46 protein-coding genes, 1 rRNA gene and 1 pseudogene are annotated in these 57214 nt (G+C 72.8%); 20 read left to right on the top strand and 28 right to left on the bottom strand.

The window, feature by feature from the left end:
- The first annotated feature begins 39 nt into the window (after positions 1-39).
- The 8 genes and pseudogenes from tsaD (at position 40) to ACIBCJ_RS25155 (ending at position 11583) form a co-directional block, all read left to right on the top strand.
- Positions 40-1131, top strand: a complete 1092-nt coding sequence (gene tsaD, locus ACIBCJ_RS25190) for a tRNA (adenosine(37)-N6)-threonylcarbamoyltransferase complex transferase subunit TsaD (protein WP_365980333.1) — start codon at positions 40-42, stop codon at positions 1129-1131.
- A pseudogene (locus ACIBCJ_RS25185) lies at positions 1128-1701 on the top strand (GNAT family N-acetyltransferase). Before tsaD ends, ACIBCJ_RS25185 begins: the two are co-directional and overlap by 4 nt.
- Positions 1702-1717: 16 nt before the next feature.
- The gene (alaS, locus tag ACIBCJ_RS25180; protein WP_365980332.1) at positions 1718-4360 is read left to right on the top strand and encodes an alanine--tRNA ligase; all 2643 of its coding nucleotides are present in this window, start codon (positions 1718-1720) and stop codon (positions 4358-4360) included.
- A 108-nt stretch (positions 4361-4468) separates the two neighbouring features.
- Positions 4469-6673, top strand: coding sequence for an MMPL family transporter (locus ACIBCJ_RS25175; protein WP_365980331.1), 2205 nt, complete (start codon positions 4469-4471; stop codon positions 6671-6673).
- Between the two features lie 50 nt (positions 6674-6723).
- Positions 6724-7920: a sensor histidine kinase gene (locus ACIBCJ_RS25170; protein ID WP_365980330.1), complete on the top strand. Its 1197-nt coding sequence runs from the start codon at positions 6724-6726 to the stop codon at positions 7918-7920.
- On the top strand, positions 7917-8564 hold the full coding sequence (locus ACIBCJ_RS25165) for a response regulator transcription factor (RefSeq protein ID WP_362103258.1): 648 nt from the start codon (positions 7917-7919) through the stop codon (positions 8562-8564). Before ACIBCJ_RS25170 ends, ACIBCJ_RS25165 begins: the two co-directional genes overlap by 4 nt.
- A gap of 248 nt (positions 8565-8812) precedes the next feature.
- Positions 8813-9340 carry a DUF4396 domain-containing protein gene (locus ACIBCJ_RS25160; RefSeq protein WP_365980329.1) on the top strand — a complete coding sequence of 176 codons (528 nt, stop codon included), beginning with the start codon at positions 8813-8815 and terminating at the stop codon, positions 9338-9340.
- A 98-nt stretch (positions 9341-9438) separates the two neighbouring features.
- Positions 9439-11583 (top strand): SpoIIE family protein phosphatase, encoded by a 2145-nt coding sequence (locus ACIBCJ_RS25155; RefSeq protein ID WP_365980328.1) that lies wholly within the window; start codon positions 9439-9441, stop codon positions 11581-11583.
- Positions 11584-11599: 16 nt separating this feature from the next.
- On the opposite strand, the gene ACIBCJ_RS25150 is transcribed toward ACIBCJ_RS25155, so the two are convergent.
- The 5 genes from ACIBCJ_RS25150 to ACIBCJ_RS25130 form a co-directional block, all read right to left on the bottom strand.
- Positions 11600-16801 carry a DNA repair ATPase gene (locus ACIBCJ_RS25150; protein WP_365980327.1) on the bottom strand — a complete coding sequence of 1734 codons (5202 nt, stop codon included), beginning with the start codon at positions 16799-16801 and terminating at the stop codon, positions 11600-11602.
- A gap of 101 nt (positions 16802-16902) precedes the next feature.
- Positions 16903-18936, bottom strand: coding sequence for an SPFH domain-containing protein (locus ACIBCJ_RS25145; RefSeq protein WP_362103262.1), 2034 nt, complete (start codon positions 18934-18936; stop codon positions 16903-16905).
- Positions 18937-19149: 213 nt separating this feature from the next.
- The gene (locus ACIBCJ_RS25140) at positions 19150-19296 is read right to left on the bottom strand and encodes a hypothetical protein (RefSeq protein WP_362103263.1); all 147 of its coding nucleotides are present in this window, start codon (positions 19294-19296) and stop codon (positions 19150-19152) included.
- Between the two features lie 223 nt (positions 19297-19519).
- Complete coding sequence (locus ACIBCJ_RS25135; RefSeq protein WP_365980326.1) at positions 19520-20179, bottom strand: CE1759 family FMN reductase; 660 nt, start codon at positions 20177-20179, stop codon at positions 19520-19522.
- Positions 20176-21288: an LLM class flavin-dependent oxidoreductase gene (locus ACIBCJ_RS25130; RefSeq protein ID WP_365980325.1), complete on the bottom strand. Its 1113-nt coding sequence runs from the start codon at positions 21286-21288 to the stop codon at positions 20176-20178. Before ACIBCJ_RS25130 ends, ACIBCJ_RS25135 begins: the two co-directional genes overlap by 4 nt.
- Before the next feature lie 138 nt (positions 21289-21426).
- On the opposite strand from ACIBCJ_RS25130, the gene ACIBCJ_RS25125 reads away from it, so the two are divergent.
- Positions 21427-21765 carry a YnfA family protein gene (locus ACIBCJ_RS25125; RefSeq protein WP_030145264.1) on the top strand — a complete coding sequence of 113 codons (339 nt, stop codon included), beginning with the start codon at positions 21427-21429 and terminating at the stop codon, positions 21763-21765.
- Positions 21766-22062: 297 nt separating this feature from the next.
- A complete protein-coding gene (locus ACIBCJ_RS25120; protein ID WP_362103266.1) occupies positions 22063-22842 on the top strand; it encodes an SDR family NAD(P)-dependent oxidoreductase in 780 nt (259 codons plus the stop codon).
- 23 nt (positions 22843-22865) lie between these two features.
- Here the strand turns inward: ACIBCJ_RS25120 and ACIBCJ_RS25115 are convergent, their stop codons facing one another.
- Positions 22866-24059, bottom strand: coding sequence for an RtcB family protein (locus ACIBCJ_RS25115; RefSeq protein WP_362103267.1), 1194 nt, complete (start codon positions 24057-24059; stop codon positions 22866-22868).
- A gap of 206 nt (positions 24060-24265) precedes the next feature.
- Between ACIBCJ_RS25115 and ACIBCJ_RS25110 the strand changes: the two genes are divergently transcribed.
- The 3 genes from ACIBCJ_RS25110 (at position 24266) to ACIBCJ_RS25100 (ending at position 27479) form a co-directional block, all read left to right on the top strand.
- Positions 24266-25114 (top strand): DUF3558 domain-containing protein, encoded by an 849-nt coding sequence (locus ACIBCJ_RS25110; protein ID WP_365980324.1) that lies wholly within the window; start codon positions 24266-24268, stop codon positions 25112-25114.
- Positions 25115-25246: 132 nt separating this feature from the next.
- Entirely contained in the window at positions 25247-26119 is an 873-nt protein-coding gene (locus ACIBCJ_RS25105) for a DUF3558 family protein (RefSeq protein ID WP_365980323.1), read from the top strand.
- A gap of 88 nt (positions 26120-26207) precedes the next feature.
- The gene (locus ACIBCJ_RS25100; protein ID WP_362507308.1) at positions 26208-27479 is read left to right on the top strand and encodes a DUF2637 domain-containing protein; all 1272 of its coding nucleotides are present in this window, start codon (positions 26208-26210) and stop codon (positions 27477-27479) included.
- Between the two features lie 71 nt (positions 27480-27550).
- On the opposite strand, the gene lysS is transcribed toward ACIBCJ_RS25100, so the two are convergent.
- On the bottom strand, positions 27551-29326 hold the full coding sequence (gene lysS / locus ACIBCJ_RS25095; protein WP_362103271.1) for a lysine--tRNA ligase: 1776 nt from the start codon (positions 29324-29326) through the stop codon (positions 27551-27553).
- A 184-nt stretch (positions 29327-29510) separates the two neighbouring features.
- Here lysS and argS point away from each other — a divergent pair, with 184 nt between their 5' ends.
- Positions 29511-31271, top strand: coding sequence for an arginine--tRNA ligase (argS, locus tag ACIBCJ_RS25090; protein WP_362103272.1), 1761 nt, complete (start codon positions 29511-29513; stop codon positions 31269-31271).
- Between the two features lie 41 nt (positions 31272-31312).
- On the opposite strand, the gene ACIBCJ_RS25085 is transcribed toward argS, so the two are convergent.
- The 4 genes from ACIBCJ_RS25085 to ACIBCJ_RS25070 all read right to left on the bottom strand — a co-directional run bounded on the left by ACIBCJ_RS25085 (position 31313) and on the right by ACIBCJ_RS25070 (position 35966).
- Entirely contained in the window at positions 31313-32155 is an 843-nt protein-coding gene (locus ACIBCJ_RS25085; RefSeq protein ID WP_365980322.1) for an arylamine N-acetyltransferase, read from the bottom strand.
- Between the two features lie 49 nt (positions 32156-32204).
- Positions 32205-33443: a PLP-dependent aminotransferase family protein gene (locus ACIBCJ_RS25080; protein WP_362103273.1), complete on the bottom strand. Its 1239-nt coding sequence runs from the start codon at positions 33441-33443 to the stop codon at positions 32205-32207.
- A gap of 138 nt (positions 33444-33581) precedes the next feature.
- Positions 33582-34484 (bottom strand): SAM-dependent methyltransferase, encoded by a 903-nt coding sequence (locus tag ACIBCJ_RS25075; RefSeq protein WP_365980321.1) that lies wholly within the window; start codon positions 34482-34484, stop codon positions 33582-33584.
- A 120-nt stretch (positions 34485-34604) separates the two neighbouring features.
- Positions 34605-35966, bottom strand: a complete 1362-nt coding sequence (locus ACIBCJ_RS25070) for a helix-turn-helix transcriptional regulator (RefSeq protein ID WP_365980319.1) — start codon at positions 35964-35966, stop codon at positions 34605-34607.
- A gap of 211 nt (positions 35967-36177) precedes the next feature.
- Between ACIBCJ_RS25070 and ACIBCJ_RS25065 the strand changes: the two genes are divergently transcribed.
- The gene (locus ACIBCJ_RS25065) at positions 36178-36933 is read left to right on the top strand and encodes a DUF4232 domain-containing protein (protein WP_365980318.1); all 756 of its coding nucleotides are present in this window, start codon (positions 36178-36180) and stop codon (positions 36931-36933) included.
- A gap of 49 nt (positions 36934-36982) precedes the next feature.
- Here ACIBCJ_RS25065 and hemB read toward each other — a convergent pair whose 3' ends face one another.
- The gene (gene hemB, locus ACIBCJ_RS25060) at positions 36983-37975 is read right to left on the bottom strand and encodes a porphobilinogen synthase (RefSeq protein ID WP_362507322.1); all 993 of its coding nucleotides are present in this window, start codon (positions 37973-37975) and stop codon (positions 36983-36985) included.
- A gap of 112 nt (positions 37976-38087) precedes the next feature.
- Between hemB and ACIBCJ_RS25055 the strand changes: the two genes are divergently transcribed.
- Together ACIBCJ_RS25055 and ACIBCJ_RS25050 are read left to right on the top strand one after the other, a co-directional pair.
- Positions 38088-38546: a MarR family winged helix-turn-helix transcriptional regulator gene (locus ACIBCJ_RS25055; protein WP_362507324.1), complete on the top strand. Its 459-nt coding sequence runs from the start codon at positions 38088-38090 to the stop codon at positions 38544-38546.
- A gap of 69 nt (positions 38547-38615) precedes the next feature.
- Entirely contained in the window at positions 38616-39029 is a 414-nt protein-coding gene (locus ACIBCJ_RS25050) for an SRPBCC family protein (RefSeq protein WP_362103279.1), read from the top strand.
- Between the two features lie 107 nt (positions 39030-39136).
- Here ACIBCJ_RS25050 and ACIBCJ_RS25045 read toward each other — a convergent pair whose 3' ends face one another.
- From ACIBCJ_RS25045 to ACIBCJ_RS25020, 6 genes are all read right to left on the bottom strand, one after another.
- Entirely contained in the window at positions 39137-39643 is a 507-nt protein-coding gene (locus tag ACIBCJ_RS25045) for a DinB family protein (protein WP_362103280.1), read from the bottom strand.
- 178 nt (positions 39644-39821) lie between these two features.
- The gene (locus ACIBCJ_RS25040; protein ID WP_362103281.1) at positions 39822-41519 is read right to left on the bottom strand and encodes a bifunctional uroporphyrinogen-III C-methyltransferase/uroporphyrinogen-III synthase; all 1698 of its coding nucleotides are present in this window, start codon (positions 41517-41519) and stop codon (positions 39822-39824) included.
- Positions 41516-42487, bottom strand: coding sequence for a hydroxymethylbilane synthase (gene hemC, locus ACIBCJ_RS25035; RefSeq protein WP_362103282.1), 972 nt, complete (start codon positions 42485-42487; stop codon positions 41516-41518). Before hemC ends, ACIBCJ_RS25040 begins: the two co-directional genes overlap by 4 nt.
- The gene (locus ACIBCJ_RS25030) at positions 42484-44211 is read right to left on the bottom strand and encodes a glutamyl-tRNA reductase (RefSeq protein ID WP_365980316.1); all 1728 of its coding nucleotides are present in this window, start codon (positions 44209-44211) and stop codon (positions 42484-42486) included. The genes hemC and ACIBCJ_RS25030 overlap by 4 nt, the downstream gene beginning before the upstream one ends.
- Positions 44208-44978: a redox-sensing transcriptional repressor Rex gene (locus ACIBCJ_RS25025; RefSeq protein ID WP_133887495.1), complete on the bottom strand. Its 771-nt coding sequence runs from the start codon at positions 44976-44978 to the stop codon at positions 44208-44210. Before ACIBCJ_RS25025 ends, ACIBCJ_RS25030 begins: the two co-directional genes overlap by 4 nt.
- A 274-nt stretch (positions 44979-45252) precedes the next feature.
- Entirely contained in the window at positions 45253-45555 is a 303-nt protein-coding gene (locus ACIBCJ_RS25020) for a glutaredoxin family protein (protein ID WP_166661823.1), read from the bottom strand.
- 129 nt (positions 45556-45684) lie between these two features.
- Between ACIBCJ_RS25020 and ACIBCJ_RS25015 the strand changes: the two genes are divergently transcribed.
- The 3 genes from ACIBCJ_RS25015 to ACIBCJ_RS25005 all read left to right on the top strand — a co-directional run bounded on the left by ACIBCJ_RS25015 (position 45685) and on the right by ACIBCJ_RS25005 (position 49215).
- On the top strand, positions 45685-46623 hold the full coding sequence (locus ACIBCJ_RS25015; RefSeq protein ID WP_362103284.1) for an HAD-IB family hydrolase: 939 nt from the start codon (positions 45685-45687) through the stop codon (positions 46621-46623).
- 312 nt (positions 46624-46935) lie between these two features.
- Positions 46936-47730: an ECF subfamily RNA polymerase sigma factor, BldN family gene (locus ACIBCJ_RS25010; RefSeq protein WP_059299812.1), complete on the top strand. Its 795-nt coding sequence runs from the start codon at positions 46936-46938 to the stop codon at positions 47728-47730.
- Positions 47731-47964: 234 nt separating this feature from the next.
- Positions 47965-49215: a DUF5667 domain-containing protein gene (locus tag ACIBCJ_RS25005; protein ID WP_362103285.1), complete on the top strand. Its 1251-nt coding sequence runs from the start codon at positions 47965-47967 to the stop codon at positions 49213-49215.
- Between the two features lie 79 nt (positions 49216-49294).
- Here ACIBCJ_RS25005 and ACIBCJ_RS25000 read toward each other — a convergent pair whose 3' ends face one another.
- The 10 genes from ACIBCJ_RS25000 to rrf form a co-directional block, all read right to left on the bottom strand.
- The gene (locus ACIBCJ_RS25000; RefSeq protein ID WP_365980314.1) at positions 49295-50329 is read right to left on the bottom strand and encodes a lysophospholipid acyltransferase family protein; all 1035 of its coding nucleotides are present in this window, start codon (positions 50327-50329) and stop codon (positions 49295-49297) included.
- Positions 50330-50343: 14 nt separating this feature from the next.
- Positions 50344-51405 carry an NAD-dependent epimerase/dehydratase family protein gene (locus ACIBCJ_RS24995; protein ID WP_362103287.1) on the bottom strand — a complete coding sequence of 354 codons (1062 nt, stop codon included), beginning with the start codon at positions 51403-51405 and terminating at the stop codon, positions 50344-50346.
- 189 nt (positions 51406-51594) lie between these two features.
- Complete coding sequence (locus ACIBCJ_RS24990; RefSeq protein ID WP_003948845.1) at positions 51595-51693, bottom strand: 30S ribosomal protein bS22; 99 nt, start codon at positions 51691-51693, stop codon at positions 51595-51597.
- Positions 51694-51802: 109 nt separating this feature from the next.
- A complete protein-coding gene (locus ACIBCJ_RS24985) occupies positions 51803-52015 on the bottom strand; it encodes a helix-turn-helix domain-containing protein (protein WP_166661820.1) in 213 nt (70 codons plus the stop codon).
- A 129-nt stretch (positions 52016-52144) separates the two neighbouring features.
- Positions 52145-52960, bottom strand: a complete 816-nt coding sequence (locus tag ACIBCJ_RS24980; protein WP_365980313.1) for a phosphatase — start codon at positions 52958-52960, stop codon at positions 52145-52147.
- Positions 52961-53205: 245 nt separating this feature from the next.
- Positions 53206-54378: an acetoin utilization protein AcuC gene (locus ACIBCJ_RS24975; protein ID WP_365980312.1), complete on the bottom strand. Its 1173-nt coding sequence runs from the start codon at positions 54376-54378 to the stop codon at positions 53206-53208.
- Entirely contained in the window at positions 54329-55588 is a 1260-nt protein-coding gene (locus ACIBCJ_RS24970) for an MFS transporter (RefSeq protein ID WP_365980311.1), read from the bottom strand. The genes ACIBCJ_RS24975 and ACIBCJ_RS24970 overlap by 50 nt, the downstream gene beginning before the upstream one ends.
- 23 nt (positions 55589-55611) lie before the next feature.
- Positions 55612-56337: a VC0807 family protein gene (locus ACIBCJ_RS24965; protein ID WP_365980310.1), complete on the bottom strand. Its 726-nt coding sequence runs from the start codon at positions 56335-56337 to the stop codon at positions 55612-55614.
- A 76-nt stretch (positions 56338-56413) separates the two neighbouring features.
- Positions 56414-57061: an HAD family hydrolase gene (locus ACIBCJ_RS24960; protein WP_362103292.1), complete on the bottom strand. Its 648-nt coding sequence runs from the start codon at positions 57059-57061 to the stop codon at positions 56414-56416.
- A gap of 62 nt (positions 57062-57123) precedes the next feature.
- Positions 57124-57214: ribosomal RNA gene (gene rrf, locus ACIBCJ_RS24955) — 5S ribosomal RNA — on the bottom strand; the annotation flags it as partial.

The following is a 57214-nucleotide window of genomic DNA, read 5'->3' as shown; positions in this document are numbered from 1 at the left end:
CTGTTCGCAACAACTCATGAATTGCAGGAAGGTCGGTCGATGGGGTCTGCGGTGGTGCTGGGCATCGAGTCGTCCTGCGACGAGACGGGCGCGGGCCTGGTCCGGGACGGACGTCTGCTCGGGCACGCGCTGGCGTCGAGCATGGACGAGCACGCCCGCTACGGCGGAGTGGTCCCCGAGATCGCCTCCCGCGCCCACCTGCACGCGCTGCGTCCGGTCGTCCGGCGGGCACTGGAGGATGCCGGGCTGCGGCTGTCCGACGTCGGCGCGGTCGCCGTGACCACCGGCCCCGGCCTCTCGGGGGCGTTGCAGGTGGGTCTGGCGGGCGCGAAGGGCATCGCCTACTCGCTCGGTGTCCCGCTGTACGGGGTGCACCACCTGGCCGGGCACGTCGCCGCCGACACACTGGAGCACGGCCCGCTGCCCGACCCGTGCATGGTGCTGATCGTCTCCGGCGGCCACACCTCCCTGCTCCTGGTCCGCGATCTCGTCCGGGACCGGATCACCCACCTCGGGGACACGCTGGACGACGCGGCCGGGGAGTGCTTCGACAAGGTCGCGCGGGTCTTCGGGCTGCCGTATCCCGGCGGTCCGGCCATCGACCGGACAGCGCGAGCGGGGGATCCTCGCGCTGTCCCCTTCCCGCGCCCGCTGCCCGGCTCGTACGACTTCTCGTTCTCGGGGCTGAAGACGGCCGCCGCCCGCTGGGCCGAGGGGCACACGGGCCGGGAGTTGCCGGTGGCCGACGGGGCCGCCTCGCTCCAGGAGGCCGTCGCCGACGTCCTGACCCGCAAGGCGGTGGCCGCGTGCACGGAGCACGGGGTGGGCACCCTGGTCGTGGTGGGCGGTGTCGCCGCCAACTCGCGGGTGCGGTCGCTGGCCGAGGAGCGCTGCCGGGCGGCGGGCATCGAGCTGCGGGTGCCGCCGCTGCGGCTGTGCACCGACAACGGCGCGATGATCGCCGCCGTCGGCGACCTCCTCGTCCGCGCCGATGCCCCGCCCGCCCCACTGGACGTGTCCGTCGACCCGTCGGCGCCGCTGGAGTACGCCGCCCTGCACCCGGTCGCCGCCGAGCGGGCGGGCGCCGCCGAGCAGGCGGGCGCCGCCGAGCAGGCGGTGGCCGCGCGATGACCACCGGGATCCGCGTCCACACCGGCGCCGCTCTGCTCGGCGTACACCGACGCGCTGCGCTCGGTGTACGCCGACGCCTTCTGCGCCCCGCCGTGGAACGAGGACGAGGAGCGGGCGGCTCAGTTCGCCGGCCGGCTGCCGGCGAACGCGGGTCGCCCCGGCTTCACCGCCGCGACCGCCGCGCGCGACGGGGACGTGATCGGCTTCGCCACCGCATGGGTCACTCCCACGCCCTTCCCCACCGACCGCTGCTACCCGCAGGCCGCCGCAGGACTCGGTGCCGCGCACACCGCGGACTGGCTGTGCAGCGCCCTGGAGGTCGACGAACTCGCCGTCCGCGGTGCCGCCCGGGGCACCGGACTCGCCGGTGACCTCCTCGAAGCGGTGACCGCGGACGCGCCCGACGGGCGGGCGTGGCTGCTGACGTCCGTCCGGAACGCGCGCGCCCTGGCCTTCTACCGCCGCCGGGGCTGGACACAGGTCACGCACCCCTCCCCGACAGGCAAGGGCGTCGTCGTCTTCCTCGGCCCACGCCACCCCGCCAGGTCCCTCGCCCCTCTCCCCCTGTAAGCCCCGGAGCCCCGCCTTGCGTACCGCCGAGATCCGCCGCCGCTTCCTCGACTTCTTCGCCGAGCGCGGTCACACCGTCGTCCCCAGCGCCCCGCTGCCCACCCCCGATCCGACCCTGCTGTTCGTCAACGCCGGCATGGTCCCCTTCAAGCCGTACCTGACCGGCGAGGTGCCGGCGCCCTGGCCGCGGGCGACCAGCGTGCAGAAGTGCGTGCGCACCCTGGACATCGAGGAGGTGGGCCGCACCACCCGGCACGGCTCCTTCTTCCAGATGAACGGGAACTTCTCCCTGGGCGACTACTTCAAGGAGGAGGCCATCGCCTTCGCCTGGGAGCTGTCGACCGCCTCGGTGGAGGACGGCGGATACGGTCTCGCCCCGGATCGGGTCTGGGTCACCGTCCACCACAGCGACGACGAGTCCCGCGGCCTGTGGCGGCGCGTCGCCGGCCTGCCCGACGAGCGGATCGTGGCCCGCGGCGACGAGGACAACTTCTGGTCCATGGGCGTGCCCGGGCCCTGCGGGCCGTGCTCCGAGCTGTACTACGACCGCGGCCCTGCGCTCGGCCGGGAAGGCGGCCCGGCGGTCGACGAGGACCGCTACATGGAGTTCTGGAACCTGGTGTTCATGCAGTACGAGCGCGGTGAGGGCCCCGGCAAGTCCGGCTACCCGATCCTCGGCGAACTGCCCCGCCGCAACATCGACACCGGCATGGGCCTGGAGCGCATGGCCACCCTGCTCCAGGGCGTCGACAACCTCTACGAGATCGACGAGACCCGCCCGGTCCTGGACCGGGCCGCCGCCCTGGCCGGGGTGCGCTACGGCGCGGACACGGAGGCCGACGTACGGCTGCGCGTGGTCGCCGACCACGTCCGCACCGCCCTGATGCTGCTCGCGGACGGCACCGTCCCGGGCAACGAGGGCCGCGGCTACGTCCTGCGCCGCATCCTGCGCCGCGCGGTCCGCTCCCTGCGTCAACTGGGCCACGCCGACCCGGCGCTCGTGGACCTGCTGTCGGTCGCGCGGGACTGCATGGCGCCCAGCTACCCCGAGGTCGCCGAGGCGTACGACCGGATCGCCGACCGGGCCGCCGGCGAGGAGGACGCCTTCCGCGCCACGCTCCGCCAGGGCACGACCGTGCTGGACACGGCGGTGGCGAGGGTGAAGGCGGAAGGCGCACGTACGCTGCCCGGCGCCCAGGCGTTCCTCCTGCACGACACCTACGGCTTCCCCGTCGACCTCACCCTGGAGATGGCCGCCGAGCAGGGCGTCGAGGTGGACCGCGAGGGCTTCACCGCCCTCATGCGCGAGCAGCGCGAGCGCGCCAGGTCCGACGCCCGCGCCCGCAAGGCCGGCGGCGCCGACCTCACGGTCCTGCGCTCCGTGCTGGACGAGCACGGCCCGACCGACTGGCGGGCCTGGGACACCCTGACGACCGACTCGCGGGTCCTGGCCGTCCTGGACTCCACGGGTCCGGCGGCGGTCGTCCGTGAGGGCGGGATCGCCACCGTCGTCCTGGACCGCACCCCGTTCTACGCCGAGTCCGGCGGCCAGGACAGCGACGCCGGCCGGCTCTCCGGCCTGTCGGTGGAGGCGGAGGTCCTGGACGTGCAGCGCCCGCTGCCCGGCCTGGTCGTCCACCAGGTCCGGGTCCTGGCCGGCGAGCTGGCCACCGGGGACCGGGTGCACGCGGCCGTCGACCCCGAGTGGCGGCTCGGCGCCCGCCAGGCGCACTCCGGCACCCACGTCCTGCACGCCGCCCTGCGCCAGGTCCTCGGCCCGAACGCCCTGCAGTCCGGCTCGTACAACCGCCCCGGCTACCTCCGCCTGGACTTCCCCTGGCGCGGTGCCCTCTCCCTCGCGGCGCGCGGTGAGGTCGAGGCGGCGGCCAACCAGGCCCTGCGCCGCGATCTGCCGGTCGGCGTGCGCTGGACGACGCTGCCGGAGGCGAAGGAGCTGGGCGCGCTGGCCCTGTTCGACGAGACCTACGGGGAGAAGGTCCGCGTGGTCGAGATCGGCGGCTCCTGGTCGCGGGAGCTGTGCGGCGGCACCCACGTCGCGCACGCCTCGCAGATCGGCACCGTCGCCCTCACCTCCGAGTCGTCGGTCGGCGCGGGCCTGCGCCGCCTTGAGGCCGCGGTCGGCGCCGAGGGCTTCGGCTACCTGGCCCGCGAGCGCGACCTGGTGACCCGCATCGCCGAGCAGCTCCAGGAACCGCGCGCCGAACTCCCCGACCGCATCGCCGGGTTGCTCGACCGGCTCAGGTCCGCCGACCGGGAGAACCAGCGCCTCCGCGAGCAGGCCGACCGGGCCCGCGCGGACGCTCTCGCCGCGGACGCCACCGACGCCGACGGCACCCTGGTGGTCACCGCCACCACGGACGGCGACGCCCGGGCCCTCGCTCTCGCCGTACGGGACCGGCTGCCCGCGGCCCGGCCGGGCGTGGTGGTGATCGGCGCCCGCACCGGTGAGCGGGCGACCCTGGTCGCCACGGTCAACACCGCTGCCCGCGGCGCGGGCCGGGACGCCTCCGCGCTGGTGAAGCACCTGCTCGACGGCAAGGGCGGCGGCTCGCCCGAGGTGGCGCAGGGCGGCGGCCTCCCCGCCGACCGGCTCCCGCGGACGCTCGCCTCGGTCCTCGCCCTGGTCACCGGTTCCTGACCGGTCCGCGCGCCCGCCGCCGCCGGGCCGGGGTCCACCAGTCGGTGGACCCCGGGTTCAACCGGTCGCCGCTGTCGGCGGGACGGGCCCGTGAAGAGCATGGAGGGCATGAAGAATCTTCCCGTGCGCATGGCTCGTTGGAGCGCCGCCCACCCGTGGCGGGGCATCGTCGGCTGGTTCCTGTTCGTCGTCCTCTGCCTCGGTGCCGGCATCTCCGTGGGCACCAACGAGGCGACCACCGAGGACTTCCGCATCGGAGAGGCGGGGCGCGGCGAGGCGATCGCCGCCGAGGGCGGACTGGAGCAGCGCCCCGTCGAACACGTGCTGATCACCGCGAAGCCGGGCACCGGAAAGCTCGACGTCGCCGCCGCCGACGCGGCCGCCGCCGACGTCGCCGCCCGGATGGCCCGGCTGCCCGAGGTCCTCTCCGTCGACGACCCGGTACGCGGTGCGGGCGGCACGGCGGTCCGGGTCACGGTCACCATGAAGGCCCCGGAGCGGGAGGGCAAGGAGCACGTCGACGCGCTGATCGAGCAGACGGCGGCCGTGCAGGAGGCCAACCCCTCGCTGCGCGTCGAGGAGACCGGGTCGCCGTCCATCAGCAAGGGCGTCGACAAGCTGCGCGGCGACGACCTCGCGCGCACCGAGATGATCGCGCTGCCGGTCACCCTCGTCACCCTGCTGCTGGTCTTCAGCTCGGTGGCCATGGCCCTGGTGCCGCTGCTGCTCGCCCTGTCCTCGATCGCCGCGGCCGTCGGCCTGTCGATGGTGGCCTCGCACGTCTTCCCCGACAACGGCGTCGGCATGAACATCATCCTGCTCATCGGCCTCGCCGTCGGCGTCGACTACACGCTCTTCTACCTCAAGCGCGAGCGTGAGGAGCGGGCCCGCGCGGGCGGCGCACTCAGCCCCCGGGCCGCCGTCGAGCTCGCCGCCGCCACGTCCGGACGGGCCGTCGTCGTCTCCGGTCTCGCCGTCGCCGTCTCCAGCGCCACCCTCTACCTGGCCGACGACGTCATCTTCTCGTCCATCGCCACCGGAGCCATCGTCGTCACCCTCGTCGCCGTCGTCAGCTCCCTGACCGCGCTGCCCGCCCTCCTCGCCACGATCGGCATACGGGCCGAGCGCCGCGCCGAACGCCGCAGGGAGCGAGGGCTCGCACCCAAGAAGCAGAAGGGGCACATGGCCCGCCCCGGCCGGCTGACCGCCGCCGCGCTGCGTCCCGTCGCCCGCCGCCCCCTGGCCACCCTCGTCGTCGCCGTCCTCGCGCTGGTCGCCCTCGCCGCCCCGGTCCTCGGCCTCAACCTCACCGACATGGGCCGCGAGACGCACTCCCGCTCCATCGTCGCCATGCAGGTCTACGACCGGCTGAACGCCGCCTATCCGGAGCTGAAGTCCATGCACCAGGTCGTCGTCCGTGCCGACGCCGGCCGTGCGCCCGAGGTGACCGCGGCCCTGCGCGAGCTGGCCGCCGGCGTCGAGGACGACCCGCGGCTGAGCGGCACCTCCCGGCTGACCACGTCGCCCGACCGGCGGATCAGCATGCTCCAACTGCAGGTCCCGCACCACGTCAGCAGCGACCAGGCCCTGTCCTCGCTCGAGGACATCCGCGACACGTACGTCCCGCGGACCGTCGGCCGGGTGGCGGGCGCCGAGACCGCCGTCACCGGTGACGTGGCCCGCTACGCCGACTATCCGACCCACCAGGAACAGAAGCTGCCGCTCATCCTCGGGGCACTGCTCCTGGTGACCTTCGCCATGACCGTGTGGGCGTTCCGCTCCGTGGTCCTCGGCCTGGTCGGCATCGTCCTCAACCTCCTGTCCGCCGCCGCCGCGCTCGGCGTCCTCGTCCTGGTCTTCCAGCACACCTGGGCCGAGGGCCTGGTCGACTTCACCTCCACCGGTTCGATCGGCGCCCGCGTCCCGCTGTTCCTCTTCGTGATCCTGTTCGGTCTGTCGATGGACTACCAGGTCTTCGTCATCAGCCGGATCCGGGAGGCCGCCCTGCGCGGAGTCCCGACCCGGCAGGCCGTGATCGAGGGCATCGGCAGCTCGGCGAGCGTGGTGACCAGCGCCGCCGTGGTCATGGTCACGGTCTTCGCCAGCTTCGCGGCCCTGCACCTGATCGAGATGAAGCAGATCGGCTTCAGCCTCGCGGTCGCGGTCCTCCTGGACGCCTTCGTCATCCGCCTGCTGGTCCTGCCGTCCATGATGCTGCTGCTCGGCGAGGCCAACTGGTGGCCGTCGCGCGCGGTGCGCCGAGCCCTGCGCGCCACCGAACCGGCCCCGCGCCCGCTGGAGTCGGTAAGCTGATCGACTCGGCCGCCGGCCCCGCAACTCCCGTACGAGCAAGGGGAATCACCGTGACGCAGCGGCAGCAGCAGCAACCGGACGACCGGTTCGTTCCAGCGCGGGTCCACCGCTGGAACTCGGCGGGCTGGATCCTGTTCGGGCTGCTGCCGCCGGCCGTCGCGGTGCTCGACGCCTCGCCGGCCCGGCGGTACGGGATGTTCGCCCTGCTCGTCCTGATCGCGCTGGGGCACGCCGCCGTGCTCCTCCGGCGGGACGACGACGTGCTCCGTCCGCGCGCCTACCTCGCCGCCCTCGCCCTCGTCGCCGGCGGGCAGTCCTTCGTCCTGGACGGCGGGGCCGCCTTCTACGTGGTGTCCCTGCCGCAGTTCTGGTTCCTCACCCGCACCCCGCGGGACGCGGTCGCGCTCAGCGGGGCCGCCGCCGCCCTCACCGTCTTCGGCGGCACGCTCGGCCAGGGCTGGAGCCCGCAGTTCCTCACGGGCAACACGGTGGTCACCGTCGTCGCCTACGGCGCGGGAGCGGGCCTCGGACTGTGGGTGCACCGCTTCGTCGGCCGGAGCACCGAGCAGCAGGCACGCCTCACCGCAGAACTCACGACCGCACAGGAGGAGTTGATGGTCGCCCACCAGCAGCGGGGCGCGGCCGAGGAGCGCGAGCGGATGGCCCGGGAGATCCACGACACCCTCGCCCAGGGATTCGCCTCCATCGTGGTGCTCGCGGAGGCCGCCCGTGCGGCCGTCGCCGGCGATCCCGCGCGCTGCGCCGAGCAGCTCACCTCCATCGAGCAGACCGCGCGGGAGAACCTGGCCGAGGCCCGGGTGCTCGTCGGTTCCGCCCCCGAGAGCGGCGTCGCCCCCGGCTCCCTGGCCACCACCCTGCGCAGGACCCTGGACCGTTTCGTCCAGGACACCGGCCTCACCGTCACCGCCGAACTGCCCGACGTCGACCTGGACCAGCACACCCGCGTCGCCCTGCTGCGCTGCACGCAGGAATCCCTCGCCAACGTGCGCAAGCACGCGGACGCTTCCACGGTCGGCGTCGTCCTCACCGCGTACCCGGGCGGGGTCGAGCTGGAGATCACCGACGACGGCCACGGCTTCGTCGTCGCGGAGTCCAGGGGGTTCGGCCTCGACGGCATGCGCAGGCGACTGGCCGAGCTCGGTGGTGACCTCGCCGTCACCAGCTCCCTCGGGGACGGCACCCGCGTCTTCGCCAGACTTCCCACCCACGGACAGGACCGCCCATGACCGACACCGCCGACAGCCGGATCCGCGTGGTCGTGGTCGACGACCACGCCGTGATGCGCGCCGGAGTCATCGCCCTGCTGGCCCACGAACCCACCCTGGAGATCGTCGGCGAGGCGAGCGACGGCCGCGAGGGCGTCGGCCTCGTCGAGCGGCTCGCCCCGGACGTGGCCCTGGTCGACCTGCGCATGCCGGGGCTCGACGGCGTGGCCGCCACCACCGAGATCGTCGCCCTGCCCCAGGCCACCCGGGTGCTGATCCTCACCACGTACGACACCGACGCCGAGATCGAACGGGCCGTGGAGGCGGGCGCCGTCGGCTACCTCCTCAAGGACACCACCCGCGAGCAGCTCGCCGACGCCATCCGGTCGGCGGCGCGCGGCGAGACGGTCCTCGCGCCCAAGGTCGCGGCGCGCCTCGTGGCCCGGATGCGCCGGCCCGAACCGGTCGCGCTCACCGCCCGCGAGCGGGACGTGCTGCTCGCCGTCTCCGACGGACTGTCCAACGCCGAGATAGGCCGCCGCCTGATCATCGGCGAGGCCACGGTGAAGACACATCTCCTGCGGGTCTTCGCGAAACTCGACGTCAGCGACCGTACGCGCGCCGTGGTCGTCGCCCTGGAACGCGGACTCCTCACCCGCCCCTGAGCGCCGGGGCCCGCGGGTCCCTCGCGGTGACCGTACGCGCGTGCGCACCGGCCGACGGGCCTCGCGTGCACGCCGGCCGACGGGGCCGAGGGCCCGGAAGGCCGGTGACGGCTCCGGCCGCCCTCTGTCCCGTCCTCGGGCCCGCCCTCGGACATGTCCGCCGCCCCTCCGCCGTCCCGCAGCGCCGCTGCGCCCGCCCTGGCCGACATTCCTGGACCTGATACCCCCTGGGGGTATACATTCGGGGCATGGACCACAGCGCGCACCACTCCGGTACCGGGCACCACCCCTCCACCCCCGCGGGCGAGCACGATCACGGGCACGATCACGGGCACGCGCACGGCGCGACGTGGGCGACGGCGGTGCGGGCGACGCTGCACTGCCTCACCGGGTGCGCCCTGGGCGAGATCCTCGGCATGGTCGTCGGCACCGCGCTGGCCTGGAGCAACGTGCCGACCATGGTGCTGGCCATCGCCCTGGCCTTCGTCTTCGGCTACTCCCTCACGCTCTGGGCGGTGCTGCGTGCCGGTGTGTCGCTGAAGGCGGCGGTCAAGGTGGCGCTCGCCGCCGACACCGTCTCCATCGCCGTGATGGAGCTGGTGGACAACGGGATCGTCGCCCTCGTGCCGGGCGCGATGGACGCGTACCTGTCGGACGGGCTGTTCTGGTACGCCCTGCTCGGCGGCTTCGCCGTGGCGTTCGTGATCACCACGCCGGTCAACCGGTGGATGATCGGCCGCGGCAGGGGCCACGCCGTCGTCCACGCCTACCACTGACCGTCCCGGACGGCCGGCCCCGGCCCGGGCCGGCCGTCGAGTTGCCGGGCCGGGCCGATGCGAGAGGGTGAGGGGGAAGGCCGCGAAGGGAGCGTGCGGTGACAGGCGAGCCCATCGGCGACACCGCGGTGCTCAACGCGCTGTTCGCCAACTCACCCCAGGGACTGTTCGTCTTCGACTCCGACCAAAGGGTCGCCCGGTACAACCCCTCCGGCCGAGGCGTACGGGGACTGGCCGCGGAGGACGTCGTCGGGCGGGGCATCGAGGACTTCGCCCCCGGGTTCGACGCGGGGGTGCTCCGAGAGCTGTTCGACGAGGTCCTGGCGACCGGTGAGCCGATGCGGGAGCGGCTGCTGAGGGGCAGGTCGCCGTCCGATCCGCACCGCACGCTTGCCGTGGAGGTGTCCCTCTTCCCGCTGCACGACCTCGGCGACGGCCGGCCCGGCCTGGTGGGCGTGGTCGAGGACGTGACCGAGCGGCAGGCCGCGGCGGACCGGCTCGCCGTGCTCAGCGCGGTGCACGCGACCGTCGGCTCGACGTTGGACGTGCGGACCACGGGCGACGAACTGGTACGGGCCCTGGTGCCCGCCTTCGCCGACGCGTCCACCGTCGACCTGCTGGACGACGGCGCCGTGGCGGACGAGCGCCCGCCCGGCCCCCCGCCGACGAACGTGCCGCTGCGCCGGGTGTCCTTCGCCCCGTCGGCCGCCCGGGTGACCCGGCGGGAGGGCGAGAGCCGTCCGCTGCCCTTCCCCACCCCGTACACACAGGTCCTCAACGACCTGCGGGCCCGTCTGGTCCGCGTCTCGGCCGACGACGCGTGGCTGTCCAGGGACCAGGAGAGCTTCGCGCCGCTGGTCCGGACGGGCGTGCACTCCATGATCGTCGCTCCGCTGGTCGCCCGGGACACCGTGCTCGGGCTCCTGTCCCTGTACCGGCACCGGACCGACGCCTTCGAGGAGGCCGACCTGGACGTGGCCCGGCAGGCGGCGTTCACCGCCTCCGTGCACCTGGACAACGCGCACAGCTTCCGTCGCGAGCACACCGTGGCGGCCGCCCTCCAGCGCAGGCTGCAACCCGGCGCGATCCCCGAGCTGACGGCGGTGGAGACCGCTCACGTGTACCTGCCCGAGAGCGCCGGCGGCGACTGGTTCGACGTCGTACCCCTCTCCGGTACCCGCGTCGCCCTCGTCGTCGGCGACGTGGCCGGCCACGGCATCGAGGCGGCGGCCACGATGGGCCAGCTCCGGCTGGCCGTGCGCACCCTCGCCCTCCAGGACCTGGAGACGGACGAGCTGCTGACCCACCTGGACGAGGTCGCCGCACAGCTGGCGGACGCCTCCGCACCGGGCGGAAACGCCCCCGTGGCGACCTGTGCGGTCACCGTCTACGACCCCGTCTCCCGGCACTGCACCGTCGTACGGGCGGGGCACCCCGCGCCCATCGTCATCGACCCCGACGGCGCTCCCCGGCGCCTGGAGGTCCCGCAGGGGCCTCCGCTCGGCACCGGCGGCGGGCACGTCTTCACCCCGGCCGTGGTCGAACTGGAGCCCGGCACGCTGATCGCCCTGCACACCAACGGCCTCACCATGGGCGACGAGGACGAGCGGGGCGCCGCCAGGCGCCGCCTGGAGCACATCCTGGCCTCCACCACGCGGCCCCTGCGGGAGCTGTGCGACACCGCCGTCTACCACATGGCGCCCTCCCGCCACGACGACGCCGTCCTGCTGCTCGCGCGCACCCGCGCGCTGCCCTCCGAGCACGTCGCGGACTGGACCCTGCCCGCCGACGCCTCCGTGGTGGGCACCGCCCGCCGGCTCGTCGACCGGCAACTGGCCGCCTGGGATCTGGACGGGACGGCCCACACCACCGCACTCGTCGTCAGCGAACTGGTGACGAACGCCATCCGGTACGGCAAGGGTTCCGTGCGGCTGCGGCTCATCCGCGACCGGGGACGGCTGCTGACCGAGGTCACGGACGCCAACAGCGCCAGCCCTCACCTGCGCCGTGCCCGGGAGAACGACGAGGGCGGCCGGGGCCTTTTCATCGTCATGCGGCTCAGCACCCACTGGGGCGTGCGGCACAGCCGCCGCGACAAGACCATCTGGTCCGAGCAGCGGCTCGACGCAGGCTCGCCGGACGCGTCCGACCTGCTGAACCTCTTCGACGTCGCCGCGGACGACGCGGACGACGTGGAGGGAGTGGACGACGCGGACGACGCGGCGGACGCCCCTACGCCGTGACGGGCCCCGCGCCGTCTCACCGTTCCCCCGGACCGGCCGCGTGCCGCGCGTGCGGGTCGGCCACCGGGTCCTCGCGGGCGTCGGCGGCCCGGGTGATGGCGGACTCCACGGCGGCGACGCGGTCCGCGAGGAGGCCCAGCGCGGCGACGGCACGGGTGAGCGGGTCGTCGCCGGAGCCGCCGAGAGTCCGGGCGCGGACGTGGGCGGCACGCACCTCCGCCCAGCGGGCGGCCTCCTCGGAGGTGAGCGTGCCGCGCAGCTCGGCGAGCTTGAGCAGGTTGGCCTCGGCTCCGTGGGTGAGGGTCTGCGCCTCGGCGGTGTAGTGGTCGTCGAGGACGGCGGCGCGTTCGGCGTCGTTCATGACGGGCCGGATGCGCTGGGCGATCTTGTTCATGTTGCGGTAGGAGCCCTGGAGCCGGAAGGCGGGCTCGGTACGGGTGTCGTCCGCCTGGGCGGCGGAGGCGATGTAGGCGGCGTTGACGGCCAGGACCGTCTCGCGGACGGCCACGAGGTGACGCAGGACGGACAGGACGCGCTCCAGCTCGGCGGGCGGGTGGGCGAACGCGAGGCGGTCGGCTCGGGCGGTGGGGTCCCCGGTGGCGAGGCGCACGAGCAGCTCCAGATCGGCCCGGTCGCGGCCGGCCAGCGGGGCCAGGACCGGGTTCGCGGTGAGCGCGTTCTCCAGGAAGCTCAGCGCGAACGCCTCCTCCTTGCCGGTCAGGACGTCGCCCAGGTTCCACACGTCGGCCCGGTTGGCGAGCATGTCGGGGACCTGGAAGCGGGCGCCGGACTCGGTGTACGGGTTGCCGGCCATGCAGACGGCGAAGCGCTTGCCGCGCAGGTCGTAGCTGCGCGGGCGGCCGTCCCGCACGCCGTCCACTCGGCGGGTGGCGTCGCACAACGGGATGAACTGCTGGAGGAGTTCGGGCGACGTGTGCTGGATGTCGTCGAGGTACAGGAGGGTGTTGTTCGCCGCCGCCAGCGCGAAGTTGATCTTCTCGACCTCCCGGCGTGCGGTGGCGTTCGGGGCGTCGGCCGGGTCGAGCGAGGTGACGCCGTGGCCCAGTGCGGGGCCGCTGACCTTCACCAGCATCAGACCGAGCCGCTCGGCGACGTACTCGACCAGGGTCGTCTTGCCGTAGCCGGGCGGGGAGAGCAGCAGCAGGAGCCCGCCGGTGCCGGAGCGCCCGCCGTCGCCGGTCGTGCCGAGCTGTTTGGCCAGGCTGTCCCCGACGAGCGGGAGGTAGACCTCGTCCACCAGCCGGTTGCGGACGAAGGCGGACATGACGCGGGGGCGGTGGTCGTCCAGGCGCAGACGCTCGCGCTCGGCGTCCACCACGGCGCCGCGGCGGCGCTGGTAGGCCCGGAACTCCGGCACGTCCTCGGCCGCGAAGCGTGCGGTACGGGCGAGGAACTCGTCGAGACGCAGCGGCAGCCGGCCTGCGGTGATGCGCGGGTGGGCGCCCAGCAGGCCCTCCGCGGTGGCCGTCGGAGCGGCGTCGCCCTCGTAGCGGGGCAGGTCGGGACAGAGCTCGGCGGCGACCGCCTCGGCCAGGTCACCGGGGGCGAGACCGGTGCCGGTGGCGGTGGCGTACGACGAGATCCACGCCCCGGCGAGCTGCCCGCGGGCGGCCAGGCCGTCGAGCGCGGCCAGGTCCTCGTCGTAGGCGGGGCCGCCCACCGTGCGGCGGAACTTGTCCAGGAGCGTGCGCGTCCCCGCCCCGAGGACGAACCCGTCGGGGGCGGTGGTCAGTTCGTGGAAGAGGTACGAGGCGGCGGCACGGGCGGCGTCCCCGCCGGAGCCCGGCGGCTCCACGAGGAAGCCGAGCAGGCCGGCCGCGGGACCGGAGGCCCCGGCACGGCCGGCGTGACCTGCGTGGTCCGCGTGACCCACGTGGTCCGCGCCCGACCGGGCCGCACCCTCGACGGCCCCCGCCACGCCCACGAGCGCACCGGCCGTTCCTGCCACCGGACCGGCGGCCCCGTCGGCCGGGTGCGTCCCGCGCGGCGCGCCGCCCGCACGGCCGGTCGCCGCCCCGCCCCGCCCCGACCGCAGCCACACCTCGACGGCCCCCGCCAGCTCCTCCTCCAGGTCGCCGATCGCGGCCGGGAGGCCGAAGGTGTCCCGGGCGCGGGCCAGGGAGCGGGCGCGTCGGGTCCATGCCTCGCGCGCGTCCGGCGTGGTGCCGTGCGCCCAGAAGAGCTGCGCGGCCGCCCGCGCGGCCGGCTCGTGGACGAGCGTCCCGGCCCTCTCGTACAGGGGCAGCAGCGCCCTGAGGACGACGGTCGCGTCGTGGTCGTGCACGCCCCGTTCGTAGCCCTCGTCGTACGCCTCCTTCGCGGCCTCGCGGACCAGGGCGGCCAGGTCGTCGGCGCCGGCCAGGGTGCTCGCGCCGTGCTCCCGCAGCAGGCGGGCCGCGAGGTGCTCGGCGCGGTAGACGGCGGCGGACTCCGAGGGGAGGGTGCGGTCCCAGTGGGTGCGGCCGGCCGCGAGGGCCGGGTCGGTGACCGGTGAGCGGTAGTCGGTGCCGGTGAGGGCGAAGGCGAGCCCGTCGCCGTCGGGCACGAGGGTGAGGTCCAGGGGCTGGGTGTTGACGGCGAAGCGGTGGGCGCCCAGGCGCAGGGTGCGGCCGTCGTCGGCGTACAGGTCGGTGCGGTCGCGCAGGGCGCGGGCGGCCTCCTGCCGGGCGGAGGCGAGACGCCCGTCGAGTTCCTCCGCGCGGACGGTGTCGCCGAGGGCGCGCAGTTCCTCGGCGGTGCGGCGGACCTTGGCCGGCATGGGGTCGGAGGCGAAGTAGGTGCTGACCGCCTCGGCGTCGGCGAGGGCCGCGCTCCGCCGGGTGATCGTCTCCAGGATGCGGGCGGCGGAGGCGGCGAGCTGTTCGGCGCGGCGGGCCCGGGTGTCGGCGAGCGCCTGCTTGCGGGCGGCGAGCGCGTCCTGTATCTCGCCGCGCTTGTCGGCGAGTTCGGTCAGGAAACCGTCGAACTCCGCGAAGCGGGACTCCAGGTCCTCCAGGCGGGCGAGCAGCCGGGCCAGTTGGTCGTCGCAGCGCTCGGGGGTGTCGGCGGCGGCGAGCGCGGCGGTGACGGCCTGGCCGAGCAGAGCCGTCTCGGCGGCGAACTCGGCGCGGCCCTCCCGGCCGACGAGGGCGCGGCGGCGGGCGTCGAGGGTGGCGCGGGCGCGGTTGACGCCGCCGAGGACACCGGAGACGCGCTCCAGCAGGGCGGTGCGGACGGTGGCGTCGCCCGTGTCCAGCTCGGCGACGACGTCGGTGACCGTCCGCAGTCCGTCGGCGAGTTCGTCCAGCCGGGCGGCGACGGGCCCCGCCTCGGCGACGGTGCCGATGGCCCCCGCGTCCGCGACGAGCCGTTCGACGTCCTCGCGCTGCGCGTCGAAGGCGTCCTCGCGGGTGAGGAAGGCCACGGCCCGCTGCCCCAGCTCGGCGAGGGACGCCTCGGTCTCCTCGGCGAGGGCGTCGATACCGGGGAGGTCGGCGTACCGCAGCTCCTTGACGTTCAGCAGGTGACCGTGGGCGTGCCGCAGCTCGGTCAATCCCCGCACCCAGGCGGCGGCTTCCCGGGGCGCCTCGCCGCGCAGCCGCCGGACCACCGCCGCGATCCGTTCGGCGGCCTCGTCGCGGGCCTCGGCCGCCCGCCGGGTCAGCTCCCGTACGGTCTCGAACTCGGCCAGCACCTGCTCGGCCGTCTCCCGCACGGCGGCCAGCGCGCCGGCCAGGCCGCCCAGCTCCTCCTCGCCCAGCCAGTGGTGGCCGTCGGCGGCGCGCACGCACGAGGCGGCGAGCGCCCGGTAGCCCTCGGCCGTGGTGATCCCCTCGCCCGCCGCCGCGGCGACGGACAGACAGGCGGAGATGCCGCGTACGAGGTCGGCGTTGCCCACCCGGGCCAGCGGACCGCTGCCGGCGGGGGCGTCGGCGGCGTACGTGTCGGAGGCGTAGGGCGAGTGCCACAGCTGCACCGGGTGCACCTGGGCCGGTTCGTCGCCGTCCGCGCGCAGCACGGTGAAGGTGCCGTCCTCCGCCAGCGCCCAGCCCCGGCAGGCCAGCGGGTTCGCGACCTCCTTGCGGATGGTGTTGTACGACAGCAGCAGGCCCCGGCTCTCGCCGCGCGCGTGGAAGGCGTACAGCACGTCCTCGCCGTTGGGCGAGCGCACCTCACGCTCGAACTCCAGGCCCGCCACGTCGAGTTCGTACGTCTTGTGGGCGCCCGTGGCCAGGCACCAGCCGCCGGGGAAGACGATGCCCTGGTCGTCGGGCAGCCGGCGGCAGGCCGCGCCGACGCCGTCCAGCCGGACCACCGTCTTGGTGAGGGTGTTGCACACCAGGTAACGGTCGGTGTCCTCCTTGTAGGGCCGTACGCGCAGCAGGATCAGCGCGCCGACCCGGGCGTGCGCGATGTCGGCGTCGGCCAGGGACTGGAGGGGCTCGTCGACGGGCTCGGACCAGATGCCGCCGGCCGTCTCGGTGTCGTCCTCCAGCTTGACGGTGAGGGTGCCGCCCACCGCGCTGACCCAGAACTCGCCGCGCACGGAGACGTGCGGGTGGCGGCCCAGGACGTGGTCCTCCCGGGTGGCCCCGGTCCACTCGAAGTCGTACGGCGCGGGGAACACGTCGTCGCGTTCGCCCCGGGCGTCCAGGAAGGCCGCCCGCCCGTCGTCGGTCAGCTCCCAGCGCAGGGCGCGGATGTCGTCGGCCTTCTCGCCGGTGCGGAAGACGGCCAGCAGCCTGCCGTCGACGGGGCGCAGCCGCAGCAGCCGGGCCTGCCGGTAGTAGCGGTGCAGGTCGGTGAACTCCCGCACGAAGGCGGGGTCGTCGAGCAGCCCGGGCACGGCCGACCCGGGCAGCGGGTTCAGGTCGCGGTCGTACAGGGTGAGGACGTCCGCCACCGCGGTCCCCTCGCGCCGGGCCGGGCGGCCGGTGGAGCCGAGGAGCAGGACGTCGCCGACGGCGACGACGTCGCAGGGCACGCCGGGGTGCTCGGTGCGCAGCCGCCCGGTGGAGGCCAGTTCGAGGCGGGCCGACCCGAACTCCTCGACACGGCGGGCGTTGAGCCGCCGGGCGCGGTGGGCGAGGTCGGCGGTCTGTGCGGCGAGCCGGTCGCGCAGCACCTCGTACGCGCCGGCGTCGGCGGCGTCTCGGGCGGCCTCGTGGGTGCCCGCGCCGGTGGTGGTCGGCGTGCCCGTCTCCGGAGCGGTGGCCATGAGCGGTCGGTCCCTTCCAGGAAGCGGGGGGGGTGCCGGTGCCGCCGACCCCCGCGCGGCGGCCCGGCACCCCGTCTGTGGTGGCCCGTCGGGCCGGCCGGTCAGGCTCTGGCCGTGCCGTTCAGGGCGGTGAGGGGCGTGTCGGCGAGGCCGAGTTCACCGGCGTGGTCGAGGAGGCGCTGCACCTGCCCGGCGTCCGTACCGGCCGACTTCATCAGCTTCATCAGCAGCGCGGACACCGTCAGGTTCTGCACGTCGGACGTGGAGAACGAGCCCAGCACCCGGGTCAGGTCGTCGGTGAAGCCCGACGAGCCGTCCAGCCAGGGCCCGGCGAGGGCCTGCGCCGTCTCGGAGTGCTTGACGAACCCGTCGATCCCCTTGCCGAGCGAGACCGAGGACACCAGGCGGTCGAAGAAGACCGAGTCGCCGCCCACGATGTCGATGTCGGCGTTCTCCAGACCGGTGGCGAGCACCGTGGCCTGGGCCTCGGCGACCTGCCGCTGCACGTCCAGACCGGCCAGCCGGATGTCCTTCTCCGCCTCCAGGCGCAGCCGGTACTCCTCGTGGCCGCGCGAGGCGTCGTCCAGGGCGGCCATCGCCGCGGCCTTCTCGGTGAGTCCCGCGGCCTCCGCCTTGAGCCTGGTGCCGATGGCCTCCGCCTCGGCGAGAGCCTTGGCCCGCGCCCCCTCGGCCTCGGCGCGCATCCGGGCCCCGGTCGCCTCCGCCTCGGCACGGCCGGCCTTCTCGACGACCTCGGCCTCCTTGTCGCGGACCTGGACCGCGGCCAGCCCCGCCGCCGCGGCCTCCGCCTGGACACCCTCGGCCATCCGCAGCTTGGCCCGCGCGTCCAGGTCGGCGCTCTTCAACCGGGCCTCGGCCAGCGTGAGTTCCTCGGCGGCGCGGTGGGTGGCCGCCGCCTCCGCCGCCTCCGCCGCCTTGATGTCCTTGACCAGCCGCTCCTGCGCCTGTGCCTCGGCGGCGATGATCACGGCCTGCCGCTGCCGCTCCGCCTCCTCCACGGCGCGCAGCTTCTTGATGGACTCCTCCTGCTCGGCGACCGTACGGTCCACGGCGACCCGCTCGCGGACGACCTCGGCGATGTTCCGCTTCTCCGCCTCGACCTCCTTCTCGGCGGCGATCCGCGTCAGCTCGGTCTCCCGCTCGCGGCCGATGGCCTCCAGCATGCGGTCCTTCTCGATGCGCTCGTTCTCGACGGCGATGACCCGCTCGCGGTTCTTCGCGGCGACCGCGACCTCACGGGCCTGGTTCTCGCGCTGCACGCCGAGCTGCTCCTCCGTGCGCAGGAAGGCCGTCTGCGCGCGCAGCCGCTCCTCCTCCACCACCCGGGCCGTCTCGGCCTCCTCGCGGGCCCGGCTCGTGTCGATCTCGCGCTTCTGCTTGATCTCGGCGTCCGCCTGCCGGCGCTCCAGCTCCAGCACGGCCTCGCGGGCGTCGACGTTCTGCCGGGTGATCTCCTTCTCCTCCGTGCGCCGCGCCTCGTTGGTGCGCACGTGCTCCACGGCGGTCAGCTCGGTGATCTTCCGGATGCCCTGGGCGTCGAGGACGTTGGCCGGGTCCAGCTGGGTCAGCGGCGTCTGCTCCAGGTAGTCGATCGCCGCGTCCTCCAGGTGGTACCCGTTGAGGTCGACGCCGATGACCTCGATGATGCGGTACCGCAGTTCCTCGCGCTTGGTGTAGAGATCGGTGAAGTCCAGCTGCTTGCCGACGGTCTTCAGCGCCTCGGAGAACTTCGCGTGGAACAGCTCCTGCAACGTGTCCCGGTCGCTGGCGCGGGCCGTGCCGACCGCCTGGGCGACCTTGACGACGTCCTCGACGGTCTTGTTGACCTTGACGAAGAACGAGATGCGGATGTCCGCGCGGATGTTGTCCCGGCAGATCAGCCCCTCCTTGCCGGCCCGGGTGATCTCGATCGTCTTCACCGAGATGTCCATCACCTCGGCCTTGTGCAGCACCGGCAGCACCATCTGACCCGTGAAGGTCACGTCCACCTTGCGCATCTTGGAGACGATCAGCGCCTTGCCCTGCTCCACCTTGCGGAAGAGGCGCGAGACGCCGAACAGCACGAGGGCGACGAGGAGCAGGCAGACGACGGCGAGGACACCGATGACTTCCATGAGACACGTCCTAACGGCAGCAGACGGCAGGAGACGGCAGAAAACGGCTGGGGCGGTGGCCGCCGGTGCGAACGCCGGCGCCGCGCGGTCCCGTCGGGACGCGGAGGCGCAAGCGGAGCCGGAAACGGACCGGTGGCGGCTGCCCGTGGTGCGACGGCACGGTCCGGCGGGCGACGGCGGGTCCGGGCCGTCGGCCGGGGGTGCGGCGGTGACTCAGACGCCGGGCACGGCGGGAACGCCGCGGCCGGCGCGGCGGTCGTGCGCCGCGGCATCGGCGGGGCGGGGCCCACGGCCGGGTTCGTCGGGGTGGAGCCGGTGGAGCGGGCGGACGAAGGAACCGTTCGTCTTCTTCGTCGCCATCGTCCGCCCCCTCCAGCAGTGCTCCCCTTGGCCCCAGGATGCGCGAGAGCGGCCTCCGCGCGCATTGCCGGTTTCCGGAAACGTTCACCGGGGCTTGCATGCCGGTGAGCCGCCGACGGGTCGGTCGTAACCCGTCGACGGCTCAGGTGTGATTCGAGCGCCGCGCACGCTCCGGCACCGTGGCCGCCAGGTGCTCAGGGCGCCGGGCTCGGCCCGCTGACGCTCAGGGCGCCGGGCTCGGCCCCGGGACGCTCAGCGCGGCGAGCCGCTGCGCGAAGGGCGTGACCTCCTCGAAGGAGTCCCGTCGGGGCAGCGGGCGGTGCGCCGACGGCCGTGACGACCCCGACAGCCCCGCCATCAGTGACGCCAGCTCGCGCGCGGCCCGCCCGATCCGGGCGTCGAGTCCTTCCGCACCCCAGTCCTCGGAGGCGGCGTACACCCCGGTGGGGACGACGACCGCCTTCAGGTAGGCGAACAGCGGCCGCAGCGCGTGGTCCAGCACCAGCGAGTGCCGGGCGGTGCCGCCGGTCGCGGCGATCAGCACCGGCTTCCCGGTCAGGGCGTCCTCGTCGGTGACGCTCAGCGCGTCGAAGAACGACTTGAACAGCCCGCTGTACGACGCCGAGAACACCGGCGTGACGGCGATCAGCCCGTCGGCCGCCGCGACCGCCTCGAAGGCGTCGGCGAGCGCCCGCGCCGGGAACCCGTTGGTGAAGGTGTGCGCGATCTCCACGGCGAGGTCGCGCAGCTCGATCACCCGCACGTCGGCCGGGGCGGGCTCGGGCGCGGTGGCGGCCGGGGCGGCGACGGCGGCCAGCCGGTCGCCGAGCAGCCGGGTGGAGGACGGGACGCTCAGCCCCGCGGAGACGACGACGAGCTTCATGCGCGTGCTCCTTCCTTCTCCTGGCCTTCCCGGCCGGCGGCCTTCGCCGCCAGCAGGGACGCGTGGGTCGGCGCGTCCGGCACGTTCGCCGGGCGGTTCTTGGCGAACTCCTCGCGCAGCACCGGGACGACCTCCTCGCCGAGCAGGTCGAGCTGCTCCAGGACGGTCTTCAGAGGCAGCCCGGCGTGGTCCATCAGGAACAGCTGGCGCTGGTAGTCACCGGCGTAGTCGCGGAAGGCGAGGGTCTTCTCGATCACCTGCTGCGGGGAACCGACGGTGAGCGGCGTCTGCTCGGTGAACTCCTCCAGCGACGGCCCGTGCCCGTAGACCGGGGCGACGTCGAAGTACGGCCGGAACTCGCGCACCGCGTCCTGGCTGTTCTTCCGCATGAACACCTGGCCGCCGAGCCCGACGATCGCCTGCTCGGGCGTGCCGTGCCCGTAGTGGGCGTAGCGGGCCCGGTACAGCTCGACCATGCGCTTGGTGTGGTCGGCGGGCCAGAAGATGTTGTTGTGGAAGAAGCCGTCGCCGTAGTACGCGGCCTGCTCGGCGATCTCCGGGGAGCGGATGGAGCCGTGCCACACGAAGGGCGCGACGCCGTCCAGCGGACGCGGGGTGGACGTGAAGCCCTGGAGGGGGGTGCGGAACGTGCCCTCCCAGTTCACCACGTCCTCGCGCCACAGACGGTGCAGCAGGTTGTAGTTCTCGACGGCGAGGTTGATGCCCTCGCGGATGTCCTTGCCGAACCAGGGGTAGACCGGCCCGGTGTTTCCGCGCCCCATCATCAGGTCCACCCGGCCGTCGGCCAGGTGCTGGAGCATCGCGAAGTCCTCGGCGATCTTCACCGGGTCGTTCGTGGTGATCAGGGTGGTGGAGGTGGACAGCACGAGCCGCTCGGTGCGGGCCGCGATGTAGCCGAGCATGGTCGTCGGCGACGACGGCACGAAGGGCGGGTTGTGGTGCTCGCCGGTCGCGAAGACGTCGAGTCCGACCTCTTCGGCCTTGAGCGCGATGGCGACCATGGCCTTGATGCGCTCACGCTCGGTCGGCGTACGGCCCGTGGTCGGGTCGGGCGTGACGTCGCCGACGGTGAAGATGCCGAACTGCATGATCGCTCAACCTCCAGGTTGTTGACGCTTCAACTATACCCGTGGAACGGAGCACCTCCGGTCGTTATTCCGCAGGTCCACCGCCCGGCGAGTACCCGGCGCGGTCCCCGTGCGCCGGCCGCGTGCGAAGCTGCCCGCATGCTCGTCCTGCGCTCCGCCGCCCTCTTCGTCGTCGCCGCCCTCTTCGAGATCGGCGGCGCCTGGCTCGTCTGGCAGGGCGTGCGCGAGCAGCGCGGCTGGCTGTGGGCCGCGGGCGGGGTCCTCGCCCTCGGTGCCTACGGCTTCGTCGCCACCTTCCAGCCCGACGCCCACTTCGGCCGCATCCTCGCCGCGTACGGCGGCATCTTCGTGGCCGGCTCGATCCTGTGGGGCGTGGTCGCCGACGGCTACCGCCCGGACCGCTGGGACATCGCGGGGGCGCTGGTCTGCCTCGCCGGGATGGCGCTGATCATGTGGGCCCCGCGCAACGGCGGCTGACCGCGGCGACCGGCCGCACCCGGGGCGCCGGTCACGGCCGCCGGCCACACCCGTCGGCCCCGCACCCACCGGTCACGGCTGACGGCCGCACCCGCCGCTCCCGACCACAGCACCGGACAGGGGCCCCTGGCGCACCCGCCACCCCCACCGGTCACGGCTGACGGCCCCGCCCACCGGCCGGGGAACCCCGCCACCCGGCCGGGAAGCCCCGCCACCCGGCCGGGAAGCCCCGCCACGGCGGCTGACTACCCTGGTCGGCGACCGCCGCACCGCCCCCGTACGCACCAGGAGCAGCCCATGGCCACCGCAGCCGCCCCGTCCGCCGCCTCCCGTATCGCCGTCGTCACCGGCGCGAGCAGCGGCATCGGCGCCGCCACGGCCCGCCGGCTCGCCGCGGCCGGGTACCGCGTCGTCCTCACCGCGCGCCGCAAGGACCGCGTCGAGGCGCTGGCGGAGGAGATCCAGGCGGCCGGCCACCAGGCGACGGCGTACCCCCTGGACGTCACCGACCGCGAGGCGGTCGACGAGTTCGCGACGGCGTTCAGGACGATCGGCGTGCTGGTCAACAACGCGGGCGGCGCGCTCGGCGCGGACCCGGTGGCCACCGGCGACCCGGACGACTGGCGCCGCATGTACGAGACGAACGTCATCGGCACCCTGAACCTCACCCAGGCGCTGCTCCCCAAGCTGGAGGCGAGCGGCGACGGCACGGTCGTGGTCGTCTCCTCGACCGCGGGCCTGTCCACCTACGAGGGCGGTGCGGGCTACGTCGCCGCCAAGCACGGCGAGCACGTCCTCGCCGAGACCCTGCGCCTGGAGATCGTCGGCCGCCCGGTCCGCGTCGTCGAGATCGCGCCCGGCATGGTCAAGACCGACGAGTTCGCCCTGACCCGCTTCGGCGGCGACCAGGACAAGGCGGCCAAGGTCTACCAGGGCGTCGCCGACCCGCTGACCGCCGACGACGTCGCCGACACCATCACGTGGGCGGTCACCCGCCCCGCCCACGTCAACATCGACCTCCTGGTCGTCCGCCCCCGCGCCCAGGCCTCGAACACGAAGGTGCACCGGGAGGGCTAGGCCTCCCGGTGCGGGCCGGGCCGTCAGCCCTTCACGCAGACGACCTGCTTCAGCTTCGCCACGACCTCCACCAGGTCGCGCTGCTGGTCGATGACCTGCTCGATCGGCTTGTACGCGCTGGGGATCTCGTCCACCACGCCGGAGTCCTTGCGGCACTCCACGCCCCGCGTCTGCTCCTCCAGGTCCTTCGTGGAGAAGCGGCGCTTGGCGGCGTTCCTGCTCATGCGCCGGCCCGCGCCGTGGGAGGCGGAGTTGAAGGACTTGGCGTTGCCGAGGCCCTTGACGATGTACGAACCGGTGCCCATGGAGCCGGGGATGATCCCGTACTCGCCGGACCCGGCCCGGATCGCGCCCTTGCGGGTGACGAGCAGGTCCATCCCCTCGTAGCGCTCCTCGGCCACGTAGTTGTGGTGGGCGCTGATCTCCGGCTCGAAGACCGGCTTGGCCTTCTTGAACTCCTTGCGGACCACGTCCTTCAGGAGCGCCATCATCAGGGTGCGGTTGTACTTCGCGTACTCCTGGGCCCAGAACAGGTCGTTGCGGTACGCCGCCATCTGCGGGGTGTCCGCGACGAACACCGCGAGGTCGCGGTCGATCAGACCCTGGTTGTGCGGGAGCTTCTGGGCGATGCCGATGTGATGCTCGGCCAGCTCCTTGCCGATGTTGCGGGAACCGGAGTGCAGCATCAGCCAGACGGAACCGGTCGTGTCCGTGCACACCTCGACGAAGTGGTTGCCGGATCCGAGCGTTCCCATCTGCTTTCCGGCCCGCTCGTGACGGAACTTGACCGCCTCCGCCACCCCGTCGAACCGCCCCCAGAAGTCGTCCCACCCGGCCGTCGCCAGCCCGTGGAAGCGGCCCGGGTCGACCGGGCTGTCGTGCATGCCGCGCCCCACCGGAATCGCCTGCTCGATCTTCGAGCGCAGCCGGGACAGGTCGCCCGGGAGGTCGTTCGCCGTCAGGGAGGTCTTCACCGCCGACATGCCGCAGCCGATGTCGACGCCCACCGCCGCCGGACACACCGCGCCCCGCATCGCGATCACGGAACCGACCGTCGCGCCCTTGCCGTAGTGCACGTCCGGCATGACCGCCAGGCCCTTGATCCACGGCAGGGTCGCGACGTTGCGCAGCTGCTGGAGCGCGCCCTCCTCGACCGTCGCCGGGTCGGCCCACATCCGGATCGGCACCTTCGCGCCCGGCATCTCCACGTACGACATATCGTCCTCATTCCCCCGGAAAACATACAGAAGTATCGAAGCGCAGAACCGGCGCCAAGGGCAGCCAAAGGGACGACCGACCGGCGTTCACGGCAGCGCGTGCGATACACATTGTCTGCTGGGAGCGCCCCCGTGCGGCAAGCGAATAACCAGCGGGGACACTGGAGTCCCGACATCACAGCCACCCCGGCGAGAGGAGCCGCACCGTGCAGCGGAAGGCTTACGTACCCGGCGTCGCCGTCCTCCTGGCGGCGTTGCTGGCCGGCTGCACCGGCGGCTCGGAGGGCGGTGCCACGGCGGACAACTCGAACCCGGGGGAGCCGGGTCTGGCGACCCAGGCGGCCGAGCCGGGCAAGTACCGCACCCTTCCGGACCCGTGCGGCGCGGTCGGCCACAAGGCGCTCGACGCCCTTCTGCCCGGCATCGAGGAGATCACCGACGAGGAGCAGCGCGAGCGGGCGTACGCGGGTGAGCCGACGCTCGCCTACGACACCGACCGCAAGGTCGGCTGCCGCTGGAAGGTGGAGTCGGCGCAGGCCACCGACCACCTCTTCGTCGACTTCGAGCGGGTGGTGTCCTACGACGGCGCCGTGAGCGACGACAACGAGGCCGAGCAGCTCTTCGCGAAGCAGGTGGAGGCGGCCGACCTGCCCGAACCGGTCGTCTCCGAATCCGGGTCCACCGCCTCGGACTCCCCCTCCGGCAGCCCGTCCGCGTCCTCCGGCGAGCCGTCCGCCGGGTCGGGCACACCCTCCGCCCCCTCCTCGTCGGCCTCGTCCTCGTCGAGCGCGTCCCCCGGCACCCCGCCCGCCGAGGTCCAGCCGCGGCTCCTGGACGACCTGGGCGACGAGGCGTTCGTGGACGACACGCTCAGCAGCTCCGGTTCGACGGCGAAGCGGCGCACCGTGACTGTGGCGTTCCGCACGTCGAACGTCATGGTGACCATCGAGTACGCGGAGCAGTCGGCGACGCTCGGCGTCGTGCCGGACAGCGGGGAAATGCAGGACATGGCGCGGAAACTGGCCTCCCAGCTGGCGGATTCCCTGGGCGGCTGAGGCCCGCCGGGGCGCCCCCGCGCCCGCGCGCGGCGCCCCGGAAGCGGGACCGCGCGTTTTCCTCACCGCGTACCGTGGCCCCTCGGACCCGTTCCGAACGCAGGAACCACGAGTGCCATGAGTGAAGGAACCATGCAGCGACGAGCCCAGCGTGACCAGCGAGACCCGCAAGCGAAGCGAGCCAAGCGACTCACCCGCGTCCTTGTCGGCGCGGCCGCCGTACCCGTGATGCTGGTGGCAGCCGGCTGCTCCTCGGACTCCGGCTCCGAGGACGGCAAGGACAAGGCGGCGCAGGAGTCGGCCGCGTCCCAGTCCGCGAGCCCGTCCCCGACGGTGCGCGCGGCGGCGTTCCGGAAGCTTCCGGAGCCGTGTTCGACGGTGACGAAGAAGACGCTGGACGACCTGGTGCCGAAGGGCGGATCCGGCGACGAGGGTTCGTCGAACGACACGGCGACGCGGGCCGGTTGCTCCTGGGACAGCCTCGACGACAACGGCGTGAAGGGTTCTCAGTTCCGCTGGCTGAGCGTGTCGATGCTGCGCTTCGAGTCGGACGTGACGCGCGGCGAGGGCGACAAGCTGGCGCACGCCTACTACCTCAAGCAGCTGAAGGACACGCAGGGTGCGGAGGGCGCGAAGAGCGTCAAGACCGCCCCGGTGAGCGGCACGGGCGACGAGGCGTCGGTGGTGCGCTACGACCTGAAGAAGAAGGAAGGCACCTTCAAGCAGCAGACGGTCGTGGCGCGGGTCGAGAACGTCGTCGTCACCCTCGACTACAACGGTGCCGGCCTGGCGGGCGACAAGACCCCGGACGCCGACGACCTGGTGAAGGACGCCCAGAAGGCGGCCAAGGAGGCGGTGGCCGCGGTGGTGAAGGCCAACGGCGCCGGTAGCGACGCCGGCAAGCCGAGCGGCTCGCCCTCCGGGTCGTCCTCCGAGGCGCCGTCGAAGGCACCGTCGGAGTCGTCTTCGACGTCGTCCTCGAAGGCGCCCGCGAAGGACAGCTGACGGTCCCTACGACCCACCGGCCACCCGTCCCCCGCACACATGTGCCACTCTGTTGCGCGCAACAACACGCAATGGGAGGGGAGTACGGGTGGCCGCCCCACTTCAGCTGACACGGACGCACCGTGTTCTCATCGGCATGGTCGTCTTCGGTGCCGTCGTGATCGCCGGTATCGGCTTCGCGGGTTCGTACGCGGCGGTGCGCGAACTGGCCCTGAAGAAGGGGTTCGGGAACTTCAGCTACGTCTTCCCGATCGGCATCGACGCGGGCATCTGCGTACTGCTGGCGCTGGACCTGCTGCTGACCTGGATCCGCATCCCCTTCCCGCTGCTGCGGCAGACGGCGTGGCTGCTGACGGCGGCGACGATCGCGTTCAACGGCGCGGCGGCCTGGCCCGACCCGCTGGGTGTCGGCATGCACGGGGTCATCCCGATCCTGTTCGTGGTGTCGGTGGAGGCCGCCCGGCACGCGGTCGGCCGGATCGCCGACATCACCGCCGACAAGCACATGGAGGGCGTCCGCCTCACCCGCTGGCTGCTCTCTCCGGTGCCGACGTTCCTGTTGTGGCGCCGCATGAAGCTGTGGGAGCTGCGCTCCTACGAGCAGGTGATCAAGCTGGAGCAGGAGCGGCTGGTCTACCAGGCCCGGCTGCGTTCGCGGTTCGGCCGCGCCTGGCGCCGCAAGGCGCCCGTGGAGTCCCTGATGCCGCTGCGGCTGGCCCGCTACGGCGTCCCGCTGGCGCAGACCGCCCCGTCCGGCCTGGCGGCGGCCGGCATCGAACCGGCCCTGCTCCCGCCCGCCCCGCGCCCCCAGGAGGCGGCCCCGCAGGCGGCGCCCGCTGGCGGACAGCGGGCCGAGCTGGCGGGCGGCGAGGACGCGGAGCCGGTGCGGGAGGAGGGACCGGCAGCGGAGCAGAACCCGTGGCTGCACGCCCGGGACCCGCAGTCGGTCGAGTACCACGGCGACTACGACCCGACGTACGACCCGGACCAGTACGCCCAGTGGGAGGCGGAGCAGCGCCAGGCCGACCAGTACCGGCAGCAGTTCGAGGAGGAGCCTCCGGCGCAGGAGCCCGCTCCGGAGGAGACCGGCGGCTTCCCCATACCGGTCGGGCCGCACCGCACCCGCGAGCTGGGCGAGGGCGGCGGCACCCCGGAGCCGGAGGGCCCGGACGAGAACGACTACTACCAGGTCTTCAAGCAGTCGCTCGGCAACGGCAGCGGCTACCCCACCCCGCGCGAGTTCGCGTACGACGTCGAGGCCACGTTCGGCGTCTCCCTTCTGGACGCCGATGCCAAGCGCATGGTCCTGCGGTTCCAGGAGCGCCACGGCGCGGAGCTGGAGGACGAGCACATCGCCTGAGCCCGGCGCCGCCGCGTACGGCGAAGGGGCGCCCGGTCGTGACCGGGCGCCCCTTCGCCGTATGGACGGTGCTACTCCCCGAGCAGGGTCCGCACCCGGTCCTGCCCCACCGCGAGCAGCAGGGTGGGCAGGCGCGGGCCGGTGTCGCGGCCGACGAGCAGGTGGTACAGGAGCGCGAAGAACGTCCGCTGGGCGGTCTTGATCTCCGGCGGCAGCTCCTTGGGCGTGGCGTCGGCCGGGAAGCCCGCCTGGACCTTGGGGACGCCGTAGACGTGGTGGGTGAGGCCGTCCAGGGACCAGTGGTCGGCCAGCCCGTCCAGCAGCAGCCGCAGCGACTGCCGGCTCGGCTCATCGAGGGACTTGAGCAGCTCGGCGTCGGGCTCCCGGCGCACGACGGTGCGCTGGTCGGCGGGGACGTGCGTGTTGATCCACGCCTCGGCCTTGTCGTAGCGCGGCCGGGCCTCGTCCAGCGACGCGATCGGGTTCGCCGGGTCCAGCTCGCCGAGGATGCGCAGCGCCTGGTCCTCGTGTCCGGCGGTGATGTCGGCCACGGAGGCGAGCGTGCGGTACGGCAGCGGCCTGGGCGTGCGCGGCAGCTCACCGGCGGCGGTGCGGACGGCGCGGGCGTGGGCGGCGGCGTCGGCGGGCAGCGCGGTGCCGTCGGCGACCTTGGCGTCGAGGCGGTCCCACTCGTCGTACAGCCGCTGGATCTCCTGGTCGAAGGCGATCTTGAAGGACTGGTTGGGGCGGCGGCGGGCGTACAGCCAGCGCAGCAGCTGCGGCTCCATGATCTGCAGCGCGTCGGCCGGGGTGGGCACCCCGCCCTTGGACGAGGACATCTTGGCCATGCCGCTGATGCCGACGAAGGCGTACATCGGCCCGATCGGCTGCTCGCCGCCGAAGATGCCGACGATCTGCCCGCCGACCTGGAACGACGACCCGGGCGAGGAGTGGTCCACGCCGCTCGGCTCGAAGACGACCCCCTCGTACGCCCAGCGCATGGGCCAGTCGACCTTCCAGACCAGCTTGCCGCGGTTGAACTCGCTCAGCCGCACGGTCTCGGAGAAGCCGCAGGCGGTGCACGCGTACGTCAGCTCGGTCGAGTCGTCGTCGTAGGCGGTGACCGTCGTCAGGTCCTTCTCGCAGTTGCCGCAGTACGGCTTGTACGGGAAGTAGCCGGCGGAACCGGAGCTGCCGTCGTCCTCGGCGGCGGCGCCGGAGCCCTCGGCGGCCTCCAGCTCGGCCTCGTCGACGGGCTTCTGCGACTGCTGCGGCTTCTTCGCCGGTGCCTTCTTGGTGCGGTACTGGTCGAGGATCGCGTCGATGTCCCGCCGGTGCTTCATGGCGTGCAGGATCTGCTCGCGGTAGACACCGGAGGTGTACTGCGCGGTCTGGCTGATGCCGTCGAACTCGACGCCCATCTCGGCGAGCGAGGCGACCATCGCGGCCTTGAAGTGCTCCGCCCAGTTCGGGTGCGGGGAGCCCTTCGGGGCGGGGACCGAGGTCAGGGGCTTGCCGATGTGCTCGGCCCAGGACTCGTCCACGCCGGGGACGCCGGCCGGCACCTTGCGGTAGCGGTCGTAGTCGTCCCAGGAGATCAGGTGCCGCACCTCGTGCCCGCGGCGGCGGATCTCGTCGGCGACCAGGTGCGGGGTCATGACCTCGCGCAGGTTGCCCAGGTGGATGGGGCCGGACGGGGAGAGCCCGGAGGCGACGACGACCGCACCCGGAGCGGCGGCGAGTGAGGATTTCGCGCCCGCGGCACGACGCTCCGCCTCGGCGATGACCTCGTCCGCGAAACGGGAGACCCAGTCGGTGGTCTCTGTGCTCTGAGCCACGATCGGCACGTCCTCTTCCCTGGAACTTCTCTGGAACTTCTCTGGCACTGCTGCGGAGACAGCCGGTACGGTCGCACGGCTGTCCGCCCCATTCTCCCAGCCCGGCGCGCATCCGCGAAAACCGCTTTTCACCGCGTGGGATACTCGGTTTCTGTACTACTTCCACGAACCCGAGCAGAACGGCAGCCACTCCATGGCCTCGGTCACGTCCCTCACCGACTCCGTCCAGCAGCAGCTCGCGTCCGCCCTCACGGCCACCCGGCCGGAGGCCGCCGGCGCCGACCCGCTGCTGCGACGAAGCGACCGGGCGGACTACCAGGCCAACGGCATCCTGGCCCTGGCCAAGAAGGCGAAGGCCAACCCGCGGGAGCTGGCGACCGAGGTCGTCGCGCACCTCACCACCGGTGACGAACTGATCAAGGACGTCGAGGTCTCCGGACCCGGCTTCCTCAACATCACCGTCGCCGACCGCGCCATCACCGCGAACCTCGCCGCGCGCCTCGCGGACGGCGAGCGCCTCGGCGTGCCGCTGAAGGCGGACGCGGGCACCACGGTCGTCGACTACGCCCAGCCGAACGTGGCGAAGGAGATGCACGTCGGCCACCTGCGCTCCGCGGTCATCGGCGACGCGCTGCGCGGGATGCTCGACTTCACCGGCGAGAAGACGATCGGCCGGCACCACATCGGCGACTGGGGCACCCAGTTCGGCATGCTCATCCAGTACCTGGTCGAGCACCCCGGCGAGCTGGCCCCGGCCGGGGACGTCGACGGCGAGCAGGCCATGTCGAACCTGAACCGGGTGTACAAGGCGTCGCGCGCGGTCTTCGACGCGGACGAGGAGTTCAAGGAGCGGGCCCGCAAGCGGGTCGTCGCCCTCCAGTCCGGCGACAAGGAGACGCTGGAGCTGTGGCAGCAGTTCGTCGACGAGTCGAAGGTCTACTTCTACTCGGTCTTCGAGAAGCTCGACATGGAGATCCGCGACGAGGAGATCGTCGGCGAGTCCGCGTACAACGACGGCATGCCGGAGACCGCCCGCCTCCTGGAGGAGACGGGAGTCGCGGTGCGCTCCGAGGGCGCGCTGGTGGTGTTCTTCGACGAGATCCGCGGCAAGGACGACCAGCCGGTGCCGCTGATCGTGCAGAAGGCCGACGGCGGTTTCGGCTACGCGGCCTCCGACCTGACCGCGATCCGCAACCGCGTCCAGGACCTGCACGCCACCACGCTGCTGTACGTCGTCGACGTGCGCCAGTCGCTGCACTTCAGGATGGTCTTCGAGACCGCCCGCCGGGCCGGCTGGCTCGGTGACGAGGTCACCGCGCACAACATGGCCTACGGCACGGTGCTCGGCGCCGACGGCAAGCCCTTCAAGACGCGCGCGGGCGAGACCGTGCGCCTGGAGGACCTGCTGGACGAGGCGGTGCAGCGGGCGGCGGAGGTCGTGCGGGAGAAGGCGCGGGACCTCACCGAGGACGAGATCCAGGAGCGGGCCGCGCAGGTCGGCATCGGCGCCGTGAAGTACGCGGACCTGTCGACGTCGCCGAGCCGCGACTACAAGTTCGACCTGGACCAGATGGTCTCGCTCAACGGCGACACCAGCGTCTACCTCCAGTACGCCTACGCCCGTATCCGGTCCATCCTGCGCAAGGCCGGCGAGGTCCGCCCCGCCGCCCACCCGGAGCTGGAGCTGCACGCGGCGGAGCGGGCGCTGGGCCTGCACCTGGACGCGTTCGGGGACACGGTCTTCGAGGCGGCCGCCGAGTACGCCCCGCACAAGCTGGCCGCGTACCTGTACCAGCTGGCGTCGCTGTACACCACGTTCTACGACAAGTGCCCGGTCCTGAAGGCGGAGGCGCCGGAGCAGGTGGAGAACCGCCTGTTCCTGTGCGACCTCACGGCCCGCACCCTGCACCGCGGCATGGCCCTGCTGGGCATCCGGACGCCCGAGCGCCTCTGAGCACGCCCCGTGGGTGAGGGCCGGGCCGACCTCCCCGGCCCTCACCTCAGCAGCGTCAGCCCCTCGGGGGCGTCGATGCCGAACTCCTCCGCCAGCACCCGGCGGGCCTCCGCCTCGTCGGCCACCTTCTCCTCGGTGACCGTGCCGTCCCCGGTACGCGTCACGACGAGGCGGTCGCCGTCGAGGAGCAGGTGCGCGTCCGGGGTGAGGCGCTGGACGTAGGGGCGCCGGGCGAACGGGGACCTGGGGTTGGTGGCGACGTGCCAGTTGATCACCTCGTAGTCGGACGGCTCGAACGGCTCCGGGGTGAAGGCGTACTGCGCCTGCCAGCCGCCCGCGAGGTACGCCTCCAGCACCCACGTCTCCAGCGGCCCCCGGTGCGGCGCGTGCACCAGCCGGTGCCGGCGTCCGGCGTCGTGGAACTCGGTGTCCGCCGTCAGCGGCACCGGCTCCAGCAGGGAGCCGAGGGCACCGAACCCGACGTCGACCAGGTGGGGCCGCGGGTCGCCGGGCAGTTCGGCGAGGAGGGCCATGTGGGTGCGCGGACGGTCCTCGAAGCGTTCGGCGCCGACGACGACCCGCGCGGTCAGCCGGGTCACCCGCACGCCGAGCGCCTCCAGGGCCGCCGCGAAGAGCGTGTTGTGCTCGTAGCAGTAGCCACCGCGCCGGCGGCCGTGGACCAGCTTGGCCATCAGGTCGCCGAGGTCGAGGGAGGGGGCCCGGCCGCCCAGGGCGTCGAGGTTCTCGAAGGGGATGGCCCTCAGGTGGGCGAGCTGCACGCCCCGGAGCGTGTCCGGGTCGGGGCGCCGCCCGCCCGCCCAGCCGATGCGGGCGAGGTAGGCGTCCAGGGAGAAGGGTGCCGTCGTCCGTGCGCTGTCAGCCATGGCCTCACCGTACGTGCGGCGACGCCCTCCTATCCCTCCGCAATTGGTCCTAGGCCGCCGGTCCCGCCTCGGCCAGTGCCTCCGCCAGCCTCCGCAGCCCCTCCGCGATCTCGTCCGGGGTCTGTGTGACGAAGCAGAGCCGCAGCGTGGCGCGGTCGGGCTCGCCGGCGTGGAAGGGGGCGCCGGGGACGTAGGCCACGTCGTGCCGGACCACCTCGGGGAGGAGGGCGGTGGTGTCGTACCGGTCGGGCAGCCGGGCCCACAGGAACATGCCGCCCTCGGGACGGGTCCACGCCGAACCCGCCGGGAGCGCGTCCGGGAGGCCCGCGAGCATGGCGTCCCGGCGTGCCCCGTAGGCGGCGGCGACCCGGGCGACGTGGGCGTCCAGGTCCCGGTCGGCCAGGTAGCGGGCGGCGGCGAGCTGGTTGACGGTCGGGGTGTGCAGGTCGGCGGCCTGCTTGGCGACCGTGCAGGCCCGGCGCAGCTCGGCGGGCGCCCGCAGCCAGCCCAGGCGCAGGCCCGGTGCCATGACCTTGGAGAAGGACCCCAGCAGCACGGTCCGGTCCCGGGCGCCCGGGTAGGAGGCGATCCACGGCACCCGCTCGCCCTCGAAGCGCAGCTCGCCGTAGGGGTCGTCCTCGACGATCCACAGCCCGCACCGTCCGGCGACCTCGGCGACGGCGGCGCGGCGGGCGGCCGGCAGGGTGCGGCCGGTGGGGTTGGAGAAGGTGGGGACCGTGTAGAGCAGCTTGGGGCGCTCGCGCACCACCAGCTCCTCCAGCGCGCCGGGGTCGATTCCGTCCTCGTCCCCGGGCACGGCCACCACCCGGGCGCCCGCGAAGCCGAAGGCCTGGAGCGCGGCCAGGTAGCAGGGGCGCTCCACGAGGACGGTGTCGCCGGGTTCGAGCAGGGCGGTGGCGAGCAGTGACAGGGCCTGCTGGGAGCCGGTGGTGACGAGGAGGTCGTCGGCGTCGGTGGCCAGTCCGCGGGCCGAGGTGCGGGCGGCGAGCGCGGCCCGCAGGGTGGGCTCTCCCTCGGTGGTGGAGTACTGCAGGGCCCGTGCGGGCGTCTCGGCGAGCACGTCCCGGTACGCGGCGGCGATGCCGTCGGCGTCGAACAGCTCGGGGGCCGGCAGCCCGCCCGCGAAGTTGATCACCTCGGGGCGGGCGGTGACGGCGAGGATGTCCCGTACGGGCGAACCTCCGGTCGACCGGGCCCGCGCGGCCAGCGGCGGCAGCGGAGCGGGGACGGCGGCGGGAGCGGCGGACGCGTTGTCGGTCACGGTCATGCGCGCAGCGTAGAGAAGTACGTGCCGTCTACAGGCGACTTTCCGCGATCCGGACACCCGTACGACCGGCGGCCCCGGTCCGGCGCGGTCGCCGGTCACCAGCCGGTCGCCGGTCGCCGGTCGCCGGTCGCCGGAGCGTCAGGCCTTGGTGCCCAGACCGCCGTACACGTTGATGTCGGCGTCCGTGACGTCGTTGATGTCCTTGTACCTGACCTTCTCGATGTCGTCGAGCGCGGCGAGGTAGGACTCCTCCGGCTGGTCCGGCACCGGCGCCGCGTGGTCCGGCCGCCAGTGGTGCACCGGCACGACCCCGGGGTCGGCGAGCTTCAGCCCGCTCTCCGTGAAGAACCGCTCGACGTCGTCCCGGGAGCGCAGCACGAAGGTGAAACCCCGCTCGGTGTACGTCCGCTGCACCGCGCGCACGTTCTCCGGGTTGAGGTCGTCGGTGAGGTGGCTGAGCACGAGCCGGCTGCCGGCGGGCAGCGCGTCGACCAGTGCACGGACGATCGGGTAGGCCTGGGCGTCCTCGACGAAGTGCAGGATGGCGACCAGGCAGAGCGCCACCGGCCGGTCGAAGTCGATGACCTCGGCGGCCTGTTCGAGGATCCGCGCAGGCTGCTTCAGGTCGGCGTCGATGTAGTCCGTACGCCCCTCGGGACCGCTGGTGAGCAGGGCCCGGGCGTGGGCGAGCACGACGGGGTCGTTGTCGACGTACACGACGCGCGACTCGGGGGCGATGCGCTGGGCGATCTGGTGCACGTTCTCGGCGGTCGGCAGCCCGGTGCCGATGTCGAGGAACTGCCGGATGCCGTCCTCGCGGGCCAGCGTGGTCACCGCGCGCCGCAGGAAGTCGCGGTTGTGCCGCACGTCGAGGTAGCCGCGCGGGTTGGCGGCGAGTCCGGCGGCCGCCGCGTCCAGGTCGGCGGGGTAGTGGTCCTTGCCGCCGAGGAAGACGTCGTAGACCCGCGCCGGGTGCGCCTTGCTGCTGTCGATCCTCCTGCGCAGCTCCGCGGGGTCCTGGCTGAGGGCGTCACCGGACATGGGCGTACCGCCTTTCGGATGTCGCCTGACGAAGCGAACCGGTGTGATGCTCAACAACCTATCGCCCGGCCGGACTTGCCGATGCCCCGACGCCCCCGGAGCCGGGCGCTCCGGGCCCCCTCAACCGCCCTCGACCAGCTCCCAGGCACTGCTGCCGAGGGGGTACGCGTAGTAGGAGTCGTCCCGGGATGCGCTCGTGCGGAACGGCTTGCCGTTGTCGTCGATGCGCGTGGTGCCGTGCCGGCCGCCGCTGGACCACTCCAGTTCCAGCTCCCAGCTGACGTCGTGGCCGCTGGTGTGCGCGCTGACCTGGAAGACCTCGGGATCGGACTCGCTGACGCTGTACGGGAAGTCCCGCTGGCCCCCGATCGGCGTCGCGGTCGGGGTACCGAGGTCCAGCGAGACGTCGAAGGCCGTGGTGTGCACCTGGCCGCCGCAGCCGTTGCCCATCACGTACTGGTTCCAGTCCAGCGCGGGACCAGTGCTCTTGACCCGTACGTGCAGGTCCTCCAGGACCACCGTCTGCGGGCCGGTGCCCTGCACGGTGAGGACGACCGTCTGCCGGTTCGCGGAGACCGCGCGCAGGGGGGTGGCCCAGCCGACGGCGTCCTGCTGGGGCGGGGGCTTGGGGACGTTCTTCGGGCTGCGGTCGACCAGGAAGGCGTGGTCGCAGGGCACGTCCCAGTAGTACGGGGTGGTCGACACGGTGAGCGGGGGACCCTGTGCCGGTGCCTTGCCGCCCGGGGTGGCGCCGACCCGGCGCGACGGTGCCGTGGAGGGGGACCCCGACGGGGACGCGGAGACGGACGGTGACGACGCGGGGGACGAGGAGGTGCTCGCGCTCGGGGAGCCCGACCGGGTCGCCGGTCCGGACGCCTCCGCGTGCACGGAGGTCTGCGCGACGGCCCCGGCGGGACCGTGCCGGCCGTCGTCGCCCGGGTCCCCCACGAGGCTAGCCACGAGCGCCACGGCGGCGCTCACGGCCACGACGCCGGACGCCGCGTAGAGCGCGGCGCGCGGGACCCGTCGGCGGGGCGGGCCGGGCACGCCGAGGGCGGGCGGGTCCTCCGGTGCGCGCCGGGACGTCCGCCCGGGCGAGGTCTCCGGCGCGGGCGCGACGGCCGGGGCCGAGGGGACCGGCGGGGTCGGCGAGGTCGGCGGGACGGCACCACCCGGGGCCGGCCCCGGCGCGTCCCGCGCGCCGTCGGCGTCCTCGGCGCTCTCGGTCTCCCCCTTCTTCACGCCGCGCAGCGCGTCCGCGCGGATCCAGCGGCGGTGGAGTTCGAGCAGCTCCTCGGGCGTCGCCCGGCACACGCGGGCGAGGCGTTCGACGGGGGCGAACTCGACCGGCACGACCTCCCCGCTGACGTACCGGTGCAGGGTCGAGCCGCTCATGTGCAGCCGCTTGCCGAGTACCCCGTAACTGAGTCCGGACCGCTCCTTCAACTCCCGAAGCAGCCCCGCGAAGTCGTCCCCCGCCACCGTTCCTCCCTCTTCCCGTGTCCCCGTACCGCATCCCAGAAGGACGTTGTTCCCGCAGGTCAGAGCGTTCCCGACGTCCCACCGTCCCGCATGTTCCCGCGCCGCTGGCGGCCGGGACGGTCAGGGCCGCACGCTGTGGTCATCCAAGCAGCCGCTCCCGGTCGACGGTCGAGCGGCTCGACCAACTCTCGCATTCCCAGGGGGAACTGCCATGTCCGCACGCCGCATCACCCGTACCCGCCTGTTCGCCGCCACCACGGTCGCGCTGGCCGCGCTCTCCCTGACGGCCTGCGAGGGCGACGAGCTCACGGGCTCCCCGGCACCCGAGTCCTCCACCTCCGCGTCGGCGAACGGGAGCGACGCCCGGCCGGCCGGCAACGCGAAGGACGACACCGCGAACCCGGGGGACGCCGAGGACACGGGGAACACCGGGAGCACCGGGACGACCGGCGGCGCGGGCTCGGCCGGATCCGCCGGAAAGGACAACGCACCGGGCGCGGGGTCCGGCTCCGGTTCGCACTCCGGCACCGGCGACGCCTCCGACGACTCCGACGCGGACCTCCCCGGCGAGTGCTCCGCGTCGGACGTGCGGATCACCGCGGCGAACGCCCCCCGCCCGGTCAACCACCTGCTGCTGACCGCCACCAACACCGGCTCGAAGACGTGCGCGCTGCCGCAGTACCCGGCGGCGCGGTTCGGCGAGGCCCAGTCGGTGCCGCCGGTCGCGGAGTCCAGCAAGCCGCAGTCGCTGACGACGCTGGCCCCCGGCGAGTCCGGCTACGCGGGCGTGCGCCTGTCGTCCGGCGACGGCAGCGGCGAGAACGGCTACGAGACGACCACCCTCACCGTCCCGTTCGAGGACGGCTCCATCGCCAGGGTCAAGCTGCCCGCCGGCGGCGTGTACGTCGACACCGCGCTGACCGTCACCTACTGGCAGACCGAGGCGTCGAACGCGCTCGAGTACTGAAGGGGTCAGCGCACCCGCACCCCTTGCGTCGGGGGCCGGCACCGGTCGCTCAGCGCAGCGTGCGCGCGACCTCGGTCGCCCAGTACGTCAGGATGTTGCGCGCGCCCGCCCGCTTGATCCCGGTGAGGCTCTCCAGGATGGCCCGGTCGCGGTCGATCCAGCCCTTCTCGGCGGCGGCCTCGATCATCGAGTACTCACCGGAGATCTGGTACGCGGCCACGGGCACGTCCGAGGCCTCGGCGACCTTGGCGAGGATGTCGAGGTAGGGCCCGGCCGGCTTGACCATCACCATGTCGGCCCCCTCCTCCAGGTCCAGCGCCAGCTCCCGCAGCGACTCCCGCGCGTTGGCGGCGTCCTGCTGGTAGGTCTTGCGGTCCCCCTTGAGCGAGGAGCCGACGGCCTCGCGGAAGGGCCCGTAGAAGGCGGAGGCGTACTTGGCGGTGTACGCGAGGATCGCGACGTCCTCCCGTCCGATCTGGTCGAGGGCGTCGCGGATGACGCCGATCTGCCCGTCCATCATCCCGCTGGGACCGACGACATGGGCACCCGCGTCGGCCTGGACCTGCGCCATCTCGGCGTACCGCTCAAGGGTGGCGTCGTTGTCGACGCGCCCCTGGTCGTCGAGGACCCCGCAGTGCCCGTGGTCGGTGAACTCGTCGAGACAGAGGTCGGACATGACGAGCAGCTCGTCCCCCACCTCGGCCCGCACGTCGCGCAGCGCGACCTGGAGGATCCCGTCCGGGTCGGTCCCGGCCGTCCCGGCGGCGTCCTTCTTCCCGTCCTCCGGCACTCCGAAGAGCATGATCCCGGAGACCCCCGCCTCGACCGCCTCCGCGGCCGCCTTCTTCAGCGTGTCCCGCGTGTGCTGCACGACCCCGGGCATCGCCGCGATCGGCACCGGCTCGCTCACGCCCTCGCGGACGAAGGCGGGCAGGATGAAGTCGGCGGGGTGCAGCCGGGTCTCGGCGACCATCCGACGCATCACGGGGGTGGTCCTCAGCCGTCGGGGCCGGGTGCCGGGAAAGGATCCGTACGTCGTCATACCACCTACGCTACGCCCGCCCCGCCCGTGCCTTTGCCGACGGAGAGTCGGCCCGCGCGGCCTCCGGGCGACGCTTGACCTCAACCAAACTTCAGCCTCTACGGTCGACGCCATGGACTACTCGCACAGCGACCCCGAACTCGTCCGCCAGCCCGTCGGTTACTGGGCCTGGGCCGCCTACAAGGCCGTCGTCACCCGCACCCGGGCGGCCCTCGCCGAACTCGGCACGACCCAGCCCCAGTGGTGGGTCCTCGCCCAGGTGGCCCGCGCGGGCGCCCCGAAGACCCGCGCCGAGGTCTCCGGCCTCCTGCGGAACTACCTCGACACGGGTCCGGAGACGATGGAGGCGGAGATCGACGCGACGATCACGGCGGGCTGGGTCGTCGAGGCCCCCGACGACCGTCTCTCCCTGACCCCGGAGGGCCGCACGTTCTTCGAGAAGGCCGCCGCCCTCCAGGACGACCTGAGGGCGGAACGCCACGCGGGGATCTCCGACGAGGAGTACCTGACCACCATGAAGGTGCTCCAGCGCGTCATCCACAACACGGGCGGCCGCGCCCATCACCACTGAGACGTGACCACTGAGACGTGTCCGGTTTCTTCAAGCGGACGGCGACGGCGGCCCGCTACCGTCACCGGCATGAACAGCACCGGCAGGGAATCACGCCACCTCGGCGTCCGCATCGACCGCACGGCCGCCGACGTCTACGCCTTCGCCTCGGACCCGGCCAACCTGCCGGCGTGGGCCCACGGCCTCGGCGGCACCGTCGAGCAGACCGCCGACGGCGAATGGGTCGCGGACTCCTCCCCCCTGGGCCGGGTCAAGGTCACCTTCGCACCGCGCAACGACCTGGGTGTACTCGACCACTACGTCACGCTGCCCTCGGGCGAAACCGTCCACAACCCCGTCCGGGTGATCGCCGACGCCTCGGGATGCGAGGTGGTCTTCACCCTCCGCCGGCAACCCGGGACGACCGACGCCGACTTCGAACGCGACGCCGGTACGGTCACCGCCGACCTGTCCCGGCTCAAGGAGCTGCTGGAGTCCGACTGAGGCGGACACCGCAACCGGAACCTGCCCGCCGACCCGCACGACGCGCGCGCCCCGGCCCCCTCGGGAGCCACGGCCGTCCGGGATCCCGGGAGGAATCAACCGTGCCCTCAGTCGCCGGTGGTGCCGTCGAGCATCTCGCGCAGGATGTCCAGGTGGCCGTTGTGGCGGGCCGTCTCCTCCGTGAGGTGGAGCAGGATCCAGCGCAGGTCGACGTGGACGCCGTTCCTGACGGGCCGCCGGGCCCGCTCGTCCAGGCCGGTCCGGGCGACCAGCTCGCGGTGCCGGGCGCTGTGTTCGGCGTACTCGTCGAGCAGTCGCGCGAGCGGGAAGTCGACGGCGATCCGCATCTCCCGGTCGGGGTCCTCGTCGGTCCAGGGACCCTCGTCCTCCTCGCCGAGGAAGACCACGCGGAACCAGTGGTACTCGACCCAGCGGAGGTGGTTGATCAGTCCGCTCATGGTCATCAGCGGTGATCCGGGCAGGATCGCCTTGCGCGCGTTCTCCTCGGAGACGCCGTCGCACTTGGCGCGCGCGGTGTCCCGCGCGTAGTCGAGGAACCGGGTGAGCTGGGTGCGTTCGTCCCAGGCGGGCGGAGTGTCGTCGATTCTGGTCATCGCGCGAAGCGTCCCCGATCGCCGCGCCCGTGTCGAGGCGTTTTCCATCGGCTAAGGCCCGCCCGTGTCGAGGCGTTTTCCCACCGGCCCGGGCCCGCCCGCGTCGCCCCGCCCCTCACCCGGCGCCAGGGGCCGTACGGCGACGGGGCGCCCCGTTGCCGGAGCGCCCCGTTCCACCTCAGGTCGAGGACCGCCGTCTCCGCGACCCCGGCCGCCGTTCGCTGGGCCGGGTCACCGGGTCCCCGGCCTCCAGGGCCGCCGCGCGGCGGCGCAGGCCGAAGTCGGCCAGGGCCTCCGCCAGCTTGAGGACGGACGGCTCGGGAGCCATCACGTCGACGCGCAGCCCGTGTTCCTCGGCCGTCTTGGCCGTGGCCGGACCGATGCACGCGATCACCGTGACGTTGTGCGGCTTGCCCGCGATGCCGACCAGGTTGCGGACCGTGGACGACGACGTGAAGAGCACCGCGTCGAAGCCGCCGCCCTTGATCGCCTCCCGGGTCGTGGCCGGCGGCGGCGAGGCGCGCACCGTGCGGTAGGCGGTGACGTCGTCGACCTCCCAGCCCAGTTCGATCAGACCGGCGACCAGGGTCTCCGTGGCGATGTCGGCACGGGGCAGGAAGACACGGTCGATCGGGTCGAAGACCGGGTCGTACGGCGGCCAGTCCTCCAGGAGCCCGGCGGCCGACTGCTCGCCGCTCGGCACCAGGTCCGGCTTCACGCCGAAGGCGATCAGCGCGTTCGCCGTCTGCTCGCCCACCGCCGCGACCTTGATGCCGGCGAAGGCACGGGCGTCGAGACCGTACTCCTCGAACTTCTCCCGGACCGCCTTCACCGCGTTGACCGACGTGAACGCGATCCACTCGTAGCGGCCCGTCACCAGGCCCTTGACCGCGCGCTCCATCTGCTGCGGGGTGCGGGGCGGCTCCACCGCGATGGTCGGGACCTCGTGCGGCACCGCGCCGTAGGACCTGAGCTGGTCGGAGAGCGACGCCGCCTGTTCCTTCGTGCGCGGGACGAGGACCTTCCAGCCGAACAGCGGCTTGGACTCGAACCACGACAGCTGGTCGCGCCGGGCGGGGGCGCTGCGCTCGCCGACCACGGCTATCACCGGGCGGCCGCCGTCCGGGGAGGGCAGCACCTTCGCCTGCTTCAGGGTCTGCGCGACCGTGCCGAGCGTCGCCGTCCAGGTCCGCTGCCGCGTCGTCGTACCGGCGATCGTCACCGTCAGCGGGGTGTCCGGCTTGCGTCCCGCCGACACCAGCTCACCCGCGGCCGCCGCCACCGAGTCCAGCGTCGTCGACACGACCACCGTCCCGTCGGAGGCGCCCACCTCGGTCCAGCAGCGGTCCGACGCCGTGCGGGCGTCCACGAACCGCACGTCGGTGCCTTCCGCGTCGCGCAGCGGCACACCGGCGTACGCGGGTACGCCGACGGCGTTCGCGACGCCGGGGACGACCTCGAAGGGCACCCCGGCCGCGGCGCACGCCAGCATCTCCTCGGCGGCGTACGTGTCGAGCCCGGGGTCACCGGTCACCGCACGCACGACCCGCCTGCCGCCCCGCGCGGCCTCCATGACAAGATGTGCGGCATCCCGCACGGCGGGGACACCGACGGCCGTTGACGCACCGTCAACTACCGTCAGCTGGGGCGTGCCTGTGCCCGGTTCCGACGGATCGGCATCCGTGTGCACTTCCGACACGCCCTGCCGCGCATGCGTCCGCACGACGTCGAGCACCTCGTGCTCGGCGACCAGGACGTCCGCGTGGGCCAGCGCCTCCACGGCGCGCAGAGTCAGCAGTCCCGGATCTCCGGGTCCGGCACCGAGGAAGGTGACGTGCCCGTGTTCCGGACCGGCGGGAAAGGCGGTGGGGCTCAATGTGCTCGCTCCCCCATCAGACCGGCCGCGCCCTGGGCGAGCATCTCGGTGGCGAGTTCGCGACCGAGTGCCAGCGCCGCTTCGTGCGTCCGGGGCACGGGACCGGTGGTGGACAGCTGCACCAGCGTCGAGCCGTCGGTCGTGCCGACGACGCCGCGCAGGCGCATTTCCTTGACAGTCTGCCCGTCGGCCAGGAGGTCGGCCAAGGCGCCCACGGGGGCGCTGCAGCCGGCCTCCAGGGCGGCGAGCAGTGACCGCTCGGCCGTTACGGCGGCCCGCGTGAACGGGTCGTCGAGCTCGGCGAGCGCGGCGATCAGGGCAGCGTCTTGGGCGGTGTGCCCCGCCCTGCACTCGATCGCCAGTGCCCCCTGGCCGGGGGCGGGCAGAACCGTGTCGACCGACAGGAAGTCGGTCACCTCGTCGATGCGTCCGACCCGGTTGAGCCCGGCGGCGGCCAGCACGACCGCGTCCAGCTCACCGCTGCGGACGTATCCGATGCGCGTGTCGACGTTGCCCCGGATCGGGACCGTCTCGATCTCCATGCCGTGGGTGCGGGCGTACGCGTTGAGCTGCGCCATGCGGCGCGGCGCCCCCGTGCCGATGCGCGCACCGCGCGGCAGGTCGGTCAGCTTGCGCGCGTCCCGGGCGACGACCACGTCCCGCGGGTCCTCGCGCTCCGGGATCGCGGCCACGACCAGGCCCTCGTGCTGCGCGGTGGGGAGGTCCTTGAGCGAGTGAACCGCGAAGTCCACCTCTCCCCGCAGCAGCGCGTCGCGCAGCGCGGCGACGAACACGCCCGTGCCGCCGATCTGCGCCAGGTGCTCGCGCGACGTGTCGCCGTACGTGGTGATCTCGACCAGCTCAACGGGCCGACCGGTCACCTGGCTCACGGCGTCCGCCACCTGCCCGGACTGGGCCATGGCGAGCTTGCTGCGCCTGGTCCCCAGCCTCAGTGCCTTCTCAGTCATGCCGGCCCTCGGTTCTTCTCAGTGGTGCTGTTCCCGGCGCGGGAGACGGAGGCCACCGTCTCCTGGTCGAGGTCGAACAGGGTGCGCAGCGCGTCCGCGTACCCGGCGCCGCCGGGTTCGGCGGCGAGCTGCTTGACCCGCACCGTCGGCGCGTGCAGCAGCTTGTCCACCACACGCCTGACGGTCTGGGTGATCTCGGCGCGGTGCTTGTCGTCGAGCCCCGGCAGCCGCCCTTCCAGCCGGGCGATCTCGCCGGCCACGACGTCGGCGGCCATGCTGCGCAGCGCGACCACGGTGGGCGTGATGTGCGCGGCACGCTGGGCGGCGCCGAACGCGGTGACCTCGTCGGCGACGATCCGGCGGACCATGTCCACGTCGGCGGCCATCGGGGCGTCGGCGGAGGCGTCCGCGAGCGACTCGATGTCGACCAGGCGCACCCCGGCCAGCCGGTGCACGGCGGCGTCGACGTCACGCGGCATCGCGAGGTCGAGCAGGAAGAGCACGGGCTCGGGACGCGGCGCCTCGGCGACCGGCTCCGGGCGGCGGCGCTCGGGGATGCGGCCGGTGCGCGTCGCCGTCGCGGCGAGCGCCCCGATCAGTTCGGCGTCCGCCTCCGGTCCGGTCCGGCCCGTCTCGCGCGGCCGGTCCACCGCCGTGCCGCCCGCGGCCCACGCCCCGTGCTGCTCCAGCGTCGCGGCGTCCATGCCGGCCACGGCGGCCTCGCCCATGACGGAGAAGCCGGACGGCACGGAGGACAGGTCCAAGGGGCAGTTCTCGTCGCCGGCGGTGACGGCACCCGCGGTCGGCAGTGGCGTTCCGGCGTTCTGCCGGTCCTCCCGCACACCGGCCGCGGGCGCGTCGGCCGCGGCGACGGGCGCGCCGGTGCGGCCCTCCACCGAGGCCACCACCGCGTCGGCCGTGAGCACGAGTCCGGTCGCGCCGGTGCAGGAGACGGCCACGTCGGCACGTGTCAGCTCGCCCGGCACCGAGTCCATCGGTACCGCGCGGGCCAGCACGTCCGTGTCGTCGCCCTCGGAGAGGATCCGGGCCAGGCGCTCGGCGCGCTCGAAGGTGCGGTTGGCGACCACGATCTCGGCGACCCCGGCACGCGCCAGCGTCGCGGCGGCCAGCGAGGACATCGAACCGGCGCCGATCACCAGGGCCTTCTTGCCCCGCGCCCACTGCTGGACGTCGGCTCCGGCGGACAGCTGCTCCAGGCCGAAGGTGACCAGGGACTGTCCGGCGCGGTCGATGCCGGTCTCGGAGTGGGCGCGCTTGCCGACCCGCAGCGCCTGCTGGAAGAGGTCGTTGAGGAGCCGCCCGGCGGTGTGCAGGTCCTGGGCGCGGGCCAGGGAGTCCTTTATCTGGCCGAGGATCTGCCCCTCGCCGACCACCATCGAGTCGAGTCCGCAGGCCACCGAGAACAGGTGGTGGACGGCCCGGTCCTCGTAGTGCACGTAGAGATGAGGGGTGAGCTCCTCCAGGCCGACCCCGCTGTGCTGGGCGAGCAGCGTGGACAGCTCGGCGACACCGGCGTGGAACTTGTCCACGTCGGCGTACAGCTCGATGCGGTTGCAGGTGGCCAGGAGGGCGGCCTCGGCGGCAGGTTCGGCGGCGACCGTGTCCTGGAGCAGCTTGAGCTGCGCGTCCGCGTTCAGCGAGGCCCGCTCCAGCACGCTGACGGGGGCGCTGCGGTGGCTCAGTCCGACGACGAGGAGGCTCATGCCGGCATCACGGCGGGTACGTCCCCGTCGGGTCCCTGGTCGGCGGACGGCTGCCGCTTGCGCGCGGCGACGGGCGGCACGGCACCGGCGTCGGCCGCGGCCTCCTCGCCGGCCTTGCGCTGCTCGTGGAAGGCGAGGATCTGGAGCTCGATGGAGAGGTCGACCTTGCGCACGTCGACACCCTCGGGGACGTTCAGCACGGTCGGCGCGAAGTTCAGGATGGAGGTGACACCGGCGGCCACGAGGCGGTCGCAGACCTGCTGGGCGGCACCGGCGGGGGTCGCGATCACACCGATCGATACACCGTCGTCCTGGATGATCTTCTCCAGCTCGTCGGTGTGCTGCACCGGGATGCCGGCGACGGGCTTTCCGGCCATCGCCGGATCGGCGTCGATGAGCGCGGCGACCCGGAAGCCGCGGGAGGCGAAGCCGCCGTAGTTGGCGAGCGCGGCGCCGAGGTTGCCGATACCGACGATCACGACCGGCCAGTCCTGGGTCAGCCCCAGCTCGCGGGAGATCTGGTAGACGAGATACTCGACGTCGTAGCCGACGCCCCGCGTTCCGTAGGAGCCGAGGTAGGAGAAGTCCTTGCGCAGCTTCGCGGAGTTGACCCCCGCGGCGGCCGCCAGCTCCTCGGAGGAGACCGTGGGCACCGAGCGCTCGGAGAGCGCGGTCAGCGCGCGGAGGTACAGCGGAAGCCTGGCGACGGTGGCCTCGGGAATTCCTCGGCTGCGGGTCGCCGGTCGGTGTGTTCGGCCAGTTGCCACGGTGCTCCTGCGGGTAGAGCGGGGCTGTAGGCGGTCATACGTCCCTACATGACCGCCCCGTCGAATGCAGGCTATGTCTTTGTGAACGCGTGCACAAAGATGGTGTCCGATTTGCCCGGCCAACGTGACCGGGGTCACGCGCCCCCGGCGCACCGAACGGGAACCGGCGCACACACGCCCTCGTCCCTCACTCATCGGGGGCAAAGCCGTACACGCTCCTCACGATCAACGCCCCCGAGACCTGGTCACCATCGATCCTAAGCGACCATACGGACTACTTGTACTGATCGGTCAGTGCCTTGCGCAGCCGTTCCTCGTTCACACGCCAGAAGGTGTGCTGCCGGCCGTCGACCAGCACGACCGGAATCTGCTCCCAGTACTGGTCGTGGAGCCGGGGGTCCTCGGTGATGTCCTTTCCCTCCCAGGGAACGCCGAGTTCGGCGCAGACCTTCTCGACGACGAGCTGTGCGTCATCACACAGATGACAGCCGGGTTTGCGGATGAGGGTGACGAGATGGTTCTCGGAGTGCTCAGGGGACTCGGGCTGCGCGGGCCCGCGGCGGAAGAGGGGACTCATGCCGGCCATTCTCGCGCGCACGGCAGGCTGCCGGGAGTGAGGCCGTTCCACGGCACCGCCACCCGGAGTTCACGGTCTGCGAACCTCTCGGCTCCGAAGCGCCCGAACAGACTGGCTATGCTCACGGACATGGCCGCTCTTCGATGGCTCACCCCCCGTAGGCGCTCCGCCACGGCGCGGAGCGTGTTGGCAGGCGAGGCCTCGGCGGAAGCGGCGCGCAAGTCCGCGGAAGCCGCCGGGACCCTGGAGACCACGCCCGACTCCGGCGTCGCGGAACCCGAGTTCCCGGTACACGGCGACGAGAGCGCGGCCGCCTTCTTCGACCTCGACAACACCGTCATGCAGGGCGCCGCGATCTTCCACTTCGGCCGGGGGCTGTACAAGAGGAAGTTCTTCGAGACCCGCGACCTGGCCCGCTTCGCCTGGCAGCAGGCGTGGTTCCGGCTGGCCGGGTTCGAGGACCCGGAGCACATGCAGGACGCGCGCGACTCCGCGCTCTCGATCGTCAAGGGCCACCGCGTCTCCGAGCTGAGGTCGATCGGCGAGGAGATCTACGACGAGTACATGGCCGAGCGGATCTGGCCCGGCACCCGCGCCCTCGCCCAGGCCCACCTGGACGCCGGGCAGAAGGTCTGGCTGGTCACCGCGGCCCCGGTGGAGATCGCCCAGGTGATCGCCCGCCGCCTGGGCCTGACCGGCGCGCTCGGCACCGTGGCCGAGTCGATCGGCGGCGTCTACACGGGCAAGCTGGTCGGCGAACCGCTGCACGGCCCGGCGAAGGCCGAGGCGGTCCGGGCGCTGGCCGCCGCCGAGGCACTGGACCTGTCCCGCTGCGCCGCCTACAGCGACTCGCACAACGACATCCCGATGCTGTCGCTGGTCGGCCACCCCTACGCGATCAACCCGGACTCCAAGCTGCGCAAGCACGCCCGCGAGCTGGAGTGGCGGCTGCGCGACTACCGCACCGGCCGCAAGGCGGCCAGGGTCGGCATCCCCGCGGCGGCGGGCGTCGGCGCGGTGGCGGGCGGCACCGCCGCGGCCATCGCGCTGCACCGCCGGCGCCGTTGACCCAATCGGGATGACGTACCCCCGGGACGTCCGCTCCAGTCCCCTCGGCCCGCTTTTCCTCACATCGACCACAACACGCTCTGTAGTCACACGGAATCCGAACCGTTTCGGTCAATTACTGATCACTCTGCGGCAGCCGACCGACCGTCAATCGGGCACAGAAGCGACGTAATCGATGATTTGAGCAACTGGGCGTAGCAGTGCCTGCACGAAGCGTTATTCTCCTCAGACGCAATCCGGTGCCCCACCTTCGCTACGACGGGTGAACGGTTCCGTACTGCACGTGATGGAAGCTCTGCCTCTGGGAGTCCCGTGTACCCACACGTCGGGGTTGACGCCTCGGGCCTGGCTACGCTGCGCGCAACGGTCAAATCAGCCCAAGACCTGTTGCGCGGCTTCGTCCCCACCGCGTATGCCGTCCCCGCCCTCGCCGCGGCCGCCGCGCCCGCCGGTCCGTGCTATGCACTGGCCGAAGGAAGCGCCGCCGTCGGCAGACGCGCGCGGTCGTCCTCGTCCGGGGCCGCCGCCACCACCCACCGCCGCCCCGCCGCGGACAGCGACAGCGCCCGCATGATGGAGCTGGTCGAGCGGGCCCAGGCCGGCGAGGCCGACGCCTTCGGCCGGCTCTACGACCAGTACAGCGACACCGTGTACCGCTACATCTACTACCGCGTGGGCGGCAAGGCCACCGCCGAGGACCTCACCAGCGAGACCTTTCTGCGGGCCCTGCGGCGCATCGGCACCTTCACCTGGCAGGGGCGGGACTTCGGCGCCTGGCTGGTGACCATCGCCCGCAACCTGGTCGCCGACCACTTCAAGTCCAGCCGCTTCCGGCTCGAGGTCACCACCGGCGAGATGCTCGACGCCAACGAGGTCGAGCGGTCCCCGGAGGACTCCGTTCTCGAGTCGCTCTCCAACGCCGCCCTGCTGGAGGCCGTACGGCGGCTCAACCCGCAGCAGCAGGAGTGCGTGACCCTGCGCTTCCTCCAGGGCCTCTCGGTCGCCGAGACCGCCCGTGTCATGGGCAAGAACGAGGGCGCCATCAAGACGCTCCAGTACCGGGCCGTGCGCACCCTCGCCCGGCTGCTCCCGGACGACGCCCGCTGAGGCGTTCACCCTTCGCAATTCCCAAATCACCATCGGTGAGAGTCTGTTGAGTCCGCGGTCCGATCATCCGCCGTCCGTAACCCAAGTGCCACGCCGCTCGTTGTGCGGGATGCAGGCTCCCTGTGGTCACCTCCTGGCCGACTCCGATCACCCGATCGGGGGGTTTCGATCAGGGCGTGCAACCCTCAGGACCCCCTGGGGAGTCGACCGTGATGACGAGAGGAGGTGCCGCCAGTGATCGCGAACGTATCGGCACACCGGCGGGCGAACGCCTTCGCCCAGGCCCTGGAGGAGCAGTCCGACCTCGGGGCGGCGGCCGAGCAGTCCGGAGGACCGGCACCCGCCGGGGCCACCGCGGAACCGACCGAGCAGGGTCACCTGGTGACCCTCGCCCATGGTCTGGAGACGCTGCCCCGGCCCGAGCTGGACCCCGAGGTCAAGGTCGTCCAGCGGGCCCAGCTCGTGGCCGCCTTCGAGGCCATGTTGCAGGAGGGCACCGCGAGCGGCGGGGCGGCGGCGGACACGTCGGTACCGGAGCAGCGCCGCGCGCGCGGCACCCATCGAGCGGCCCCGCTGAGCAGGTTCCGGCCCCGCTCCCGGCTGGCCAAGGGCCTCACCGCGGGCGGACTGAGCGTGAGCGTGGCCGCCGGTGCCTTCGGCGGAGTCGCCGCCGCCAGCTCGGACGCCCTGCCAGGTGACTCGCTCTACGGCCTCAAGCGCGGCATAGAGGACTTCCGCCTCGGCCTCGCCGACGGCAACGACGAGCGGGGCCGGGCCTACCTGGACCTCGCCTCGACCCGGCTCAACGAGGCACGCCGGCTGATGGAGCGCGGTCGCAGCGGCCCCCTCGACCACGAGTCCCTCGGCGAGATCCGGCGCGCCCTGTCCGGCATGCGGCACGACGCCTCCGAGGGCCACCGCCTGCTCAGCGCGGCGTACGCCCACGACCCCGGATCGCTCGCCCCCATGCAGGCCCTCTCCGCGTTCTCCCAGTCCCACCGGGAGACCTGGGGGGAGCTGCGCGAGCGGCTGCCCGTGCAGCTCGGGGACGTCAGTGAGCAGGTGTCGTCGGTGTTCGACGCCATAGACGACGATGTGGCCCCGCTGGAGTCCATGCTGCCGCGGTCACCGGCCCAGGACGACGAGGGCGGGGACGGCGGCCGGCCGAGCGGGTCCGGCTCGACGACCACCGACGCGCCCGGCTCCGGTCACTCCTCGCCCCCGCGCACCGGTGACGACGGCACGTCCGAGCGCGGACGCTCCCAGTCGCACCGGCCCAGCGAGTCCGCCGACTCCGGCGACGAGAGCGACGGTCTGCTCGGCGGCGACACCGGTGGTCTGCTCGACCCGCCGGAGGACGACAGCCGCACCGCCTCCCCGCCCGTCGGCGGCATCACCCCGCCCGCGAAGCCGGACGTCACCCTCCCGCCCCTCCTCCCGGGCCTGCTGCCCGGCCTGGGCATCGAGGCGGAGGACGCGGACTGAGCCGACGCGGTGCGCGTACGGCGGTGGGGTGCCCTTGGAGTCCAGGGACGCCCCACCGCCGTGCCGCCGTCACAGGGCGTCAGAAGAACACCGACCGCCGCTGCACCAGCAGTTTGTAGAGCGTGTGCTGAATCTGCTCTCTCACCTGGTCGGTCAGGTTGAACATCAGCACCGGGTCCTCGGCCGCCTCCGGCGCGTAGCCGTCCGTCGGGATCGGCTCACCGAACTGGATCGTCCACTTCGTCGGGAGCGGCACCGCGCCCAGCGGCCCCAGCCACGGAAAGGTCGGCGTGAGCGGGAAGTACGGGAAGCCCAGCAGCCGCGCCAGGGTCTTGGAGTTGCCGATCATCGGGTAGATCTCCTCCGCCCCGACGATCGAGCACGGGATGATCGGCGCTCCCTGCCGCAGGGCCGTGGACACGAAGCCGCCCCGCCCGAAGCGCTGGAGCTTGTAGCGCTCCCCGAACGGCTTCCCGATGCCCTTGAAGCCCTCCGGCATCACGCCGACCAGCTCGCCCTGGCGGAGCAGCCGTTCGGCGTCCTCCGCGCAGGCCAGGGTGTGCCCGAGCTTGCGCGCCAGTTCGTTGACCACCGGCAGCATGAACACCAGGTCCGCCGCCAGCAGCCGCAGGTGCCGGTCGGCCGGATGGTGGTCGTGCACGGCGACCTGCATCATCAGCCCGTCCAGCGGCAGCGTCCCCGAGTGGTTGGCGACGATCAGCGCGCCGCCGCGGGCCGGGATGTTCTCCACGCCCTTCACGTCGACCCGGAAGTACTTCTCGTACACCGGCCGCAGCAGGGACATCAGCACCTGGTCGGTCAGCTCGGCGTCGTAGCCGAAGTCGTCGACCTCGTAGTCCCCGGTGAGCCGGCGGCGCAGGAAGGACAGACCGCTCGCGACACGCCGCTCCAGGCCGCCGTCCCCGTCGCCGTCACCGCCCGCGGCCTGCCGCGGCCCGGGCGGCTCCTGCGGCGGCGGGCCGGGTTCCTGCGGGGCGGCTCCCCGCCGGGGCAGCGGCTGCACCTCGCCGGCCGGCGACGGCTCCGCCTTGCTCTTGCGCCGGCTCCCCCGCGACCGGTCGTCGTCGAACGGAATGACCTTGGCGTCCGCCATCGTTGATGCGCTCCTCAGTTGGCGCTCTGCGTCGGGAGGTGACCGCTGCCGGGCAGGGACAGCTCCGCGATCCGGTCGACGGCCCCCGCGAGGGCCTCGGGCGGCAGCAGCCCGGCTCCACGGCCGCGTGCGAAGTCCGCGAACGCCTCGGCCGTCGAGTGCCTGGGCTCGAACCCCAGCGTCTCGCGCATCTGCGTGGTGTCCACCACCCGGCCGTGGGTGAGCAGCCGGATCTGCTCGGGGGAGAAGTCCGTCATCCCCAGCGTACGCACGAGCGAACCCGCCCAGGTGACCGCCGGCAGCAGCAACGGCACCGTGGGGCGGCCCAGGCGCCGCGAGCACTGGGAGAGCAGCAGCACACCGTCCCCGGCGATGTTGAAGGTTCCGCTGTTCAGCGTGGACCGCCGGGGCTCGTGCGAGCAGACCCGCAGCACCTCGATCACGTCGTCCTCGTGCACGAACTGCAACCGCGGGTCGTAGCCGAACACCGTCGGCAGCACCGGCAGTCCGAAGTACGAGGCGAGCGGCGTCTCCGCGGCCGGCCCGAGGATGTTGGCGAACCGCAGCACGGTCACCGACACGTCGGGGCGGCGGCGCGCGAAGCCCCGCACGTATCCCTCGACCTCGACCGCGTCCTTGGCGAAGCCGCCGCTGGGCAGGGACTTGGGCGTGGTCGTCTCGGTGCAGACGGCCGGGTCGCGCGGCGCGGACCCGTAGACGTTCGTGCTGGACTTCACCACCAGCCGCTGCACCGTCGGCGACTTCTGGCAGGCGCCGAGCAGCTGCATCGTGCCGATGACGTTGGTCTCCTTCACCGACGTGCGGCTGCCGCTGCCCAGCGGCGTCCCCGTCACGTCCAGGTGCACGACCGTGTCCGCCCGCGTCTCGGCGAGCACCCGCCCGATGGCCGACTGCCGGATGTCCGCCTGGACGAAGTCGGCGCCGCCCAGATGGTGCTCCGGCGCGACGGCGTCCACACCGACGACCCGCTCCACGTCGGGGTCACGCTGGATCCGCCGGACGAACCGGCCGCCCAGCTGCCGGGCCACCCCGGTCACGAGCACGACCTTGCCCAAGATCAGCGCCTTCCTTCCGCCTGCTCCACAGCCTGCCGCGTTCCCCGTCTGCGGGCCAACTTAGCCGGTGGGTGTTGCACCGTGATGACCGCCGGACGCGGCACGTGACGAAAAATGACAGGCGTACGACTGTGGCCCCCCACCGGATGCGGTGGGGGGCCACAGACCACGCTGACGGCGCAGCGTCGCTTACTTCTTGTTGCGACGCTGAACGCGCGTGCGCTTCAGCAGCTTGCGGTGCTTCTTCTTGGCCATCCGCTTGCGCCGCTTCTTGATAACAGAGCCCACGACTACCCTCGCTCACTTCTCATCACTCGGTTGGTGAGCGCCATGGGCCCACACGACCTACGAGGGGCCAGCCTACCGGTCCGAGCGCTGAGGTCGTAATCGAGGTCCGTCAGGCCGTTTCCACCCCCACGTAGCTCTCGCGGAGGTACTCGTGAACCGCTTGCTCCGGGACGCGGAACGACCGTCCCACCCGGATCGCGGGCAGATGACCGCTGTGCACCAGCCGGTACACGGTCATCTTGGACACGCGCATCACCGAGGCGACCTCCGCCACGGTAAGGAACTGAACCTCGTTCAGAGGCCTTTCGTCAGCTGCAGCCATGACACACCTGAACCTTCCGCACTCGACGGCCACCGGCTTCCCCTTCCGGTGACTCTTCGTCGTTGCGTGCTCACTCCCCAATGTAGGGGCGGGTGATGCGAGTGGGGAAGAGGTGCACCCATCACTTCCCTACCGTGACAGACACGCCCGATTGAGTACGTAGCGGGTGAGCGGTCTGTAGTACGCGGACCGCACTGCGTCATCAACCGGAACGACGACGGACACGAGCCCCTCGGCCTCCCCCACGAACAGCGCCGGATCGTCCGTATCGGCCGGACCGATGGCCTCGAACCCCAGCTGACCTGCCCCGCAGACCCACCCGTGGTCCCCGATCACCATCTCGGGCAGCGGTCCGCCCCCCTCGGCCGCGGCAGCCAGCGCCGTACGAACCGGCAACGGAGAATGTGCGTGTGCGCCCGGCTCACCACCGGCGCGCCCGGCCCCGGCCTCCCGCACCAGCGCGACTCCGCGGACGTAGTCGAGACGGTACGTGCGTAGGCCGAACCGGGTCGTTATGTCGACAGAGCGACCCTGCGCCGGGGTGAGAACAGCACATCCCGCCGCCGACAGCGCCTCGGCCAAGGCGACGTAGAAACCGAGCAGTCGATGCGGGTGCCCGGTGCCGAGCAGCACCGGAGCACGCCGCCCGGCCACCGCCGCGAGCCGGCCCGCGAAGGCGTCCAGTGCCGCGAGGGTCCGGTCGGGGTCGATCACGTCCTGGCCGGAGGTGTCGCGAGGATCGGCCGAAACACCGCACCTCCGCGCCATCAGTCCCAGCAGCTCCCGCTGCCCCCACTCGCCGTCCGGATCGATCCCGAGGAGCACCCGGGGGTCCCGCGCGGCGAACAGACGGTAACTCCGAAGGCTCGCCTCCCGGGAGGTCGCCACCACGCCGGCCAGCCGGACATCGAGAAGATGAGCCCGAAGAGCTCCACGGGTCAGCACCCGACCGATGCTGCCGGGTCCCGCACCGGAACGGAGAGAAACAAAGAAACCTACGCACAGTCGGCGTAACCGCGAATCCGCGTAACCACCCAACCGCTCTGCCGCCCAACCGCTCTGCCGCTCTGCCACTGCGGGCAGCCTCCACATGCCGCCCACCGCCGCTGCGGGCAGTCGTGCCGCTGGGGGCGGCACGGGTGGGCGCTGGGGGTACCTCCCAGGCCGTTCACGCACTGGGGGACCCGCCGTCACGGCAACAACCCCCGCAACGGAAACACCGCCCGCCGAGCCGCCCGCACCGCCTGATCCACCCGATCCGCAGGGTCGTACCCCGCCTCCCACGAGGCCCAGGACACCGGCCACCGCCCGTCGGTCATCCGCATCGGTCCCAGCTGCCGCGTCCGCGCGTACACCTCCTGCCGCCACCCCTCCGGGATCACCGTCTCCGGCTCCACCGGCCGTCCCGCCGCGATTCCCACCAGATGCGCCCACGACCGCGGCACCACGTCCACCACGGCGTATCCGCCGCCCCCGAGCGCGACCCACCGCCCCCCGGCGTACTCGTGCGCCAGTTCGTGACACGCCACCTGCACCGCCCGCTGCGCGTCCAGCGACACCGCCAGATGCGCCAGCGGATCCTCGAAGTGCGTGTCGGCGCCGTGCTGCGTCACCAGCACCTGCGGCCGGAAGTCCGCGAGCACCTCCGGCACCACCGCGTGGAACGCCCGCAGCCACCCCGCGTCCCCGGTCCCCGCCGGCAGCGCGACGTTCACCGCCGAACCCTCCGCGCTGTCGGAGCCCGTCTCCTCCGGCCACCCGGTCTGCGGGAACAGGGTGGCCGGATGCTCATGCAGCGACACCGTCAGCACCCGCGGGTCCTCCCAGAACGCCGCCTGCACCCCGTCCCCGTGGTGCACGTCCACATCCACGTACGCGACCCGCTCAGCGCCCAGCTCCAGCAGCCGCGCGATCGCCAGGGCCGCGTCGTTGTACACGCAGAACCCGGACGCCGCGCCCGGCATCGCGTGGTGCAGCCCGCCCGCGAAGTTCACCGCGTGCAGCGCGTCCCCGCGCCACACCGCCTCCGCCGCCCCGACCGACTGCCCGGCGATCAGCGCGGACACCTCGTGCATCCTCGCGAAGGCCGGGTCGTCGGCCGTTCCGAGCCCGTACGACCCGTCGGCCGCACCGGGGTCGGCCGACACCGCCTTCACCGCGTCGATGTAGTCCTGCCGGTGCACGAGCCGCAGCGTCGACTCCCCGGCCGGCCGCGCCGCGACGACCTCCGCCTCCCGGTCGAGCCCGAGGGCGCCGACCAGGCTGCGCGTCAGGGCGAGCCGGACCGGGTCCATCGGATGCTCAGGACCGAAGTCATAGCCCGTTACTGCCTCGTCCCACATCAGCTGTGCGCGGCCGCTCATGCCCGACACCGTATCGGTCCGGCCGATCCCCGAACGACCTGGCGTACACGACCGTCACCAGCACCAACACCATCGGCACGAGCATCGCCCCCCGATAGCTCCAGACGTCGCCGAGCGCACCCACCAACGGCGAACCGATCAGAAAGCCCACGTAGTTGAACACGTTGAGCCGGGCCACGGCCGCGTCGGAGGCCCCCGGACGACCGTCCCGCTCCGCCGCCAGCCGCCCCGCCGCCGCGAACGTCTGCGGCACCAGCACGCACAGCCCGAACCCCAGCAGCGTGAACCCGAGCATCCCCGTCCAGGCCCCCGGCGCCGACGCCACCACGGCGAACCCGCCCGCCGCGACCACCGCTCCGCCGCGCACCACCGCCACGGCCCCGAACCGCCGCACCCCGAAGTCCCCGACGGCCCGCCCCACCAGCGTGGTCACCATGTAGACGTTGTACGGCACGGTGGCCAGCTGCTCCGAACTCCCCAGCACGTCCTGGAGGTACTTCGCGCTCCAGTTGGAGACGGTCGAGTCCCCGATGTACGCGAACGTCATCACCAGACACAGCGGCAACAGCACCTTGAACCCCACACCGGCACCGCCGCCGGCACCGGCCGCGTCCCTGCCCGCGTCCTCCACCGCGCCCCCGCCGCCCCCGCCGTCCCGGTCGACGTACCACCGGCTCCCCACCAGCGCGGCCGGCAACAGCACGACCACCACCGGCAGGTACGACACCCACAGCGCCAGGTCCCAGTGCGCCCCGGCCCAGGCCAGCGAGGCCCCCAGGATCCCGCCGAGGCTGTACGTCGCGTGGAACCCGAGCATGATGCTGCGCCCGTACGCCCGTTGCAGGCTCACCCCGAGCATGTTCATCGAGGCGTCCAACGCCCCCACGGCCAGCCCGAAGACGGCCAGTGCCACGGCCAGCTCCGCCACCCGGTCCCCCGCCCCGACACCCAGCAGCGCCAGCAGCACCACCGGCTGGGACCAGCGCAGCAGACGGCTCGGCCGCACCCTGCGGACCAGACGCTCGCTCACCACGCTCCCGACGCCGGCCAGGATCGGCACGGCGGCGAGGAAGACGGGCAGCAGCGCGTCGGAGACGCCGTAACGGTCCTGGATGGCGGGGATGCGCGTCACCAGCAGCGCGAAGGCGACCCCCTGGGCGAAGAAACCGAACGCGAGCGAGGCCCTACCGCGCCGCAGCACATCAGTCATGGCGGCGAGCGTAGGGCCCCGGCTTACCCGTGGGTAGATCCAGCCAAAGGTGAATTCTTCTCAGCTTCCCCGGTCGGTGCTTTGGCAAGGTCGCTCGCGGAGGCGCGGGCCGAGGCCACCGCCGCTTCGATCATGTGGGCCATGGGCCCCGCGCCCAGCGCACCACTGACCACGAACGCGAGGACCATCGTGACGATCATGACCACGGTCCCGAGCCAGACCATCGTGTCGACCGGGAACGTGTAGACCCCCACCACCCGCAGCGCGCACTCGCCGACGAAGGCGATCCCCCACACCGCGGTGAAGCGCAGCTCCGCCCGCCGGAACCCGGGCGACTGCCGCCGCAGCCTCGCCCACGCCGCCTCCCGCCCCTCGTCCCCCTTCACCAGCCACGGCTTGAGCGTCGCCGTCATCATCGGACGCCCCAGCACCACCGACCCCACCATCGCGAACCCGACCAGGCTGCCGACCGCGCTGTCCTTGACCAGCATCAGCCGAGCGTCCCCGGTGCCGAAGCTGAGGAGCAGCCCCACCAGGTTGGCCAGCAGGATCAGCAGCGGAAGCACGTTGACCTCCCGCTGCCTGAACACCCCCCACCCGGTCCGCAGCACGGGCCCCACGCTGCTCCAGCCCAGCGCCGCGACCGCACTCATCCCGAACACGCTCTTGAGCACGTAGTACGACCCGACGGGCACTCCCACGTCCAGGAGCAGCGACACGAAGGTACGAGACTTACGAGGCTTGGTCATGCACACAGCTTCGCGTCCGCACGGGGTCCCGCAGTAGAAACAACCGTCCGGTACCGCGCATGACAAATGTCAGGCGTCAGTCGCGCAGCAGGTCGGCCAGCTCCCCCATGTCCGCGAAGAGCCGGGTGGCTCCCGAGAGTTTCGCGGCCGGTGTCATCGCGGTGAACCCGAACACGTCCATTTCGGCGGCGACGGCGGCCTGTACGCCCAGGGCACTGTCCTCGATCACGACGCACCGCTCCGGCGCCACACCCATCCGGTCGGCAGCGTGCAGGAACAGATCCGGCGCCGGCTTGCCCCGCCCCACGTCCTGGGAACTGAAGATCCGCTCGTCGTCGAACCACCGGGTGAGCCCCGCCTTGCGATGCCCCACCCGGATCCGTTCATGGCTCCCGGAGGAGGCCACGCAGTACGCCACCCCGTCCGCGTCCAGCTTCTCCAGCACGTCGACGACTCCGTGCACGGGCTCCAGCTCACGCTCGAAGGCGGCGAACACCCGCTCGTGGAAGACGTCGTCGAAGTCGTCCGGCAACCGCCGCCCCGTCCGCTCCAGGACGAGGTCGTGCACGCGGTGCATCGCGCCACCCATGTAGTCCCTGAGGGACTCCTCGTACGAGGTCGGGTGCCCCAGCTCGGTCAGGTAGCCGGCGAGCAGCCGATTGGAAATCGGCTCACTGTCGACGAGAACACCGTCGTTGTCGAATACAACCAGGTCGTAGCGCATACAAAGACCCTAAACGCAGAAAACCCCGCACCGTTCCCGGTGCGGGGTTTTCTCCAATGATTGTTCGGCGGCGTCCTACTCTCCCACAGGGTCCCCCCTGCAGTACCATCGGCGCTGTAAGGCTTAGCTTCCGGGTTCGAAATGTAACCGGGC

Origin of the sequence: Streptomyces sp. NPDC051136 (genome assembly GCF_044455745.1) — a bacterium.
Lineage (GTDB): Bacteria > Actinomycetota > Actinomycetes > Streptomycetales > Streptomycetaceae > Streptomyces.
The sequence above is the reverse complement of the archived record's forward strand: the minus strand, read 5'-3'. Positions and strand labels throughout refer to the sequence as shown.

Excerpts from the sequence above, each read along its gene's own strand:
- tsaD (WP_365980333.1), top strand. The coding sequence starts at position 40 with ATGGGGTCTGCGGTGGTGCTGGGCATCGAGTCGTCCTGCGACGAGACG.
- ACIBCJ_RS25175 (WP_365980331.1), top strand. The coding sequence starts at position 4,469 with ATGAAGAATCTTCCCGTGCGCATGGCTCGTTGGAGCGCCGCCCACCCG.
- ACIBCJ_RS25165 (WP_362103258.1), top strand. The coding sequence starts at position 7,917 with ATGACCGACACCGCCGACAGCCGGATCCGCGTGGTCGTGGTCGACGAC.
- ACIBCJ_RS25160 (WP_365980329.1), top strand. The coding sequence starts at position 8,813 with ATGGACCACAGCGCGCACCACTCCGGTACCGGGCACCACCCCTCCACC.
- ACIBCJ_RS25150 (WP_365980327.1), bottom strand. The coding sequence starts at position 16,801 with ATGGCCACCGCTCCGGAGACGGGCACGCCGACCACCACCGGCGCGGGC.
- ACIBCJ_RS25145 (WP_362103262.1), bottom strand. The coding sequence starts at position 18,936 with ATGGAAGTCATCGGTGTCCTCGCCGTCGTCTGCCTGCTCCTCGTCGCC.
- ACIBCJ_RS25140 (WP_362103263.1), bottom strand. The coding sequence starts at position 19,296 with ATGGCGACGAAGAAGACGAACGGTTCCTTCGTCCGCCCGCTCCACCGG.
- ACIBCJ_RS25135 (WP_365980326.1), bottom strand. The coding sequence starts at position 20,179 with ATGAAGCTCGTCGTCGTCTCCGCGGGGCTGAGCGTCCCGTCCTCCACC.
- ACIBCJ_RS25130 (WP_365980325.1), bottom strand. The coding sequence starts at position 21,288 with ATGCAGTTCGGCATCTTCACCGTCGGCGACGTCACGCCCGACCCGACC.
- ACIBCJ_RS25125 (WP_030145264.1), top strand. The coding sequence starts at position 21,427 with ATGCTCGTCCTGCGCTCCGCCGCCCTCTTCGTCGTCGCCGCCCTCTTC.
- ACIBCJ_RS25120 (WP_362103266.1), top strand. The coding sequence starts at position 22,063 with ATGGCCACCGCAGCCGCCCCGTCCGCCGCCTCCCGTATCGCCGTCGTC.
- ACIBCJ_RS25115 (WP_362103267.1), bottom strand. The coding sequence starts at position 24,059 with ATGTCGTACGTGGAGATGCCGGGCGCGAAGGTGCCGATCCGGATGTGG.
- ACIBCJ_RS25105 (WP_365980323.1), top strand. The coding sequence starts at position 25,247 with ATGCAGCGACGAGCCCAGCGTGACCAGCGAGACCCGCAAGCGAAGCGA.
- argS (WP_362103272.1), top strand. The coding sequence starts at position 29,511 with ATGGCCTCGGTCACGTCCCTCACCGACTCCGTCCAGCAGCAGCTCGCG.
- ACIBCJ_RS25085 (WP_365980322.1), bottom strand. The coding sequence starts at position 32,155 with ATGGCTGACAGCGCACGGACGACGGCACCCTTCTCCCTGGACGCCTAC.
- ACIBCJ_RS25080 (WP_362103273.1), bottom strand. The coding sequence starts at position 33,443 with ATGACCGTGACCGACAACGCGTCCGCCGCTCCCGCCGCCGTCCCCGCT.
- ACIBCJ_RS25075 (WP_365980321.1), bottom strand. The coding sequence starts at position 34,484 with ATGTCCGGTGACGCCCTCAGCCAGGACCCCGCGGAGCTGCGCAGGAGG.
- ACIBCJ_RS25065 (WP_365980318.1), top strand. The coding sequence starts at position 36,178 with ATGTCCGCACGCCGCATCACCCGTACCCGCCTGTTCGCCGCCACCACG.
- hemB (WP_362507322.1), bottom strand. The coding sequence starts at position 37,975 with ATGACGACGTACGGATCCTTTCCCGGCACCCGGCCCCGACGGCTGAGG.
- ACIBCJ_RS25055 (WP_362507324.1), top strand. The coding sequence starts at position 38,088 with ATGGACTACTCGCACAGCGACCCCGAACTCGTCCGCCAGCCCGTCGGT.
- ACIBCJ_RS25050 (WP_362103279.1), top strand. The coding sequence starts at position 38,616 with ATGAACAGCACCGGCAGGGAATCACGCCACCTCGGCGTCCGCATCGAC.
- ACIBCJ_RS25045 (WP_362103280.1), bottom strand. The coding sequence starts at position 39,643 with ATGACCAGAATCGACGACACTCCGCCCGCCTGGGACGAACGCACCCAG.
- hemC (WP_362103282.1), bottom strand. The coding sequence starts at position 42,487 with ATGACTGAGAAGGCACTGAGGCTGGGGACCAGGCGCAGCAAGCTCGCC.
- ACIBCJ_RS25030 (WP_365980316.1), bottom strand. The coding sequence starts at position 44,211 with ATGAGCCTCCTCGTCGTCGGACTGAGCCACCGCAGCGCCCCCGTCAGC.
- ACIBCJ_RS25020 (WP_166661823.1), bottom strand. The coding sequence starts at position 45,555 with ATGAGTCCCCTCTTCCGCCGCGGGCCCGCGCAGCCCGAGTCCCCTGAG.
- ACIBCJ_RS25015 (WP_362103284.1), top strand. The coding sequence starts at position 45,685 with ATGGCCGCTCTTCGATGGCTCACCCCCCGTAGGCGCTCCGCCACGGCG.
- ACIBCJ_RS25000 (WP_365980314.1), bottom strand. The coding sequence starts at position 50,329 with ATGGCGGACGCCAAGGTCATTCCGTTCGACGACGACCGGTCGCGGGGG.
- ACIBCJ_RS24985 (WP_166661820.1), bottom strand. The coding sequence starts at position 52,015 with ATGGCTGCAGCTGACGAAAGGCCTCTGAACGAGGTTCAGTTCCTTACC.
- ACIBCJ_RS24975 (WP_365980312.1), bottom strand. The coding sequence starts at position 54,378 with ATGAGCGGCCGCGCACAGCTGATGTGGGACGAGGCAGTAACGGGCTAT.
- ACIBCJ_RS24970 (WP_365980311.1), bottom strand. The coding sequence starts at position 55,588 with ATGACTGATGTGCTGCGGCGCGGTAGGGCCTCGCTCGCGTTCGGTTTC.
- ACIBCJ_RS24965 (WP_365980310.1), bottom strand. The coding sequence starts at position 56,337 with ATGACCAAGCCTCGTAAGTCTCGTACCTTCGTGTCGCTGCTCCTGGAC.
- ACIBCJ_RS24960 (WP_362103292.1), bottom strand. The coding sequence starts at position 57,061 with ATGCGCTACGACCTGGTTGTATTCGACAACGACGGTGTTCTCGTCGAC.